The 42056-nt window shown below is 45.1% G+C and carries 38 protein-coding genes; 28 read left to right on the top strand and 10 right to left on the bottom strand.

The genetic code is table 11. The annotated features are described in order from the left end of the window. The 5 genes from A3IE_RS0117225 to A3IE_RS0117205 form a co-directional block, all read right to left on the bottom strand. Window positions 1-203, bottom strand: a 203-nt coding sequence (locus tag A3IE_RS0117225) for an IS1/IS1595 family N-terminal zinc-binding domain-containing protein (RefSeq protein ID WP_020396875.1), incomplete at its 3' end; no start/stop codon positions are given. A 70-nt stretch (window positions 204-273) separates the two neighbouring features. Next, window positions 274-591, bottom strand: a complete 318-nt coding sequence (locus A3IE_RS21165; RefSeq protein WP_020396874.1) for a VOC family protein — start codon at window positions 589-591, stop codon at window positions 274-276. A 9-nt stretch (window positions 592-600) separates the two neighbouring features. Next, entirely contained in the window at window positions 601-1149 is a 549-nt protein-coding gene (locus tag A3IE_RS0117215; RefSeq protein ID WP_020396873.1) for a protein N-terminal glutamine amidohydrolase, read from the bottom strand. Window positions 1150-1196: 47 nt separating this feature from the next. Continuing rightward, window positions 1197-1787 carry an HAD family hydrolase gene (locus tag A3IE_RS0117210; protein WP_020396872.1) on the bottom strand — a complete coding sequence of 197 codons (591 nt, stop codon included), beginning with the start codon at window positions 1785-1787 and terminating at the stop codon, window positions 1197-1199. Window positions 1788-1868: 81 nt separating this feature from the next. Then, entirely contained in the window at window positions 1869-2555 is a 687-nt protein-coding gene (locus tag A3IE_RS0117205; protein WP_020396871.1) for a TetR/AcrR family transcriptional regulator, read from the bottom strand. A gap of 199 nt (window positions 2556-2754) precedes the next feature. Between A3IE_RS0117205 and A3IE_RS0117200 the strand changes: the two genes are divergently transcribed. The 8 genes from A3IE_RS0117200 to A3IE_RS0117165 all read left to right on the top strand — a co-directional run bounded on the left by A3IE_RS0117200 (window position 2755) and on the right by A3IE_RS0117165 (window position 10837). Next, window positions 2755-3648 (top strand): shikimate dehydrogenase, encoded by an 894-nt coding sequence (locus A3IE_RS0117200; RefSeq protein ID WP_020396870.1) that lies wholly within the window; start codon window positions 2755-2757, stop codon window positions 3646-3648. 23 nt (window positions 3649-3671) lie between these two features. Next, window positions 3672-4181 (top strand): TRAP transporter small permease, encoded by a 510-nt coding sequence (locus tag A3IE_RS21160; RefSeq protein ID WP_033407449.1) that lies wholly within the window; start codon window positions 3672-3674, stop codon window positions 4179-4181. A gap of 3 nt (window positions 4182-4184) precedes the next feature. After that, window positions 4185-5477 carry a TRAP transporter large permease subunit gene (locus A3IE_RS0117190; RefSeq protein WP_020396868.1) on the top strand — a complete coding sequence of 431 codons (1293 nt, stop codon included), beginning with the start codon at window positions 4185-4187 and terminating at the stop codon, window positions 5475-5477. Window positions 5478-5542: 65 nt separating this feature from the next. After that, a complete protein-coding gene (locus A3IE_RS0117185) occupies window positions 5543-6544 on the top strand; it encodes a TRAP transporter substrate-binding protein (RefSeq protein ID WP_020396867.1) in 1002 nt (333 codons plus the stop codon). Window positions 6545-6605: 61 nt separating this feature from the next. Next, the gene (gene aroQ / locus A3IE_RS0117180; protein WP_020396866.1) at window positions 6606-7061 is read left to right on the top strand and encodes a type II 3-dehydroquinate dehydratase; all 456 of its coding nucleotides are present in this window, start codon (window positions 6606-6608) and stop codon (window positions 7059-7061) included. A gap of 78 nt (window positions 7062-7139) precedes the next feature. After that, window positions 7140-8999 carry a bifunctional sugar phosphate isomerase/epimerase/4-hydroxyphenylpyruvate dioxygenase family protein gene (locus tag A3IE_RS0117175; protein WP_020396865.1) on the top strand — a complete coding sequence of 620 codons (1860 nt, stop codon included), beginning with the start codon at window positions 7140-7142 and terminating at the stop codon, window positions 8997-8999. Next, entirely contained in the window at window positions 8992-9939 is a 948-nt protein-coding gene (locus A3IE_RS0117170) for an AEC family transporter (protein WP_020396864.1), read from the top strand. Before A3IE_RS0117175 ends, A3IE_RS0117170 begins: the two co-directional genes overlap by 8 nt. A gap of 1 nt (window position 9940) precedes the next feature. Continuing rightward, window positions 9941-10837 carry a helix-turn-helix domain-containing protein gene (locus tag A3IE_RS0117165; RefSeq protein WP_020396863.1) on the top strand — a complete coding sequence of 299 codons (897 nt, stop codon included), beginning with the start codon at window positions 9941-9943 and terminating at the stop codon, window positions 10835-10837. A 31-nt stretch (window positions 10838-10868) separates the two neighbouring features. Here A3IE_RS0117165 and A3IE_RS0117160 read toward each other — a convergent pair whose 3' ends face one another. Then, window positions 10869-12635: an SLC13 family permease gene (locus A3IE_RS0117160; RefSeq protein WP_020396862.1), complete on the bottom strand. Its 1767-nt coding sequence runs from the start codon at window positions 12633-12635 to the stop codon at window positions 10869-10871. A 136-nt stretch (window positions 12636-12771) separates the two neighbouring features. Then, a complete protein-coding gene (gene rlmC, locus A3IE_RS0117155; RefSeq protein WP_026155007.1) occupies window positions 12772-13920 on the bottom strand; it encodes a 23S rRNA (uracil(747)-C(5))-methyltransferase RlmC in 1149 nt (382 codons plus the stop codon). Between the two features lie 283 nt (window positions 13921-14203). Between rlmC and A3IE_RS0117150 the strand changes: the two genes are divergently transcribed. From A3IE_RS0117150 to sppA, 5 genes are all read left to right on the top strand, one after another. Then, window positions 14204-16987, top strand: coding sequence for a type I restriction endonuclease subunit R (locus tag A3IE_RS0117150; RefSeq protein ID WP_020396860.1), 2784 nt, complete (start codon window positions 14204-14206; stop codon window positions 16985-16987). After that, on the top strand, window positions 16987-18489 hold the full coding sequence (locus A3IE_RS21155) for a restriction endonuclease subunit S (RefSeq protein WP_020396859.1): 1503 nt from the start codon (window positions 16987-16989) through the stop codon (window positions 18487-18489). Before A3IE_RS0117150 ends, A3IE_RS21155 begins: the two co-directional genes overlap by 1 nt. Before the next feature lie 7 nt (window positions 18490-18496). Beyond that, window positions 18497-19054: a hypothetical protein gene (locus tag A3IE_RS21150; RefSeq protein WP_020396858.1), complete on the top strand. Its 558-nt coding sequence runs from the start codon at window positions 18497-18499 to the stop codon at window positions 19052-19054. Between the two features lie 172 nt (window positions 19055-19226). Continuing rightward, window positions 19227-20750 (top strand): class I SAM-dependent DNA methyltransferase, encoded by a 1524-nt coding sequence (locus A3IE_RS0117135; RefSeq protein ID WP_020396857.1) that lies wholly within the window; start codon window positions 19227-19229, stop codon window positions 20748-20750. A gap of 97 nt (window positions 20751-20847) precedes the next feature. Next, complete coding sequence (sppA, locus tag A3IE_RS0117130; RefSeq protein WP_020396856.1) at window positions 20848-22731, top strand: signal peptide peptidase SppA; 1884 nt, start codon at window positions 20848-20850, stop codon at window positions 22729-22731. 62 nt (window positions 22732-22793) lie between these two features. On the opposite strand, the gene leuA is transcribed toward sppA, so the two are convergent. Next, on the bottom strand, window positions 22794-24488 hold the full coding sequence (gene leuA / locus A3IE_RS0117125) for a 2-isopropylmalate synthase (RefSeq protein WP_020396855.1): 1695 nt from the start codon (window positions 24486-24488) through the stop codon (window positions 22794-22796). Window positions 24489-24645: 157 nt separating this feature from the next. Between leuA and A3IE_RS0117120 the strand changes: the two genes are divergently transcribed. The 7 genes from A3IE_RS0117120 (at window position 24646) to hutC (ending at window position 31897) form a co-directional block, all read left to right on the top strand. After that, window positions 24646-25110, top strand: a complete 465-nt coding sequence (locus tag A3IE_RS0117120; protein WP_020396854.1) for an Lrp/AsnC family transcriptional regulator — start codon at window positions 24646-24648, stop codon at window positions 25108-25110. A gap of 68 nt (window positions 25111-25178) precedes the next feature. Then, window positions 25179-25646, top strand: a complete 468-nt coding sequence (locus A3IE_RS0117115) for an OsmC family protein (protein ID WP_020396853.1) — start codon at window positions 25179-25181, stop codon at window positions 25644-25646. A gap of 108 nt (window positions 25647-25754) precedes the next feature. Beyond that, window positions 25755-26993: an imidazolonepropionase gene (hutI, locus tag A3IE_RS0117110; protein WP_020396852.1), complete on the top strand. Its 1239-nt coding sequence runs from the start codon at window positions 25755-25757 to the stop codon at window positions 26991-26993. Beyond that, window positions 26986-27942, top strand: coding sequence for a formimidoylglutamase (gene hutG / locus A3IE_RS0117105; protein ID WP_020396851.1), 957 nt, complete (start codon window positions 26986-26988; stop codon window positions 27940-27942). The genes hutI and hutG overlap by 8 nt, the downstream gene beginning before the upstream one ends. Beyond that, window positions 27935-29605 (top strand): urocanate hydratase, encoded by a 1671-nt coding sequence (gene hutU, locus A3IE_RS0117100; protein WP_020396850.1) that lies wholly within the window; start codon window positions 27935-27937, stop codon window positions 29603-29605. The genes hutG and hutU overlap by 8 nt, the downstream gene beginning before the upstream one ends. Before the next feature lies 1 nt (window position 29606). Further along, window positions 29607-31139, top strand: a complete 1533-nt coding sequence (gene hutH / locus A3IE_RS0117095; protein ID WP_020396849.1) for a histidine ammonia-lyase — start codon at window positions 29607-29609, stop codon at window positions 31137-31139. A 47-nt stretch (window positions 31140-31186) separates the two neighbouring features. Further along, a complete protein-coding gene (gene hutC / locus A3IE_RS0117090) occupies window positions 31187-31897 on the top strand; it encodes a histidine utilization transcriptional repressor HutC (RefSeq protein WP_020396848.1) in 711 nt (236 codons plus the stop codon). Here the strand turns inward: hutC and A3IE_RS0117085 are convergent. Together A3IE_RS0117085 and A3IE_RS0117080 are read right to left on the bottom strand one after the other, a co-directional pair. Then, the gene (locus A3IE_RS0117085) at window positions 31894-32769 is read right to left on the bottom strand and encodes a DMT family transporter (RefSeq protein ID WP_020396847.1); all 876 of its coding nucleotides are present in this window, start codon (window positions 32767-32769) and stop codon (window positions 31894-31896) included. The two genes, hutC and A3IE_RS0117085, sit on opposite strands and share 4 nt — an antisense overlap. Before the next feature lie 83 nt (window positions 32770-32852). Then, window positions 32853-33278 (bottom strand): VOC family protein, encoded by a 426-nt coding sequence (locus tag A3IE_RS0117080; protein ID WP_020396846.1) that lies wholly within the window; start codon window positions 33276-33278, stop codon window positions 32853-32855. Window positions 33279-33478: 200 nt separating this feature from the next. Between A3IE_RS0117080 and iolG the strand changes: the two genes are divergently transcribed. From iolG to A3IE_RS23095, 8 genes are all read left to right on the top strand, one after another. Beyond that, window positions 33479-34471, top strand: a complete 993-nt coding sequence (iolG, locus tag A3IE_RS0117075; protein WP_020396845.1) for an inositol 2-dehydrogenase — start codon at window positions 33479-33481, stop codon at window positions 34469-34471. An 11-nt stretch (window positions 34472-34482) separates the two neighbouring features. Then, a complete protein-coding gene (gene iolB, locus A3IE_RS0117070; protein WP_020396844.1) occupies window positions 34483-35280 on the top strand; it encodes a 5-deoxy-glucuronate isomerase in 798 nt (265 codons plus the stop codon). Next, window positions 35277-37226: a bifunctional 5-dehydro-2-deoxygluconokinase/5-dehydro-2-deoxyphosphogluconate aldolase gene (locus A3IE_RS0117065; RefSeq protein WP_020396843.1), complete on the top strand. Its 1950-nt coding sequence runs from the start codon at window positions 35277-35279 to the stop codon at window positions 37224-37226. The genes iolB and A3IE_RS0117065 overlap by 4 nt, the downstream gene beginning before the upstream one ends. Then, window positions 37223-39082, top strand: a complete 1860-nt coding sequence (gene iolD / locus A3IE_RS0117060) for a 3D-(3,5/4)-trihydroxycyclohexane-1,2-dione acylhydrolase (decyclizing) (protein ID WP_020396842.1) — start codon at window positions 37223-37225, stop codon at window positions 39080-39082. The genes A3IE_RS0117065 and iolD overlap by 4 nt, the downstream gene beginning before the upstream one ends. Window positions 39083-39229: 147 nt before the next feature. Then, window positions 39230-40129 (top strand): myo-inosose-2 dehydratase, encoded by a 900-nt coding sequence (gene iolE, locus A3IE_RS0117055; RefSeq protein WP_020396841.1) that lies wholly within the window; start codon window positions 39230-39232, stop codon window positions 40127-40129. A gap of 55 nt (window positions 40130-40184) precedes the next feature. Next, window positions 40185-40502, top strand: coding sequence for a hypothetical protein (locus tag A3IE_RS0117050; RefSeq protein ID WP_157832897.1), 318 nt, complete (start codon window positions 40185-40187; stop codon window positions 40500-40502). 268 nt (window positions 40503-40770) lie between these two features. Further along, a complete protein-coding gene (locus tag A3IE_RS0117045) occupies window positions 40771-41370 on the top strand; it encodes a HEAT repeat domain-containing protein (RefSeq protein WP_020396839.1) in 600 nt (199 codons plus the stop codon). Window positions 41371-41825: 455 nt separating this feature from the next. Next, a partial coding sequence (locus A3IE_RS23095; RefSeq protein WP_033407447.1) for a hypothetical protein occupies window positions 41826-42056 on the top strand: 231 nt, incomplete at its 3' end.

The raw sequence follows: 42056 nt of genomic DNA, 5'->3' as shown, positions 1-42056 counted from the left end.
GTATCTCTAACCCCTGAACCATTGATCGCCATCTCAACAATTTTTTCGGGAATACCGTCGCGGTTGCCCACATTATGATAGTAAAGTTGAAAACTACGTTGGCAATCACGGCAGCGGTAACGCGGTTCACCACTACGCGCATAGCCGTGTTTGTAAATCGATGCACTTTGACAGTAGCGGCAGTCGACTGGTACGGTGGCCATACACACCTCTTCCTCAGATCAAATGCCTTTAACGATAAAGCTCCATCAAAGCGTTTTCAACTCCCTTAAATCACGACCGAAAAGGTATAGAGCGTTGATTATGGGCTTGCGGGCGAAAGCAAACACCAAAAGGTGAAATGCTCTGATCGTGTTGACTTAAACGTTCAAATAAATGTGTGGGTTTAACTAATTCACTTTGTGCTTCTTCCGCATTTGTTAGATACAGTAACTCAATAAACGCATTGTGAAAGAAAAAACGGCGATTGGCTGTGCCTTGGCCTTGATGCTGATTCGGTGTGCCTTCTGTTAAGCCGAAGTTGGTTAAAAGTTCAGCTTCAGGGGCATTGGCTGTGACCGCTATAAAGATATGATCAAGCTCTAAATTCATGATGGACAGTTAAGCATGGTTATAGGTTTTTAATAATGCAGTGGCATTCAGTACTTTTCCATAACCTTGATCCAACATCGTTGTAAGTTGATTCAAATTGCTTTCGCTTTCACTAATTACTGGCCAAGGTGGAGGTGGCGCTAACCAACCTTTTTTCGTTTTCATATGCCTACGATCTGATTTTAAATCGCGTGCATAATCTTTTGCTTTAATGACACGAAATAATGGCACATATTCAGGATATAAGAGTTCTTCCGCTAAAAAAGACTGTTCAAAATAACGCTCAAGTGGTGTGCAAAAAGGTAAAGTGGTATCAAAATCAAGGATGTAAGCTTGATGGCTCGCGTGCCACAGTAATACAACGTGATAATCCCACAACAAAGGCTCGTCTGGCGCATTAGCTTCGCGCTGGCAAAGAATAGGGAAACATTCAGCTTCGGTAGCCGCTATCACCAGCACATCACTATGAATCAAGTCGGGTTGCTGACAAAGCCACCAGATATTTTCTTCACAATAACGTGGGTGGTAAGCATAATTTTCGCGTTGGGGTAGGGTCATCAGTGAGTAGTCGTTAGATAATTTAAGCCACTTAGTTACGCACTAAGTTATTGGAGTAATTCACTCAAGGTGTGCACCCAAACATCAGCGTCAGCGCGATAAGCAAATTCGCCGCTTGGATCGACGTAAAGTGTGGTGGTTTGTGCGGCTCGTCCAGCGTGTAAATCATAGTGAAAATCACCAACCATCACAGCCTGCTCTTGAGTACCTTGCCAGCGTTTAAGTAGGAGATAAATACCTTCTGGATTGGGTTTTGGCGCCGCATCATCACGACTAATAATATGTTCTAGGGGGAAAAACGGCGCTAAGCCAGCCGCTTGCAAGGTAACTTGTGTATTCGCTGCACTATTGCGCGTTAAAATACCAAATGTTTTGCCTTGCACGTTTAAATACTTCAGTAATTCGATAGCCCCCTGTGCTGGCTCAGATTGTTTCGCAATCGCGAACTCCATCTCATGTAGACGTGCCCGAAAGGGAGCCGCTTGTTCAGGGGACATCGCGGCTAAACTTTCTAAGATGGTTTGATTTGGGTCTAAGCCTAACTCAGTGCGCATGGCTGGGAAATCATGTTTGGCGACGGTCAACGTGCCATCCATATCAAAAATCCAATAGCGCTTGGCTAATAACGGGTGGGGCATATGTTCTCTCAAGGCTGCATTAAAAGCCCACAGCCTACTACACTGCGTTCAGAATGCAAAAAGTGCGCGTTTTGCTTTTAGCTAGTTGCCGAGTTGTTGAATCAATTCCGGCTTCAATACAAAGCGTAACACCATGTCCACCACCTGTTGTTTTAGCGTGTTTTGCCCTGTTTTAGTAAACAGACTTTTGCCAAAGCTTATGGAGAAGGTCGTTTGGTTTGAAACATTGAAAAAACTCAAGGCGCTGATATGCCAGTGTAATGCCAAGGCTGTAATGCCGTCGCGAAATAACTGTTGTTCCAAACCGCGTTTATAAATCCGTTCTAAGCGCTCAATGACCGGTTGGTTCAGTGATTTGATCAGTGCAGCATGTTTGAGGTATTCGCCATGGTGAATATTCTCAATCATGACTAAGCGGATGAAATCGGGATTGCGCCGATGATGGTCAAAGGTAAATTCTACCAAGTTTCTTAAGGCAGCTACTGGCTCTACATGCTCTAAATCGAGTTTGTGTTCACCTTCCCGTACTTCACGATAAGCCTCAATCAAAACCTGCTGATACAAACCATCTTTATCGCCAAAATAGTAATAAATCATACGTTTAGACGTTTTGGTTTTGGCAGCGATCTCGTTGACGCGTGCACCAGATAAACCATTGAGTGCAAATTCGGCCGTGGCAACCTTAATAATATCCATGCGCACAGCTTCGGGGTTTTGTTTCCAACCAGCTTTGGGTTCGAGTAATGGATCATCATCGGCAGTGGACATGAGAAATTCCTTTTGCATTAGCGCGTATTCGAGCCATGTTGTAACCACTTCACCGGCGAAACGCAAGCTACAGCAGTGAGCCTAGCGGCAATATATAAAATTTAAAAAAATTAAATTAACTATTTGGTACAAAATGTCTTGATAAAATGAACCACTTGGTACAAAGTATAGTGAGTATCAAATATCGAGGAGGAGAGTTGTGCCACAGCTCCATAACACACCCCCTATTAAGCCGATTCAGCAGCGTCGTAAGGTGCTTGCAGGTCTTATTGGGCAAGGTATTCAAGGCTCACGTACTCCCGCCATGCACCAAGCCGAAGGCGAGCGTCTAGGCTTACATTATCTCTACCAGTTGCTGGATACGGATCAAATGGGGCCGAACAGGCCGAGCCTCGAACAGTTATTGGCGGCTACCCAATATTGTGGTTTTGCCGGCTTGAATATTACGTTTCCCTATAAACAGCAAATCATTCCTTTTTTAGATGAGTTGAGTGATACGGCTAAAGCCGTGGGAGCGGTGAATACCGTCGTGTTTAAAGACGGTAAACGTATTGGGCACAATACGGATTTATCCGGCTTCGCGTTAAGTTTTCAAGAGGAAATGGGTGCGACCAAACGCGATCATGTACTGCTAATTGGTGCAGGTGGGGCAGGTCTTGCGGTAGCACATGCACTACTGCAATCGGGCGTGACTAAGCTATTTATTACCGATGTTAGTGCTAAACGTGCTCACGACTTAGCGCAAAGCCTCAGTACACAATACGATGCGGAGCGAGTTGTCACTACAGTAATTAGTGCTGATTTAATGCCGCACATTGATGGCATTGTAAATGCCACACCGGTTGGTATGTCGAAACTTCCCGGAACGCCTTTTCCTTTAGAGCTGCTCGAAGCACGCTTATGGGTGGTCGATATTATTTATTTCCCACTGGAAACTGAATTACTCAAAGCAGCACGTTTAAAAGCTTGTCGTGTTGCTTCAGGTGCTGGAATGGCGGTGTTTCAAGCGGTTGCGGCATTTGAACTGATTACAGGATTAAAGCCTGATGCTGAGGCTTTGCGATCCACCTTCAATAGTTTGATAGCGAGTTAGGCTTTTCGTGTAAGGAGGAGTGCATGAAGCGAATAATGGATGGGTACTGCCGAGTGCTTTCTGCACTCATGGTAGTACTGCTTACTTTTATGGTGGTGTTAGTGTTTGGCAATGTACTACTGCGTTATGGATTTAACTCGGGCATTGCTTTTTCTGAAGAAGTGTCACGTTGGTTATTTGTATGGTTGACGTTTATGGGGGCGGTAGTTGCCCTGCACGACCGTAGTCATATGACTTTAGGGGAGGTGGTGTCTACTTTACCGCCTAAAGCGCAACGTCTATGCCATTTATTAGCCCTCGTCTTGATGCTGTGGGTGACTTATCTCATTTTCAGCGGCAGTTGGTCACAAACCCTAATCAATCTTAGCAATGCTGCGCCAGTCACTGGTTGGTCTCAGGCTTGGTTTTATGGGGTGGGAGTATTTTTTGCCTTGTCTAGTGGGCTGATCTTGCTGATAGATTTTTGGGAATCTGTACGCAACTTCAATCAGCCGCTGGTTACTGTAGGCACGCACACAGTAGGCAAGGAGTAACGCATGACGATTGTCATTTTTATTGCCGTGCTACTCGCCGCCATGATGCTAGGTATTCCTATTGCCTATTCCTTATTGTTATCCGGTGTAGCCTTAATGGCATATCTGGATATGTTTGATGCACAAATTCTGGCGCAGAACCTGATTGAAGGGGCAAATAGCTTCCCCTTGTTAGCCGTACCATTTTTTATGCTGGCAGGCGAGATTATGAATGTGGGCGGCTTGTCCAAGCGCATTGTCAATCTAGCCTTATCTTTATTAGGTCATGTGCGGGGCGGCTTGGGCTATGTGGCCATTCTAGCCGCTTGCTTAATGGCGGCATTATCCGGCTCAGCTGTAGCCGATACCGCTGCATTGGGCGCTTTATTACTCCCGATGATGGTAGCAGCCGGACACGATAAAGCGACTGCGGGTGGCTTGATTGCTTCGGCGGGTATTATTGCGCCCATTATTCCGCCCTCCATTGCCTTTGTTGTGTTTGGTGTAGCCACCGATGTATCGATTGGCAAGCTCTTTATGGCAGGTATCTTTCCAGGGCTTTTCATGGGTTTAGCGATTGCAGGAACATGGTATTTAGTCGTGAGGCAAGAAGCAAAGCAGCAAACTGATCGCCCGCTGCCTCAAAAATCTAGCAGTGCAGAACGCCTAAAGGCTTTAAAAGAGTCGACTTGGGCTTTGTTTTTACCCGTGATTGTTTTAGTCGGTTTAAAACTGGGTATTTTTACCCCAACTGAAGCTGCGGTTGTTGCGGCTGTCTATGCCTTGTTTGTATCGATGGTGATCTACCGCGAAATGACATGGCACCAACTCTATGAGGTATTTGTCAACTCAGCCAAAACCACCGCAACTGTCATGTTCTTAGTCGCTGCTGCGATGGTGTCCGCTTATTTGATCACCATCGCTGATGTGCCGGGACAGGTGGTAGAGCTATTAGGGCCTTTAATGAATAGCCCCACGCTCTTATTACTAGCCATTATATTGATCTGCATTTTAGTGGGCACGGCGATGGATTTAACCCCGACTATTTTGATTCTTGCGCCAGTCTTGGTACCGGTCGTGAAGCAAGCGGGGATTGATCCGGTCTATTTCGGTGTACTGTTCGTAATGAATGGCGTCATTGGTTTGATTACACCCCCAGTGGGTACTGTTCTGAATGTCATGGCAGGGGTTGGGGGTATGAGTGTGGGAGCAGTATCAAAAGGGGTTATTCCTTTCATGATCGCTCAATTTCTCGTGTTATTCCTTTTAGTTTTATTCCCAAGCTTGGTTACTGTGCCGCTGTCTTGGTTTTATTGAGTGATTAGGCTGTGTGTTAAGTTCCCCGCGTTTGAAGTAAGTAGTCTATTTTTTGGAGGATGGAGATGAAACGTTTACTGGTCAAAGGTTTGGTCGCATTAGTCGCTACGGCAAGTATGAGTATGGCTTTTGCGGCGGATAAAGAGTTGAAGTTGGCCCTACAAAATCCTAAAGGTCATCCCTTAGAAATGGGAGCAACCAAATTTGCTGAGTTAGTGGATAGCAAAACCAAAGGTGCTTTGAAGGTTAAGGTGTTTGCGGGAGGTGCGTTAGGGGGTGATGCTCAAAATGTCTCTGCACTACAGGGTGGCACGTTGGATATGGTGGTATTGAACTCTGGCATCTTAGCTTCTCAAGTGAAGGAATTTGCGGTGTATGACTTTCCTTTCATGTTCAATAATGCTGAAGAAGCGGATAAGGTAGTAGACGGCGAATTTGGTAAAGCATTACATGCAAAATTAGAAGAGAAGGGCATTGTCGGTTTGGCCTATTGGGAATTAGGTTTCCGCGATATGACCAATAGTAAACATCCGATTACGAAAGTTGGTGATATTAAAGGCTTAAAACTGCGGGTTATTCCGAATGCCATCAATGTGGATTGGGTCACTGCTTTGGGGGCAAATCCAACACCTATGCCCTTCCCAGAAGTGTATGCTGCCTTAGAACAAAAGGCGATTGATGGTCAAGAAAATCCAGTGACGGTTATTGCTGCGAACAAGTTTTATGAAGTGCAAAAGCACTTAGCGCTCACCCATCATCAATACAATCCTCAATCAGTAATCGTCAGTAAAAAAACATGGGATGGTTTAACTCCTGAACTACAAACAGCGTTACGTGAGGCTGCCACGGAGGCTGCTGCGTATGAGCGTGGGATTGCACGGGAGAAATCAACGGCAGCCTTGGATGAATTAAAAAAATCGGGTATGGAAATTACCGAATTACCGGCGGAAGAGCTGGCCAAAATGCGCGAAATCCTAAAACCCGTGATCGCCAAACATGCTGAGTTGGTTGGCAAAGAGACTGTTGATAAATTAAGTAGTGAATTAGACGCTTTACGCAAGAAATAGAGCGTTTCTTGACCTCAAGCTTCATAATGCTGGGGTCATTTTCACTTTTAAGGAGCTCAGCATGAAAACGATTCTGGTCTTAAATGGCCCTAACCTGAATCTTCTTGGCCAACGTGAACCCGCGCAATATGGTTCGACTACTTTGCAAGATGTGGAGGCCATGTGCGTAGAAGCGGGTAAGCGTTTGGGGGTTGCAGTTAAGTGCCTGCAATCGAATCATGAAGGTGTACTGATTGATGCGATTCATGAGGCTGGGCGCGGGGTAAAAGCGGGATCTGTGCTGGGGGTGGTGATGAATCCGGGGGCTTATACTCATACTTCGATTGCCTTGTTTGATGCGATTAAAGGTGCTGAAGTTCCCTTGATTGAGATTCACATTTCCAATGTTCACGCACGTGAGTCATTCCGCCATCATTCTTATATTTCTGCGGCGGCGGCTGGTATTGTGGTCGGCTTTGGGGTCGACGGATATGTACTAGCTATCGAAGGTTTAGTACGCAAATTTCATAAGTCATAGCCGTAACTGTTACTAGGGTTAGCGCTGGCTAGCCCTAATGACCGGCTGTGTGATAGCACTTATTATTAGGTTAACATTATGCGTTATTCCATAGCCACTGTGTGTCTGTCAGGGACATTGCGTCAGAAAATTGAGGCTATTGCCAAAGCAGGGTTTCAGGGTATTGAGATTTTCGAAAATGATTTGATCACCTGTGATGCTTCAATCAACGATATTCGTTTGATGATTCAAGACCATGGCTTGGAAATAGTGACCTATCAACCCTTTCGTGATTTTGAAGGCTTGCCTGAGCCTCATCGTAGCAAGGCGTTTGAGCGAGCTGAGCGCAAGTTCGATTTGATGGAGCAACTCGGCACCGACCTATTAATGGTGTGTAGTAGTGTGCACCCTCACGCTTTGGGGGGAATTCAGCGTGCTGCTGATGATTTTCATGCTTTAGGTGAGCGTGCCAAAGCACATCATATGCGTGTGGCGTTCGAAGCGCTCGCGTGGGGACGTTTTGTCTATGATTACCGCGATTCATGGGAGATTGTGCGTCGCGCTAATCATGAAGCGGTGGGTTTATGCCTTGATACTTTTCACATTTTTTCGCGTGGTGTCGATTTACAAGCGATTTTAAATATTCCGGGTGATAAGATTTTTCTGGTGCAAGTCGCCGATGCGCCGCGTTTGTCGATGGATCATTTATCGTGGAGTCGGCATTACCGCTGCTTTCCGGGGCAAGGTGAATTACCACTGGATCAGTTTATGAATAATCTACACGCAACCGGCTATAACGGGGCATTGTCACTAGAGATTTTTAATGATCAATTCCGTTCCGGTTCACCGGAAAATACCGCGCGTGATGGTTATCGTTCTTTGGTGTATGTGAATCGCGCTTCGGAATCTATTACACAGCAACAAGGTGCATTATTGCCGAGCATTAAACCGCCCACTGAAATCCAATTTATCGAGTTTGCCGTTAATGCAAGCGAAAAACAGGAACTCACGCACTTATTAGCTCAGCTAGGGTTTAGCCATGCTGCTACCCATCGCAAGAAAGCGGTAGAGGTGTGGCGGCAGGGCGCGATTAATATGGTTATGAACCTTGAGCCGGAGAGCTTCGCACAGCGCTATCATGATCGGCATGGGGTATCAGTATGTGCCTTTGGTTTGAGTTGCTCGAATGTGTCTGCCTTAGCGCAACGTGCCAAACAACTCGGGTATAAACTGTCTTATGGCAATCCGCACACGGATACCCATGGTATTCCAGCAGTAGAAGGTTCCATTGGTAGTTATTTATATTTAGTCGATGACAGCATTCAGCCCAATCATTGGGAGCGTGAATTTATTGCACAATACCACGAGCCACACGCCTTTTTACAAGCGATAGATCATGTGGCATTGAGCATGAGTTATGAAGAGATGCTGCACTCCAGCTTATTGTATCGCTCGCTTTTTGGCATGACACCCACACCTAGTGTCAGTGTCTCTGATCCGGGGGGATTGGTAAAAAGCCAAGTCATGCAAACGCCGGATAAAGCGGTGGCTTTCACCTTAAACAGCTCACAAGCGGCTCAAACGGTATCGAATTATATTGCGAGTCGTTATGCGGGCGGGGGCGTAAATCATATTGCACTACGTACCACGGATATTTTTGCAGTTGCGAAACGTTTAGAAAGTCTCCATTGTGCAAGTATGGAGGTAACCGCAAACTATTATGATGATCTCGCTGCACGCTTTCAGTTATCCGAAGCATTACTAGCGCAGTTGCAGCACTTTCACATTTTGTATGATGAGGACGAGCAGGGAGTATTTTTTCAATTGTTTACCAAACTATTTGCAGGGCGTTTCTGTTTTGAAATCGTCCAGCGTAATGGCTACCAAGGTTTTGGTACACCGAATGCGCAAATGCGGGTCACGATGCAAGCCAAAGAATTGGCGAGTTTAAATGCTTAATATCTTACTGACTATTTCGCCGATCTTTATTCTCATAGGACTTGGTTATTTCGCATTTAAGCGCGGATTGATTAAAGCAGAGGCCATGCCAAGCTTAGGGCATATTGTTTTATACTTTGCCATTCCAGCGCTGCTGATCAGTGGATTAAGTAAAATTCATATTAGCGAAATTGTCGAACCGTATTTCTTGCTAGCCTATGGTCTAGGTTCACTATTAAATCTTTTAGTAGCGATTCTGATAAGCTTTAAACTTAAAAGGAATTCGCTCACCCAAAGTGCGATTCAAAGTATGGGGATGTCCATCCCGAATAGTATGTTTGTCGGTTTTCCCGTGCTGTCCTTAAGTTTAGGTCTCCCTGAGGTCGCATCTTTAAGTCTAATGATGGCAGTCTTAGTAGAAAACATTCTAATTTTACCGCTTATATTAATATTGTTGGAGTATAGTGCAGGGTCTAAAGGTGGTTCAGTCAATATTATACGTGCTGTTGCGCTGAGAATTATTAAAAATCCCCTGATTATCTCAATTGCGATTGGAGCAACGATCTCCTTGTTGGGAATAGCGTTACCTAAGCCTATTAATCAAAGCTTAGACTTATTAAGTAAAATTTCGGCAGGTCTAGCTTTATTATTTATTGGCGCCGCGTTAGCTAATATAAAGCCCCAAACGCAAAAGTCTTGGAGTGATATTTCGCTAGTAATAATCGGGAAATTAATGTTACATCCTGCATTAGTAGCGTTATGCGTACTTTTTCTACCAAATTTTAATCCAAACTTCCAACAAGCGGTGATTATTATAGCAGCATCACCGATGATGAGTATTTACCCGATTGTGGGTGAGCGCTATGGGTTTCGAGATTTTTGTGCAAGTACGTTATTTATAACTACACTATTGTCGTTTTTAAGCTTAACGGTGGTACTAAGCTTATTACGAGGATTATAAGATGCACGATGTTCCTCATTATTTTTTATACGGTAAAACGACCCCGGATACAACACCGGATTATCTAGCGCTCACCGTATTACAGGAGTCTTTGCCGAAGCATAATTGGGAAATTCATCCACATCGCCATGATCAATTACATCAATTATTAATCCTCGAAGAAGGCAGTGTATTAACGCAAATTCGTGATCGCCACCACGAGGAGCAGGCGGGGTGTATTTTATCGATTCCTGCACGTGAGGTGCATGGCTTTAACCATCAGCCGTCTGTCAAAGGTTATTTATTTACTATTACAGAAGCTTTTTTGAAAGGTTTATTTGCTGAATCAGAACGGCAAGTATTTCCCTTCTTATTAACAGAGCCACTGATATTAGAACCTACAGACACAAGCGATTATCAAGCCATACGGTATGCCGTTGCACAACTGGTACACGAGTATCAACAACCCCGTATGGGTCAATCGGTTATGATTGGCACGTATTTAAAGCTAATTTTTATTTTGTTAGGGCGTTTAGCGAAGCCCTTGATCGCTCCAGCACTGGCTACTGATAAAAACTACGATAGCAAGGTGACTAGCTATGAACGTTTTTTAGCTTTGTTAGAGCAACATTATATTAAGCATTGGAGTGTGGGCCAATATGCTAGTTTGTTAGGTTTAACGGAAAATCGCTTGAATCGTTTATGCCAGCGCTATACGGGGCAAAATGCCTTGCAGATTGTACATGGACTCTTAATTACGGAGGCCAAGCGTAAATTAATTTACACCGGCCTTTCTATTTCAGAAGTAGCCTATGATTTAGGTTTTAAAGACCCCGCGTATTTTTCAAGGTTCTTCACCAAACAATGTGGCGAAGCCCCTGGAGCCTTTAAGAAACGCTTGAATGTACAAAGTAGTTAGCTCGCGTAATTTTTATAAAAGAATAGTTTTGTTAAAATGACCAAATCAATAAAATAACAGGAATGGTGACACATCCTGCTAAAATATTCATGGGGATGCCGACTTTAAAATAATCGCTTGCACGATAACCACCTGGGCCATAGACCATTAAATTAGTTTGATAACCAATTGGGGTAGCAAAACAAGCCGAGGCTGCAAACATAACGGCTATAGCAAAGGGCATAATACTGACCCCTAATTGCTGCGAAACTGAAAGGGCTATAGGAAAAATTAAGGCGGCAGCGGCATTATTGGTAATTATCTCAGTAAATAAGGCTGTTAAGGCATAGACGACAATTAATGCCATCACGGGTGTCATTTTTCCACCAAACATTAAGGTTTCGGCGATATAATTTGCAGCACCTGTTTTAGTTAAAGCCTCGCCTAAGGCAAATGAAGCACCTATTACAGTTAAGACAGTATAATCGACCGAGCGTCGCGCTAAGCCAGCATTCATACAGCGTGTTAATAACATGAGCGCTGCGGCAAGCCAAGCTGCTTGTAAAATAGGAATAATTTCAAAAGCACTTAAGAGTACCATCGCGCCAAGAATAACTAAGGCTCGACTGCTCTTATTGAAATCGGGTGGACTAGAGTCTTCTAAGGCGGATACTAATAAAAAGTCTTTACGAAAACGGTATTGCTTAACAAATTCCTTACCCGCCTCCATGAGTAAAGTATCGCCTACTTGCAAATGTGCATTTAAACCTTTATCGGGCAAATTCCCACTGCTGCCACGCGATACGGATAAAACTACTGCTTGATAAGTCCCTAAAAAATCACATTCTTGTAGCGTCATCCCTAAAAAAGGAAATTCAGGGCCAATAACCGCTTCTACCACGCGCCGCTGGAAATGCACAATACCTAATTTATGGATATCCTCATTCGCGGGTTTTAAACCTTGAATAGCACGTAATTCTTGAGCACAGCGCGGTGAGCCAATGAAAGCCAGACGATCACCGGTTTGAAGTATAAAATCACCTTTCGGACTTTGAATAATTTCTGAACCACGCTCGACTTCTGCTAAATACCCATACCCTAAATTAGCCAAGCCTGCACTGGCTAGGCTTTGGCCATTCAGTATTCCATTATCCACGAGCATTTCTACATGGTATTCACGGACTTTATCGAGATCTTCTGTGACCCCTTGGCCTGAGGGCAATAAGCGGCTGCCAATTAAAATCAGATAAGCGCCACAAACGCTTAATAATGCAATACCCACTACTGTAATATCAAAGACCCCTAAACCCGAGTGACCTGATTTTTGTAATAAACCATCGACGACTAAATTAGTGCTGGTGCCAATCAGTGTGCAAGTTCCCCCTAAAATTGCGGCATAGCTGAGTAATAATAATAATTTTGAAGGCGATATCTTAAGACGAACGCACCATTCTTGAATGGCAGGCATTAACATGGCAACGACAGTGGTATTATTTAAGAAAGCACTTAAGGCGGCGGCGGGAATAAACATGCGTAATTGTGCGCCGCGCACACTGCTAGGCTGTCCGAGTAATTTACGGGTAATACATTGAATAGCACCCGTCTCGCGTAAACCAGCAGCAACGACATATAAGGCCGCAATTGTCATTAAGCCAGTATTAGCAAAACCCTCAAACGCCTCATTAGGTGTTAAGACACCGCTGACTAATAAAATAATCAAGGCAGACATCAAAATCATATCGGGTGCAAAACTAGAGAGAGCCAACAAAGCCAAAACGCTAATTACTAATATGACTGACAGAATAGCTTCCCAACCCATACGCATTCCTTTGATCCATGAGATCACTGTGCACGAAATTGCTCGCAGTATGATCAAGGCATAGAAAGCACTAAAAATGATATTAAGTGATATCTTTATTCTTTTTCGTGATAATTTCTCTGGGGAAGCACGCTTGCTAGGGAGTTTTGGCGAGTAAGCACAAGGTCTCGAAATGTCCCGTATGTGCAAACATATCAAAGAGTTGCACTCGCTCAAGCCTATAGCCGGTTAGCTGCCGTAAATCCTGCGCTAGCGTCACGGCATTACAACTGGAGTACAGAATGGACTTGGGTTGCAAGGTATTTAAGTAGTGACACAGTTCTTTCCCAATGCCACGCCGTGGAGGATTTACAATCACCACCTCTGGTTTACACGCCGCATCGGGCTGACACTGATTAAAGTCTAAGGTTTGAAAATGAACTTGTTTCAAGCCCATGACTGCCGCTGAATCGCGTGCGCAAGCAATCGCTTCAGGTTCAATTTCAATGCCGATGAGTTGTGTTTCGGTGTTGGCACAATGCAAACCAAACCCGCCTACACCACAAAATAAATCTGCAATGATTTGAGGCTGCAGTGTTTGTATCCACTCACGGGCGGTTTGATAAAGTTGGGCGGCAACATTGGGATTCGTTTGGAAGAAACTTTTAGGGCGAATATATAAAGGCACATGATTAAACTGTTCGGGTAATCGCTTTGCTTCAGTTAAGAATATTTCTTGTTCGCCCTCTAAAATCGCCATGTGTATTGCCTGAATATTGACAGAGATCACTGTAATATTAGGAAAGTCGGTAAGTAATAAAGGTAAATTCGCTTGAATACGTGGAATGGCTTGTTCACTGCGCAAGACAAAACGTAGTAAGTATTGATCATGGGCTAGGCTATGCGTGAGTAATATATATTTTAATTCACCTTTTTGTTTATCAAGGCGATAAGGCGGCAAGCCCGCTTGTTGAATCCAGCGCTCTAAACGCTGTAATAGGGCTTGCATGGCCGGTGGATATAAAGGGCAGTCGTTTAAACTTTGTGGCGTTCCATCAGGACTTAAGATGCCGAGAATGGGTTGATGTGCTGCACCTAATACAACCATTTTAGCTTTATTACGAAAGCTGCGTATGTTGCTGGGGACAGGGTCGTGCCAGTTTTCAATGGTAAAGTCACGTAATAACTCTTTGAGTGTCGCTTGTTTGTCGGCTAGTTGTTGCTCATAGGACTTTGCAATCCAAGTGCAGGACAAACAGCGCTGAGCCTGAAAATGAGGGCAGTTAAGGGTGTGAGGGCTAGGCATGGTTAGGGTTGGGCTTGATAATCTAAGCTGTAAAGCATTGCACAAAACGGGATAGTTTAACCATAGAAACAATAAAAATAAATTAAAACCCATTATTAGCGAAAAATAATTGGCTTGTGCATAATGCAGGCGAGATTTGTTTACTCGATCTGAATAGTTATTATCATGGATTTAATCAAGTGGGATTGATAATGATTTTATAGCGCTCAGGTAAGCATGTCGTAAAATAAAAAACTGTGTCATAGTCTATTGAATTATTCATTAAGCCACTAAGGCGTTGTTTATGTCATCGAATCAAACCCCAGAACAACACGCACGTGATCATATTGATGCCATGCTTATTGCAGCGGGTTGGTTAGTGCAAACCCAAAAGCAGCTTAATTTGCATGCAGGTGTGGGCATTGCCGTGACGGAGGTACAAACTGATGCAGGGATCGCCGATTATGTACTGTTTGTGAAAGGCAAAGCCGTAGGGATTATTGAGGCGAAGCGTGAGGAAGAAGGGCAACGTTTAACCCAAGTCGAAGAGCAAAGTGCTAGTTATGCGGTGAGTCGCATTAAGCATTTAAAACATCGGCCTTTGCCGTTTGTGTATGAAAGCACGGGGATTTTAACTCGTTTTACTGATTACCGTGACCCTAAGCCGCGCTCCCGCCCTGTATTTCATTTTCATCGCCCTGAAACCTTAGCCGAATGGTTGGGGCAAGCCAGTACCTTACGCAGACGTTTACAGCAGATACCTGCTTTAAGTCCTGAAGCGTTACGTCCCGCGCAGATTCGTGCGATTGAAAACTTAGAACAATCGTTTAAGGACAATCGTCCGCGTGCCTTGATTCAGATGGCAACGGGGGCGGGTAAGACCTTTACGGCTTGCACCTTTGTGTATCGCTTATTGCGTTATGCCGATGCCAAACGTATTTTATTTTTAGTGGATACCAAAAACTTAGGCGAACAGGCAGAACAAGAGTTTTTGAAGTTTCAACCTAATGATGACAATCGCAAATTTACCGAGCTTTATAATGTGCAACGTTTGCGCTCTAGTTATATTGCCTCCGATAGTCAGGTGTGTATTTCCACCATTCAACGTCTCTACTCCATTCTCAAGGGTGAGGACTTAGACGAAGCCTTAGAACAAGATAATCCCAATGAAACCTCTAGTTCATGGCAAAAACAAGCGCCTTTGCCATTGGAGTACACCCCGAAAAATCCGATTGAACAGTTTGATTTCATTATTATTGATGAGTGTCATCGTTCGATTTATAACCTGTGGCGGCAGGTGCTGGAATACTACGATGCGTTTTTAATTGGTTTAACCGCCACCCCTGACCAACGCACCTTTGGCTTTTTTAATCAGAATGTGGTGAGTGAATACACCTTTGAAGAGTCGGTGGCGGATGGAGTGAATGTACCTTATGACGTGTTTTTGATTGAAACCGACATTACCCAACAAGGCGCACAACTCAAAGCCAATCAATTGATTGAAAAGCGTGAAAAATTATCGCGTAAAAAACGTTGGGAACATCTGGACGATGAGTTGAATTACAAGCCCTCGGCTTTGGATAAAGAGGTGGTCAATCCCAGTACCATTCGTGCCATTGTGCAAACGGTGAAACGTAGCTTACCGCAGATTTTCCCTGATCGCTTTAATGACAAGGGTGAGTTTGAAGTGCCGAAAACGCTGATCTTTGCCAAAACTGATAGTCATGCCAATGACATTATTGAAATGGTGCGCGAGGAGTTTGCTGAGGGGAATGATTTTTGTAAAAAGATCACTTATCAGGCGGAGGAAGACCCAAAATCTGTCTTGAATCGCTTTCGTAATTCGTGGAATCCGCGTATTGCGGTGACGGTGGATATGATTGCCACGGGGACGGATGTAAAGCCTTTGGAAGTGTTGCTATTTATGCGCGATGTGAAAAGTAGTAACTACTTTGAGCAAATGAAGGGGCGCGGTACACGTTCGATTAGCTTTGATGATTTACAAAAGGTCAGCCAAACTGCCAAACATACTAAAACTCATTTTGTGATTATGGATGCGGTGGGGGCGACCAAATCACGCAAAACCGATTCGCGCCCCTTAGAACGCAAACCCACTACGCCCTTAAAAGACTTATTAAGCGCCGTGGCGTTTGGCAATGCCGAGGAAGATTTATTAACCACTTTAGCCAATCGTTTGATTCGTTTAAATCGGCAATTGCAAGCGGAGGAGCAGGCGCAGGTAGTGGCATTGAGTCAGGGGCAAAGCTTGACGCAAATGATTAAGCAGCTCTTGAATGCCTATGACCCTGATGCGCAGGAGGCACGTACACACGCATTATTAGCGCAAGACTCGACCTTGAGCCAGTTACAAGCCGAAGTACTGGCGCAAGAGGCATTGGCTCAAGAGGCGGTGCAAGCGTTTAATGCGGCATTGAATGGCTTTTTGGTGCGAGTGCAACAGGTTCACGAACAGGTGATGGATACGGTGAATCAGGACAAGGTGATTTTTTCGGATTGGGATAAGACCAAGACGGATAATGCGCAACAAGTGGTACAGTCGTTTGCGGCGTTTTTGTTGGCACATTGCGATGAAATTACCGCCTTGCAGATTTTTTATAATCAACCGTATCGGCGGCGTGAAGTGACCTTTGCCATGGTGAAGGAGTTGTTGGCGCTGTTGAAGCGCGATAAGCCTTTGTTGTCGCCGCATTATGTGTGGGAGGCGTATGCGCAATTGGATGCGGTGCAGGTGGCAAAGCCTGAGCAGGAGTTGGTGGCTTTGGTGTCGTTGTTGCGACGCGTGACGGGTTTGGATGCGGTGTTGACGCCGTTTGCCGAGCAGGTGAATCGGAATTTCCAACGTTGGATTTTGCAGCAGAATGCGGGGCGGCATAATAAGTTTAGTGTGGAGCAGGTGGAGTGGTTGCGTATGTTGCGGGATCATGTGGCAAGTAGTTTTCATGTGGAGGTGGGTGACCTAGACTACACGCCCTTTGATGGTTTGGGGGGACGCGGCAAGATGTGGCAGTTGTTTGGTGAGGAGATGGTGGCGGTGTTGGATGAATTAAATGAGGTATTGGTGGCTTGATGCTTTCTATTAAAATTGGCGAATTTGCAGAAGTAAAGGGTGGGAAACGCTTACCTAAATCTCATAACTACTCAGAATTGAAGACCCAGTATCCTTATTTGCGTGTTACTGATTTTTTTAACTACTCTATTAATCAGGATGATTTACGTTATTTAAATCCAGAAACTCAAAAGGTTATTAAAAATTATACGATTTCTAAAGGTGATGTCTATATTTCTATTGCTGGAACTATTGGTCGAGTTGGATGGATTCCTGATATTTTAGATGGTGCAAATTTAACTGAAAATGCTGCTAAAATTACTAAAATAAGGGGTTTTGATAAAAAATATTTAGCCTACTATTTATCATGTGCTAAAGCTCAAAAAGAGATTTCATCTAATACAAAGGCGACATCCCAACCAAAACTTGCTTTGTATAGAATAGAAGATTTATCTATTCCTCTGACTTCACTTCCCGAACAACGCGCCATTGTTGCCAAAATCGAGCAATTATTTAGTGATTTAGATAATGGCATTGCTAATTTAAAAGCTGCGCAAGCTAAATTGGATATTTATCGTCAAGCAGTGTTGAAGCAGGCGTTTGAAGGGGAGTTGACGCGGGAGTGGCGGGAGAAGCAGACGGATTTGCCGAGTGGTGAGAATACTATTCAATTAGCATTAGAAGAACGTAATAAATATTATGAAAGAATGCTTTCTTTCTGGAAGAGTGCAAAAGATAGTAGTAGTCCAGTCAAAAAACCATCTAAGCCAAAATATTATGAGGCTATTTCAAGTCTTGAAAAAGAATTGTACTCTAGTTTGTTGCCAGATAGTTGGAGTTGGACGCGCTGGGGAAATATCACTTATAAAATAGGTGATATAGATCATAAAATGCCAAAAGATGCGGAGGTTGGATATCCTTATTTATCTACTGGTAATCTAAAAAAAGATGGGACTATTGATTTTGATAATGCAAAGATAATATCAAGAGAGGATTTTAAAGTACTATCCGCTAAAATAAAGCCTGAGAAAAATGATATTATATTTCCGCGTTATGGCACAATAGGAAGAAACTTTCTAATTGATTTTGATAGAGAGTTTTTGGTTTCCTATGCGTGTGCAATAATTAAAAATATTCCTAGTGTTATAGTACCAAAGTATATTTATTACTACTCGCTTTCCCCTTTTACTAAAAAGGAAATTGAGCGTTATGTGGTAGAAACAACTCAAGCCAATATTGGAATAGCATCCATCGAAAACTTTCTAATTCCAATCTGTTCCCTTGCAGAACAAACCCAAATCGTGCAAGAAATCGAAGCGCGTTTATCCGTTTGCGACAAACTCGCCGACACCATCCAAACCAGCCTCCAACAAGCCGAAGCCCTACGTCAAAGCATCCTCAAAAAAGCCTTTGAAGGACGCCTACTCAGCGAAACCGAACTCCAAGCCTGCAAAGCCGAGGCTGATTGGATGCCAGCGGAACAACTACTAGCCCAAATCAAAAGTACTATGGCTAAAGGATAGAATCATTATGGAAAGTAGTACTAACTTAGAATCAGCTAGAGCACAGAAAAAAACTACTTTATTTATCTCTGGCTCAAGACATATTCGCGCTCTCAATAGCGAGATCAAGTCACGTCTGCAAAATATTATAAATAAACAATTTGAAATTATAGTAGGCGACGCTTTTGGTGTAGATAAAGCCGTACAACAGTATTTAGCCGATATGAATTATCCAGCAGTAAGAATATTTTGTTCGGGTTCGGTCTGTCGTAATAATCTTGGTAATTGGACAATAGAATGGATTACCGTTGACCCTAGTTTAAAAGGTCGCGCTTTTTATACCGAAAAAGATAAAGCAATGGCAGCCCAAGCCGATTATGGTTTTGTCCTATGGGACGGCAAAAGTCAAGGCTCGCTCAATAATATTCATGAGTTAATTCGCCATAAGCGTAAAACGCTATTATGGTATGCCCCTGAGAAAAGATTTCTTACCATCACTGATTTAGACGATTTACAAATAGTCTTACCACAACCAGTGGCAGAAAATAACGATATGCTTTCAATCCAATCAGTACTAGCACTTTAAACTTAAGTAATGGAAATGATCAAAGCAAACCCCTCCTAACCTCCCCTTATCAAGGGAGGAATAAAGAAATTATACCTCGATAGCAAAACACCATGACCTGTCTTCACTCCCTCCCTTGATAAGGGGAGGGTTGGGGAGGGGTTTAACACCTGAATAACATGCGGATTGACCTATGAGTACCGACTCTAATCTTATTTCCAAAGTTTGGAACTTTGCCCATGTACTGCGCGATGATGGCGTAGGCTATGGCGACTACTTAGAACAAATCACCTATCTGCTATTTTTAAAAATGGCAGACGAAATGACCAAGCCACCTTATTTTAAAAAATTCACTCTACCCAGCATTAAACTCAAAGAGCATGAACCTGCTGAGCTGTGTAATTGGGAAAATCTCAGTAAAAAACGCGGTGCGGAATTAGAAGCCTTTTATACCCAATTACTGCGTGCCTTAGGCGCTGAAAAAGGCATACTCGGACAAATATTCACAAAATCGCAAAACAAAGTCCAAGATCCTGCCAAATTATTAAAAATCATCGATATGATTGGGCAAACCCAATGGATGATGGTGGCTGCTGATACTAAAGGCGATATTTATGAAGGTTTATTAGAGCGCAATGCCCAAGATACCAAAAGTGGTGCAGGGCAATATTTCACACCCCGCGCCTTAATCAAAGCGATGGTTGAATGTATTGATCCTAAACCTAATAAAACCATTCACGACCCCGCTTGTGGTACGGGTGGATTTTTCTTGGGGGCTTATGATTACATTACCGAAAACTATACCCTCGATAAGGAACAAAAGACCTTTCTTAAGAATAAAACCTTTTCAGGAAATGAAATTGTCGCCAGTACCCGCCGTTTATGCTTAATGAATATGTTTTTGCATAATATTGGCGAAATCGACGGAGATAGTTTTATTTCGCCCAATGATGCACTGATTGCCGATGAAGGGACGCGGGTGGATTATGTGCTCGCTAATCCACCCTTTGGTAAAAAAAGCAGTATGACTATTACCAATGAGGAAGGCGAACAGGAAAAACAGGATTTAAGTTATAACCGCCAAGACTTTTGGGCGACCACTTCGAATAAACAGCTTAACTTTTTGCAACACATTCGCACCCTATTAAAAGTGAATGGGCAAGCCGCCGTCGTACTACCTGATAATGTGTTATTTGAAGGCGGTGCGGGTGAAACGGTACGTAAAGAATTACTCAAAACCACTGATTTACATACTATTTTACGCTTGCCCACAGGCATTTTCTACGCACACGGCGTGAAAGCTAATGTGTTGTTTTTTGAAAATAAACCTGCGGCTCGTGAAGCATGGACGAAGGAAGTGTGGGTGTATGATTATCGGACTAATATCCATCATACTCTGAAGAAGAATCCCTTACGCTACGAAGACTTACAGCACTTTGTTGATTGCTATCACCCAGAGAACCGCCATGATCGGGTAGAAACATGGTCAGAAACAACGACCGATATGAGCAATCCCGAAGGGCGTTGGCGTAAGTTTACTTATGCAGATATTATCGCCCGCGACAAAACCAATTTAGACATTACATGGCTTAAAGATAAGAGCCTAGCCGACTTGGATAATCTGCCCGAACCTGATGAATTGGCGCAGGAGATTATTGAGAATATTGAGGCGGGATTAGAGAGTTTTAAAACGATTTTGAGTGTAGTAGCAGACTAGGCAGGCGTGTCATGCCTGCAATTGCTAGGCGTATTCGGCAGTGCAGCTTAGTCTAAGCTAGAATCTAAGCTTCTTTTACGATAAGGAACTTCTTTATATGCAAGTTCAGGCAGAGCAAGGTTCTGGGTGGATCAGTCGGTTTTTGGGTGGCTTAGGGCGTTGGTTAACGGCGATTCGGCGTTGGGCATTGAATCTGATTACCCTAGCCATTTTGATAGGCGTAGTACTGGCGTTGGTCAAGCTTTTTTCTGGCAGTGAAACCCAGACTCTCCAAGAGAAAACCGCATTAGTATTAAATCTACAAGGGCGTTTAGTGGAGGAAAAGAGCACCCCAGATTCCTCCTTATTATCGCTAGCCAGTGAAAGTGAATTAAGTTCAGAAATTCAACTGCGTGATTTATTGGCGGTTTTGCAAGCGGCTGAAAAGGATTCGAACATCACCCGTATTTTGCTGAAGCTAGATAGTTTTGAAGGAGGCGGGATTGCATCTTTGCGTGAAGCACGGGCCGCCTTAAAGCGCTTTCAAGCCTCCGGTAAGCCGGTCATTGCGTGGTCAAGCAATTATTCTCAAGCGCAATACTTCTTAGCATCACAAGCGGATGAGGTGTTATTAGACCCAGCAGGCGGCTTAATGTTAGATGGTTTAGGGGGCGATAATAGTTATTTTGCTGAAGCGCTCGACAAGTTAGGCATTAAAGTGCATGTGGTACGCACGGGGCCTTATAAAAATATGGCGGAGCAGTTCACCGATAAAGCGCCCTCTAGTGCAACGCTGGAAGCTTCTGCTTATTTACTAGACGATTTATGGGGGTTAATGACCCAAGAGATTGAGGAAGCACGTCATTTACCCAAGGGTAAGATCATGCAGCTCATTAATGCTTTGCCAGCACCTTTGGAGGCGGCAGGCGGTGATTTAGCGAAAATGGCCTTGGATCAGGGTTTAGTCACTGGTTTGAAGGAGATTCAGCAGCTTCGAAATGAGTTTATTGCGGCGGGTGCTGAGGATAAGGAAAACCACACGTTTCGCCAAATTGGTTTTGAGTCTTATCTGGCGAGTTTGGGCGCGGTGGATAGCTCAGGTGACGCAGTGGGCATTATTGTGGCAGAAGGCGAAATTATTGATGGTAAAGCACCCAGGCAAACTATTGGTGGTGAATCGACGGCTGCTTTAGTCCGCAAAGCACGTTTAGACAGCACCGTAAAAGCGATTGTTTTGCGCGTGAATTCGCCAGGCGGGGCGGTGTTCGGCTCGGAATTAATTCGTCGTGAATTAGCTGCTGCCCGTGAAGTCGGTAAGCCTGTCGTCGTGTCTATGGGCGACGTAGCGGCTTCAGGTGGCTATTGGATTTCGACCGCTTCCGATAAAATTTATGCGGATGCTGCGACTATTACTGGCTCGATTGGCGTGATTACTTTGTTTCCTTCCTTTGAAGGGTTAATGGAAAAACTGGGCGTTAATCAAGGCGGCTATGCAACGACATGGTTAAAGAAAGCGGGTGATCCCTTGCAAGCGCTGGATGCTCGATTTGAAAAATTGTTGGATACCAATATTCAATATACCTACCAGAATTTTCTTAGTCATGTCAGTAAAGCACGCAATATGCCCGTAGAAAAGGTGAATGAAGTAGCACAAGGTCGGGTGTGGACGGGGCAACAAGCCTTAGATCGCGGCTTAGTGGATAGTTTAGGTAATTTGCAAATGGCGGTCGCTGAGGCAAGGCAATTGGCTAAATTAGCGGAAACTACGCCCGTTCGTTATATAGAGTCGGAAGAGTCCCAATATAATTGGCTGCTGGAAAAGCTAATGGGGGCGCAGCTTAAATCAATCCTAGGGGCTTATGCACCCGAATGGTTAAAGCTCTCAGCCTTAGCGCCTGATGTAAAAGCGCTGGAGAAAGACGCGAGCCAGCTCCAAAGATTATTGAGCAAAGACAAACCTTTTAGCACCGTAGTGCATTGCTTCTGTAAGGAAATACCTTAGCTAGCAGCCCTAAGGGATGCTTAGCTAACTAAGCATCCTTTCGAGCCAGCATGATCCAATCTTTAAGCAGCCTGCCGGTAGTGGCTGACGACAGCATCCCCTAAGCGATTCAAACTGCTGATAATCGCTTTCAACGAGGCAGTAATAATATTCTCATCAATGCCCACGCCATAAGTGGTGGTGCTTTGTCCAGCATGGGCTAGCTCAACAAAGGCACAGGCTTTAGCATTGCCCGCGCTAGCGCTTGAACTCATCGAGCGCTCTTCATAGCTGTGTACTGTTACCTCAATGCCAATCTGCGCCAAAGCCTGTATGAACGCATCAATTGGGCCATTACCTTCACCCCTAAGCCACTGCGGCTGATCATGGATATTCACTAATACCCGAATGCCTTGCGCATTGCCATGTTCAAATAAATGGTGCTCTTGATAAGTAAACAGCGTTTGGCGGGCTAAGTAGTGTTGATTGAAGATATGCCATAAATCATCTGAACTCAGTTCTAGCCCAGACGCATCCATCTGCTGTTGAACCACGGCGGCAAATTCAATTTGTAAGCGGCGCGGCATGACGATGCCATGCGCATTTTCCATTAAATAGGCAATACCACCCTTACCCGATTGGCTATTGACCCGAATCACTGAATCATAGCTGCGTCCCACATCGGCAGGATCAAGCGGCAAATAAGGCACATTCCATAGCGCATCAGGTTTTTGGGCGGCAAAGCCTTTTTTAATCGCGTCTTGATGCGAGCCAGAGAAGGCCGTAAAGACCAAATCGCCCACATAAGGATGGCGCGGATGAATCGGCAATTGCGTGCATTCTTCCACCAAACGTGCCACCCGATTGATATTGGAAAAATCCAATTGCGGATCAATACCTTGGGTATAAAGATTCAAAGCCAAGGTAACTAAATCGACATTGCCAGTGCGTTCGCCATGTCCAAATAAACAACCTTCCACTCGATCAGCACCCGCCATTAAGGCTAATTCGGTGGCCGCAACCGCCGTGCCACGGTCATTATGGGGATGCACACTTAAGATAATACTGTCGCGCTTGGCTAAATGGCGATGCGTCCATTCAATTTGATCGGCATAAATATTCGCTGTGGCAGCCTCGACTGTGGCAGGCAAATTCAAAATAATTTTATGGTCTGGTGTGGCTTCCCACGCATCCGTCACTGCATTGCAAATTTCCAAAGCAAAATCTAATTCGGTCATGCTGAACGTTTCAGGACTATATTGCAACGTCCATTCTGTTTCAGGCTGTTGCGCGGTCAATGCCTTCACCAAACGCACGGCACTCACCGCCATCGCCAGCACTTCCGCTTTACTCATGTCAAACACAAGATTGCGGAATTGCGGACTAGTCGCGTTATAAACGTGCACAATCGCACGGCGTGCACCATGTAATGATTCAATCGTTTGGCGAATCAAATGCTCACGTGCTTGGGTTAATACTTCGATGCTGACATCGCTAGGAATATGGCCTTCGGTGATGAGTTGGCGCACAAAATTAAAATCAGTTTGGGAGGCCGAAGGAAAGCCGACTTCAATTTCCTTAAAGCCAATGCCGCACAACTCCTTGAACAATTTCAATTTCTGTACGCTATTCATCGGCTCAAACAAGGACTGATTGCCATCACGCAAATCAGTGCTCATCCAAAGGGGTGCTTGCGTGATGCTACGGCTTGGCCATTGACGATCTGGTAAATTCACCGGCTTAAAAGCTCGGTATTTGGTAGAGGGCTGCTTTAACACGATCGAATCCTAAATTTGCTATAAATGAATGTGAGCTAGTGTAAGCAAATGGGTCTAGCAGAGGATTGCGTTCTAAACTGTTAAATATTCATTTTTTGGCATAAAATAGCGTATAAAAAACAAAAATTAGCATTATCTTTTTATAAAGTGGTTATATATGGAATTAGATCGCTACGATTATCAGATTTTGAAATGCTTGCAGCAAGACGGACGCTTAAGTAATCAAGACTTGGCGGATCGGATTGGTTTATCACCTTCCCCTTGTTTAAGACGGGTACGTGCTTTAGAAGAGGCGGGGGTGATTACGGCTTATCATGCTTTGGTGGATGCAAAAAAGCTTGGTTATACGCTGATGGCTTTGGTACATATTGCGATGGATAAACACACCGATGAACGTTTCAAAACCTTTGAAGCTCAGATTCGGGAATTGCCAGAAGTGATTGAGTGTTTATTAATTACAGGCCAGAGTGCGGATTACCAACTCAAAGTGATCGTAAAAGATCTCGACGCCTATCAAGAGCTATTGCTCAAGCGTATCAATCATATTAGTGGTGTCACCAGCGTGCATACCAGTTTTGTGTTGCGGCGGGTGGTGGATAGTCGAGCCGTGCCGATTACTTGAAGCATCGTTGTCAATGTTGGCAGTGGAAAAGCCTCTATTGCTTTGCATTACCCAAAAAGGAGTTAGAAATGGCGATTTATACGGCTGAGGTGTTGTGGCAGCGTAATGAACAGAAATTTCTAGATAATCGTTATAGTAGGCGGCATGTCTTACGATTTGATGGTGGACTTGAACTAAGCGCCTCGTCCTCGCCGCATGTTGTGCCACTACCGTATTCGGATGCTCATGCAGTCGATCCTGAAGAGCTATTTGTTGCGGCTTTAGCCAATTGCCATATGCTGTGGTTTCTTTCTATCGCGTCTCAGCATAAGTTTGTCGTGGACACTTATCATGATCAAGCCGAAGGCGTGATGGCAAAAAATGAGCAGGGTCGCTTAGCCATGACCTTAGTCACCTTAAAGCCCAAGGTCGTTTTTTCAGGCGAGCACTTGCCCTCGCCTGAACAATTACTCCAACTGCACCATGAGGCTCATGAAGAATGTTTTATTGCCAATTCAGTCAAGACAGAACTGCGCTGTGAGCCTGTCGTAAATTAGGTTTAGCTAAAGATACATGGAAGCAATTTTGCATTGCTTTACTTGCGTTTTCTTTTATCATATTGTATATACATATCTATACAAAAGATGCGAGAGAGAGGAGGAGTGATGCTTAAAGACTGCGATGCACTGTGGATCAATGCCAACTTAGCGACTTGTGACCTAAATCACACTCAAGCTTATGGTTTATTACCTCATCAAGTACTCGGTGTGAAGCAAGATAAGATTGCCTGCATTGCCCCTATGCCAGTGTTTGAACAACAGCACTCTGAACTAACAAATCTACCAATCCACGACGCACAAAATGCACTCATTACCCCCAGTTTCATCGATAGTCATACTCACCTAATCCATGCAGGTAACCGCGCCCAAGAATTCGAGCAACGTTTACTAGGCGCAAGTTATGAACAAATTGCACAACAAGGAGGCGGCATTCTCTCCACTGTTTACGCCACACGCCAAGCCAGTGTTGAGCAATTAGTTGAACTAGCGATTCCGCGTTTAAAAGCCTTAATGGCAGAAGGTGTCACCACTATCGAAATCAAATCAGGTTACGGTTTAGATTTACACAGTGAACTGAATATGCTGCGTGCTGCACGCGAGTTAACCAAGCGTTTTCCCGTGCGCGTATCGACTACTCTACTGGGCGCACATGCTTTACCACCAGAATATAAAAACCGTGCGGATGCCTATATTGATTGGGTGTGCCAAGAGCTGATTCCTGCGGCGGTGGCAGAAAATCTGGCGGATGCGGTCGATGTGTTTTGTGAACACATAGCCTTTAACCCTGCACAAACCGAAAAAGTATTACAAACCGCACAAACACATGGTTTAGGGATTCATATCCATGCAGAACAGCTTAGTAATCAACATGCTAGCGCCTTAGCCGCCCGTTATCAGGCATGGTCAGCCGATCATTTAGAGTGGCTTGATGAGGAAGGTGTGCAAGCAATGGCTGAGTCAGGTACGGTTGCAACTCTACTACCTGCTGCATTCTATTTCCTACGCGAAACTCAAGTACCTCCGATTGAATTATTGCGTCGTTATCACGTACCAATGGCAGTGGCTACTGATTTTAATCCAGGTACTGCACCCCTTGCCTCGTTGCGTTTGGCGATGAATATGGCGTGTACTTTATTCCGTTTAACACCTGAAGAAGCATTGCTGGGTGTTACACGTCATGCAGCGAAAGCATTAGGTTTGCAAGATCAGATTGGACAATTACGGGAAGGTTTTGCGGCGGATTTTATCGTTTGGAACATTCAACATCCTGCCGAACTTGCGTATCAAGTTGGTATTAATCCGATTAAACAGCGCGTGTTTGCAGGAAAGCTTAGCCATGTCTGAGTTTGATTTTAAGAGCCTTTGGACAGGGCGCGTTGATCAAGGCGAAATCCCTGAATTATCAAAGCGTTTGCATCAAGTAATTAAGCCTTTTTCTGAAAATCTACCCACAGGTTTAGCGCTTGTAGGCTTTTGTTCTGATGAAGGCGTACGCCGCAATCAAGGGCGTGTGGGTGCAGCACAAGCACCGAATCAGATTCGTAAAATACTCGCCAGCGTTCCGTGGAATCCACAAAAAGTGGTTTATGACGCGGGTAATGTCCATTGCATCGAGGGCGATTTAGAAAGCGCACACACCTATTTAGCTAAGCAAATCAACCAATTACTCGACCAAAACCACTTCCCTATCATACTAGGGGGCGGACATGAAGTGGCTTATGGCTCTTGGTTGGGTTTAGCCAATCATTTAGCTAGTACTACTACTAACCCCAAAATTGGCATTATTAATTTTGATGCGCATTTTGATCTTCGCACTGATGTGAATGGTTGCAATTCGGGCACGCCGTTTTATCAAATCGCGCAAAGTTGCAAAGAGCGTAGTTGGTCATTTCAGTACTGCTGTTTAGGCGCGAGTGAAATGGCAAATACGCAAGCTCTATTTCAACGTGCTAAGGAGTGGCAAGTGTCTTATCGCTTAGATAAGCACATGACTTTACTTGATTTAGCCGACACCTTAGCGCAAGTCAAAACCTTTATTGAAAGTTGCGAACACCTCTATCTAACCATTGATTTGGATGTACTACCCGCCAGCGTTGCCTCCGGTGTCAGTGCGCCCGCACCGCGTGGGGTACATTTAGAAGTACTCGAACCCATTATTGATTTAATTCGCGCAAGCCAGAAATTGCGCCTTGCCGATATTGCCGAATATAACCCTAACTACGATCAAGATTTGCAAACAGCACGTGTGGCTGCACGCTTGTTTTATAGCATCACAGGAGCACAGTATGAATAATCGTCATGACGCGAGCCGTCGCATTATTGCCCCAACAGGTACTGAGTTAAGCTGCAAATCGTGGCTCACCGAAGCACCGATGCGCATGTTAATGAATAACTTACATCCTGATGTAGCCGAGCGCCCTGAAGACTTAGTGGTGTATGGTGGCATTGGACGCGCCGCACGTGATTGGGCTTGTTACGACAAGATTATTGAAGTACTCAAACGCTTGGAAGCTGATCAAACCTTATTGATTCAATCCGGCAAGCCTGTCGGCGTGTTCCAAACTCATGCAGATGCGCCACGCGTATTAATTGCTAATTCCAATCTAGTTCCGCATTGGGCGAATTGGGAGCACTTTAATCAGTTAGATCAACAAGGGCTGATGATGTATGGGCAAATGACCGCAGGCTCATGGATTTATATTGGCTCACAAGGCATTGTGCAGGGTACTTATGAAACCTTTGTGGCAATGGCAAAGCAACACTATAACGGTAATGCTAAAGGACGTTGGATTCTGACAGGTGGTTTAGGTGGCATGGGTGGTGCACAACCACTAGCGGCAACGATGGCAGGTTTTTCTTGTATTGCGGTGGAATGTGATGAAACCCGCATTGATTTCCGTTTACGCACTCGCTACGTGGATAAGAAGGCGTATAACCTTGATCAAGCGCTCGATATGATTGCCAGCGCAAAAGCCGAAGGCAAAGCAATTTCAGTAGGTCTATTAGGCAATTGCGCCGACATTTATCCTGAAATTGTTGCACGTAATATTTTGCCCGATGTAGTCACTGATCAAACCAGTGCGCATGACCCTTTGAATGGTTATTTACCTAAAGGTTGGACGTTAGAACAAGCCAAGCAAATGCGTGAAACTGACCCGAAAGCAGTAGTCGATGCGGCGAAAGAATCCATGGCCATTCAAGTGCGTGCCATGCTGACTCTACAAGAACGGGGCGCTCCGACTACTGATTACGGCAATAATATTCGCCAAATGGCGTTGGAAAAAGGTGTAGAAAACGCCTTTAACTTCCCCGGCTTTGTACCTGCTTATATTCGACCGCTGTTCTGTCAAGGGATTGGTCCATTCCGTTGGGCTGCGTTGTCGGGCGACCCTGAGGACATTTATAAAACCGATCAGAAAGTAAAAGAGCTACTGCCAGATGATGCGCATTTGCATAATTGGTTAGATATGGCACGTGAGCGGATTGCATTTCAGGGCTTACCTGCACGGATTTGCTGGGTGGGTCTAAAAGATCGCGCACGCTTGGGGTTAGCCTTCAATGAAATGGTCAAATCAGGTGAATTAAAAGCGCCAATTGTGATTGGGCGTGATCATTTGGATTCAGGCTCAGTAGCCAGTCCAAACCGTGAAACCGAAAGTATGTTGGATGGCTCAGATGCCGTATCCGATTGGCCCCTATTGAATGCACTACTCAATACCGCAGGCGGAGCAACATGGGTTTCGATTCATCACGGCGGGGGTGTGGGAATGGGCTTTAGTCAACACGCGGGTGTGGTGATTGTTGCCGATGGTACGGATGCAGCGGCTAAACGTTTAGCGCGAGTATTACGCAATGACCCCGCTACAGGGGTAATGCGTCATGCTGATGCAGGTTATGAGATTGCGCAAACCTGTGCGCATGAGAATGGCTTAGATTTACCAATGCTGGGGGCGTGATATGTTTGAACTGATCATCAAACCAGGGCAATTAACCCTCGCCGAATTGCGCCAAGTCGCGTTGCAACCTGTACGCGTAAGCCTCGATCCAGCCTGTCGCGCAGCGATTGATGCGAGTGCCACTGCCGTTGCCAAAGTGATTACCGAAAATCGCGTGGTGTACGGCATTAACACAGGCTTCGGATTGCTGGCGAATACACGTATTGAACCCAAAGATTTAGAGCTATTACAACGCAGTATTGTACTTTCTCACGCGGCAGGTACGGGGGCTTTAATGGAAGAAGCTACGGTTCGCCTGATGATGGTGTTGAAAATTAACTCGCTAGCACGCGGATTTTCCGGCATTCGCTATGAAGTGATTGAACGCTTAATACAGTTGCTCAATCAACAAATTTACCCCTGCGTGCCGCAAAAAGGCTCAGTCGGTGCATCAGGTGATTTAGCTCCACTCGCACATATGAGTACAGTACTTTTAGGTGAAGGTGAAGTACTGATTGAGGGTAAACGTTTACCTGCATCCGAAGGTTTAAAACACGCGGGCTTAACCCCGATAACGCTCGCGCCCAAAGAAGGTTTAGCCCTACTCAATGGCACGCAAGCCTCCACCGCTTTTGCTTTACAAGGCTTATTTGCAGCGGAAGATTTATTTGCGGCTGCGACAGTTGCTGGAGCATTTTCAGTGGAAGCTGCTTTAGGCAGTCGCAAACCGTTTGATGGGCGAGTCCATGCGGTACGCGGACATCAAACCCAAATCGATGCTGCCGCAGCATATCGACATTTACTGGGTACTGGCTCAGAGCTGGGCAGTTCGCATCAAAACTGTGGCAAGGTACAAGACCCTTACTCGCTACGTTGCCAGCCGCAAGTGATGGGTGCGTGTTTGCAACAAATTCGCCAAGCTGCCGATGTCATTCTCACCGAAGCCAATGCCGTCTCCGATAATCCTCTGGTGTTTGCCGAGGAAGATGAGTTTATTTCAGGAGGTAATTTCCACGCCGAACCTGTCGCAATGGCGGCGGATAATTTAGCCCTAGCCATTGCCGAAATAGGCGCATTATCCGAACGACGCATGGCGTTATTAATTGATTCCAATTTGAGTAAATTGCCACCCTTTTTAGTCAATAATGGGGGTGTGAATTCCGGTTTTATGATTGCGCAAGTGACCGCCGCAGCCCTTGCCTCTGAGAATAAAACCTATGCTCATCCTGCTTCTGTAGATAGTATGCCGACCTCTGCCAATCAAGAGGATCATGTATCCATGGCAACCTTTGCGGCACGACGTTTATTGGAAATGGCGGATAATACCTGTGGCATTGTAGCGATTGAATTGCTGTCAGCCGCGCAAGGTTTAGATTTTCGTGCGCCACTGAAAACGACGGAGCTATTAGAAAAGGCTAAAGCCGAATTGCGCGAGCGTGTGCCATTTTATGATAAAGATCGCTACTTTGCCCCTGATATTGAACAGGCTAAACAATGGTTGAGTAGTGGGGCGTTAAAGCGTTATATGCCGTCAGACTTACTGACCAGTGTATGAGTAAAACTGTTACTATAACCACCCGAATTTATCCTTAGGAGTTTTGGGTGGATCCTCGACCCCGTTACCAACAAATTAAGCAATTCATTAGCGATGCGATTCGCAACCAAAGCTATGCTGCAGGCGATAAAATCCCGACCGAGGCTGAATTAGTCGAACAATTCAGCGTGAGCCGCATGACCGTAAATAAGGCATTGCGTGATCTGGTACAAGAAGGTTTGTTGGTACGTTATCCAGGCTTAGGGACGTTTGTCGCTACTCCCAAAGCCGAGTCACCCTTAGCGGCTGTGCGCAATATTGCCGAAGAAGTGCGGGCGCGTGGCCATCAATATACGAGCCAAGTACTTGCTTTAAACGAGCAAGCTGCATCCGAATTAGTAGCGACACAATTAGGTATTCCCCTACACAGCTGCGTGTTTCATTCGCTGATTGTGCATTTAGAAAATCAGCTACCGATTCAACTCGAAGAACGTTATGTAGCAACTAGTGTTTTACCCCATTACTTACAACAAGACTTCACTCAAAAAACACCTAATCAATATCTGTCTGAACAATATACGCTGACTTCAATGGAACACATTGTCGAAGCGATTTTACCCAATAAACAGGCTCAACATTATTTGAAACTAGATGCCCATTTGCCTTGTTTGCAGGTCAGTCGACGTACTTGGTCAGGGGAGCGTTTGATTAGTTTTGCTATACTTACGCATCCAGGGGATCGGTATAAGTTGAGGTCGGTGATGAACTTGCCTGCTTAACGGATTGCGGGTTTTCGTGCTTTTAACATCATCATGAGCCCAGATAGAATCACCAAGCCCATGCCTAGTAAACTCCACACGCTTGGTAGATCGCCAAACACTAACCAGCCGAATAAACCTGCCCAGAGTAATTGGATATAAGTAATCGGTGCGATTACGGTAGCGGGCGCATAGCGATAGGCAGCGGTAAAAAGGTAATGGCCTATGCCCCCCGTAATGCCAGTGCTGATAAATAAGAGAATTTGTAGGGTGGTGGGTTTGATACCATACCAAGCCCAAGGTAGGGTTAAACCAAACACGACAGTCCCCATGAGTGTGGTATAAAACAGTAGCGCGACCGTGGTTTCGGTAGGTGCTAATAAGCGTGATAAGAGTTGATAGAAGGTGTTTACAATAACTGCCAACAACATCAATACGACACCGCTTGGGTCTAGGCCATTGCTCGGTTGGGCAATAAACATCACACCCATAAAACCTGTTAAGGTGGCAAGCCAGCCCAGAAAACCAATCGTTTCTCCCAATAAAGGCCGTGCTAATAAGGCTACCAGTAGCGGACTGAGGAAGCTAATCGCAATCATTTCTGCTACGGGCATGACTTTGAGTGCTAAACCGACTAAGAGTGACATGCTTGTTAAGCAGGCTGCTCGCACCAGTACTAAGCCTGTGCGTTGAGTCTTGAGCATGGTCTTAGCTTGATGTGGCGCAAAGACGGCGATAATGAATAAGGTATTGACGATGTAACGGATTGCCACAATCAAGGGAATATTATAAGACTCGGCCAAGTATTTGACCGTAGTATCCATGCTGGCAAAGCAAAGGAGCGCAGCAAGCGTCAGAAAAATTCCGCGCAGGGTTTGATTGGTGGTGTTCAAGATGGCGGTTCTATAGGATTAAAGCGCTGATGCTAAACAGTCACTGCATTTTTGTACAATCCCTTACTACTTGCAAGCCGATTTTAGCTTGCGAATAACTGGTTTATATCTTTAAAAGCTTTAAATTCCAAAGCATTACCGCAGGGATCCAGCAGAAACATCGTGGCTTGCTCACCCACTTGTCCTTTAAAACGAATATAGGGCTCAATCACAAAGCTAGTGTTAAAAGCGCGCAGGCGTTCGGCTAGAGCTTCCCATTGCTCCCAGTTTAAGACAATTCCAAAATGAGGCACAGGAACCTCGTGACCGTCCACAGCATTTGTGTGTGCATGTTCTTGTGATGCTGTTTTGGGATGCTCGTGAATGACTAATTGATGCCCATAAAAATTAAAATCGACCCAATGTTCAGCACTGCGACCTTCCGCTAAACCAAATACCTTCCCATAAAAAGCACGTGCTGCGGGTAGATCATAGACAGGGATAGCTAAGTGAAAGGGTTGAAGGCTCATACTGTGGCTCCAAAAATTGTTAAAGAGAATAATTCTTTGACTCAAAATTATAACCTTTTTTTAGTGCTTAACGCATAGCTAGGCAGGTATTTGGGAAAAAAATGGAAAATTTATTTCTTATTTTAAGAATATTGGAATGATTATTTCATTTGTGCTTATACTTATTCCCATGACTACCCGACAGATCTGGAGGAGGAATTATGACAGAGTTTCGTTTTGGCCTGATTGGAGCGGGTCGTATTGGGCAAGTGCACGCGCTAGCGGTGCAAGCGGTGCCAAGGGCGCGTATCACTGAAGTAGTGGATGTGTTTCCAGAAGCTGCCCAGAACGTTGCGGATAAATTCGGCGCCAAGGTAGTGAGTTTGGATGAAATATTTAAGAGTCCCAATGTCGATGCTTTCATTATTGCCAGTTCCACTGATACCCATGCACCCCTATTAGAGCGCTGCGCAGCGGTGGGCAAACCGGTGTTCTGCGAAAAACCGATTGATTTAAGCTATGAGCGTGCTGAGGCGTGCAGCCGTGCAGTCAAAGCGTCTGGCATTACCTGTATGCTCGGTTTTAATCGGCGTTTTGACCCTCAATTTGCGTATTTAAAAGAGCAAATGGAGGCAGGTGTAATCGGCAAACTCGAAACCTTGATTATTACCAGCCGTGATCCGGCTCCTCCGCCAGCCGAATATATTAAAGTCTCGGGTGGCTTATTCCGCGATATGATGATTCATGACTTTGACATGGCACGCTGGCTACTGGGTGAGGAGCCGACGCGGATTTATGCGACGGGTAGCGTATTAGTCGATCCTGCCATTGGCGAAGCAGGGGATGTGGATACCGCGAGTGTCACGCTGAATACCAAGAGTGGCGCGATTGCGATTATTACTAACAGTCGCCGCGCTACTTATGGCTATGACCAACGCATTGAAGCCTTTGGCGACAAAGGCATATTGCAAGCGGGTAATCAACTCGAAAACACCGTCAAATTCGCAGGGGCGGATGGGGTGACCGGTGCTAAGCCGCAATTTTTCTTCTTACAACGTTATGCCAATGCGTATCGCATTGAGTTAACGCACTTTGTTGAATCTTTGCAAAACGGCTCTAAACCCGCTACCAGTGAACAAGACGGTTTAGCTGCCTTACGTTTAGCGGATGCTGCGGTGGAGTCCTTGAAAACGGGTCAAGCAGTTGATTTATAAGGAGTGGAATAATGAGCCTACTACGCCGCCCCGAGCCGAATGCCGAGGGGCATTATCAGCATATTAGCCCTGAAAACGCGCACTGGCGTTATGTAGGTTTTGATGCCTATGACCTGAAAGCGGGGCAAAGCGTGGCGTTGCCTGCCTCGGATGATGAGTTATGTCTGGTCTTATTGGCCGGATTAGCAGATATTCAAGCGGGTCAACAGCAATTCAAAGCGGTAGGCGAGCGTATGCAGGTGTTTGAGGATAAAGCTCCCCATGCGATTTATGTGAAGAATGGTGAAGCGGTACAGGTCAACGCGAATACGGATTTGGAATTAGCAGTGTGCCGTGCACCAGGTTATGGGAATCATGAAACCCGCTGGATTAAACCTGAGCACATGAGCCGCGAACAACGTGGTCAAGGCACGAATACCCGTTATGTATGCAATATCCTGCCGCAAGACGAGCCAGCCGATAGCTTATTGGTGGTAGAGGTCAAAACTCCTGCAGGGCACTGGTCAAGCTATCCGCCCCATAAGCACGATGCCGATAACCTTCCGCACGAATCGTATCTGGAAGAAACCTATTATCACCGTCTTAATCCAAGTCAAGGTTTCTGTTTCCAGCGTGTCTTTACTGACAACCTAGAGCTTGACGAAACTATGGCGGTGGAAGATCGCTGTGTGGTGCTAGTACCACGTGGTTATCATCCAGTTGCGGCGGCACATGGCTATGATTCCTATTATTTGAATGTGATGGCTGGGCCGACACGGCGCTGGATTTTTAAAAATCATCCGGCTCATGAATGGATGCTGCGCTCATGAATAAGAAAATACGCGATCTTGTCTGCTTAGGCCGTGCGGCAGTCGATTTATATGGTCATCAAATTGGTAGCCGCTTGGAAGATATGGGAAGTTTTGCTAAATATGTGGGAGGGTCTTCAGCGAATATTGCTTATGGTTGCGCCCGCTTAGGCTTACGTTCTGCGATGCTGACTCACGTAGGCGATGAGCATATGGGACGGTTTGTGCGTGAGGAATTAGCGCGTGCAGGCGTCGATGTCTCACAAGTCAAAACTGATAAAGAACGCCTGACGGGTTTGGTGATTTTAGGCATTAAAGACAAGGAAACGTTTCCTTTAATTTTTTATCGCCGTGATTGTGCCGATATGGCAATTAGTGTAGAGGATATTAATCCTGAATTTATTGCACAAAGCCAAGCGCTACTCATTACCGGCACGCATTTTTCAACCGAGTCCACCTATCGCGCTAGTAAGGCTGCGATGGAATACGCCAAAGCCGCAGGCACTAAAATTATTGTGGATATCGATTATCGCCCCGTGCTTTGGGGCTTGACGAGTCTGGGGGATGGAGAGACACGCTTTATCTCCTCCTCGGGCGTGACTGAACACCTCCAGACCATTCTTCCTGATTGTGATTTGCTGGTCGGCACTGAAGAAGAGATTCATATCACCGGCGGTAGCACCGACACCCTTAGCGCCTTAAACCAGATTCGCCGCTTAACGAAGGCCACGATTGTCTTAAAACTTGGCCCTTTAGGTTGCACCGTATTAGATAGTGCTATCCCGAATAGCATGGATGAGTTGATTATTCACCAAGGCGTGCGTGTTGAAGTGCTGAATGTGTTAGGCGCAGGTGATGCGTTTATGGCGGGATTTTTGCGGGGTTGGCTGCGGGATGAAACCCCTGAAACCTGTACTGCTTACGCGAATGCTTGTGGCGCCTTAGTCGTCTCGCGTCATGGCTGTGCGCCTGCAATTCCAAGCGAAGCAGAACTGTTTTATTACTTGAAAAATGCCGCTTCTATTCCACGCCCTGACCAAGATAAAAAACTTAATCACTTACATCGTGTCACTATCCGTCAGCCAGCCTCTCGCCCTGATGTATGTGTTTTGGCCTTTGATCATCGCAAGCAACTTTATGAGGCAGCGGTGAGTGTTGGCGCTGACCCTGTACGTATTAAAACCTTGAAGCGTTTATTAGTAAAATCTGTCGAATATGGTATGCAGAAAACACAGCTAGCGGCGAATGCTGGAGGCGTGTTGATTGATGATACTTATGGGCAAGATGCGTTAAATGATGTTACAGGGCGCAATTGGTGGATTGGTCGGCCGGTGGAATTGCCTGCTTCGCGTCCGCTGGAGTTGGAGGGAGGGCGCTCGATTGGTTCACGCTTATTGAGTTGGCCATTAGAGCATATTGTGAAGTGTTTGGTGTTTTATCACACCGATGATGCCATCGACTTACGCTTACAACAAGAACAGCAAATTCAAGAGCTGTTTGCTGCTTGCCAAACCAGTGGCCATGAGTTGCTATTAGAGCTGATTCCGCCAGCGAACACTCGCGAGCCTGATGAGGCTACGTTCTTAGCGATTCAGCGTTTATATAACCTTGAGATTTTTCCAGATTGGTGGAAATTGCCACCGCCTTCGGCGCAGAGTTGGGACAAACTGACACGCTTAATTCACGCCCGTGACCCCTATTGCCAAGGTGTTGTGCTATTAGGTTTGGGTGCCAGTGTAGAAAGCCTAAAAAATTCGTTCAAAGTCGCCGCACCATATCCGCTATGCAAAGGTTTTACCGTGGGGCGTAGTCTCTTTGCCGAAGCGAGTCAGGCGTGGTTGGCGAATACGATTACCGACCAACAATTAATCCAAATCGTGGGCGATAATTACGTGCAATTGATTCGAGCCTGGCAACAAAGCCGTGCTGCGATAGCGCACCCAGCAACACAGGAGTTAGCGGCATGACTACGCTTCGTTTAACCATGGCGCAGGCTTTGGTACGTTCTTTAACGGCGCAATACATCGACGTTAATGGGCACCTACAGCCATTATTTGCGGGCGTGTTTGCTATTTTTGGTCATGGTAATGTGGCAGGTATGGGCGAGGCTTTGTACCAGTACCGTGACACCTTACCAACCTTGCGTGCACATAATGAGCAAGGTATGGCACATGCTGCGATTGCCTACGCCAAAGCACATAATCGTCAACGCATGATGGCCTGTACTACCTCGATCGGCCCTGGTGCAACAAATATGGTGACTGCAGCGGCGTTGGCGCATGTCAATCGCTTACCGGTTCTGTTATTACCCGGGGATATTTTTGCTAATCGTACACCTGATCCGGTATTACAGCAGGTGGAGTGTTTTAGCGATCCCACCATTAGTGCCAATGACTGCTTCCGCCCCGTGAGTCGCTACTTTGACCGCATCTCACGCCCTGAACAGTTGATTACCAGTTTACCAGTCGCGATTCAGACTTTAACCGATCCCGAAAATTGTGGGCCTGTCACGTTAGCCTTGCCGCAAGATGTGCAAGCCGAAGCCTACGATTATCCTGAAAGTTTTTTTGCCAAGCGCGTGCATTATCTACGTCGACCACCTGCGGATGCGCGTGAATTAGTCCAAGTAATGACGACGATTAAATCTGCGAAAAAGCCATTGATTATAGCAGGTGGCGGAGTGCTGTATTCGCAAGCCACGCAAGAATTAAAAGACTTTGCTGAGTCTTTCAATTTTCCGGTGGCGGAAACCCAAGCGGGTAAGGGTGCTCTAGCATGGAATCATCCGAATTACGTCGGCTCGATTGGCGTGACTGGTAGCAGTGCAGCGAATAAATTAGCACAAGAAGCGGATGTCGTTGTGGCAATGGGTACACGCTTACAAGACTTCACCACGGCATCGCGCACGCTATTTGGCAATCCCGACGTAAAGTTAATTCAACTCAATGTGGCAAAATTCGATGCGATTAAACATAACGCGCAAAGCCTAATTGCTGATGTGAAAACGGGTTTGCAGCAGTTACAGCACGGCCTTGTAGCTTGGCAAGCACCACACGCTTGGTTAGAGCAAGGACAGCGTGCGGTTGCCGAGTGGAATGCTTATTACGACTCAGCGACAGCACGCAGTTTAAGTACACCGACGCGTACCGGTTTGCCTTCGGATGCTCAAGTCTTGGGTGCAGTGAAACGCACAGGGCAAGCGTCGGATATTATTGTCTGTGCAGCAGGCGGCCTGCCGGGCGAGCTGCATAAACTCTGGCGCACAGAGCAGCCAAATGCTTATCACCTCGAATATGGTTTTTCCTGCATGGGCTATGAAATCGCAGGTGGTTTGGGGGTGAAGATGGCGCAACCGCAGCGCGAGGTGATTGTGGTCGTGGGTGATGGTTCCTACTTAATGCTCAATTCAGAGTTAGCCACCAGTGTCATGCTCGGCTACAAGATTATCGTGGTGGTGCTGGATAATCGTGGCTATGGCTGTATTAACCGCCTGCAACAAGCCACGGGTAATGCGCCTTTCAATAATCTCTTGGAAAACTGTGTCGCGGTAGCAGAAGGTGCGCCAAAAATCGATTTTGCAGGACATGCCCGAGCCTTGGGTGCTCTAGCTGAGTCGGTGTCCGGTATTCAGGAGCTAGAAGCCGCTTTAATGCGGGCGCGCGCTGCAAGCAAATCCTATGTAATTGCCTTAGATACTGATCCATTTATGACTTCAGCGGGTGGCTACTGGTGGGATGTCGCTGTACCAGAAGTCTCGCCGCGTGAACCAGTACAAATAGCCCATGAAAAGTATGTGACAGCTAAGCAAAAGCAAACTTATTAAACTTATTTAGGCCGCAAGTGGCAAGTGTTCGCTCAGAGACGCTGGAAATACGTGCTTATAAGCTTCGAGGTCGCAGCCCTGCGACTTAGACTCTTCCGCAAACACTTACTACTTGCTTCATGACAATTATCGCTAGGACATCAAGAAATGAGTGTAAGAATCGGTATTAATCCCATCACTTGGACGAATGATGATCTGCCTGAATTGGGCGCGGAGACTCCTTTGGAAGTCTGTCTGACTGAAGGTAAAGAAGCAGGTTACGCCGGTTTTGAGTTGGGCAATAAATTTCCCCGCGACCCTAAAGTCTTGGGGCCGGTTTTAGACAGTCACGGTTTGAAATTAGTCTCTGGCTGGTTCAGCGGCAAGCTGTTAGAGCGCAGCGTTGAAGCAGAAATCGAGGCGATTCAAGGGCATTTGAACTTGCTGAAAAGTTTAGGTGCAACTGCGATGGTTTACTGCGAAGTGACCGGCTGTGTGCATAGTGAGCGCGAAACGCCAGTGTCTAAGCGTCCAGTATTAGCCGCTCATCAGTGGGCTGAGTTCGGCAAAAAGCTAAATCAAGTTGCTGACTATACGCAGTCGCAAGGGGTAAAAATCGCCTATCACCATCATATGGGCACAGTGGTTCAAACCGAAGCGGATATTGATAAGCTGATGGCAAACACTAGCGATGCGGTTGGTTTATTACTGGATACCGGCCATTTAACTTATGCAGGTGGTGATCCGGTAGCAGTGCAAAAACGCCATGCCAAGCGCATTAATCATGTGCATTGCAAGGACATTCGTCGCAGTGTGTTAGATGATGTTTTGAATCGAGATACTAGCTTCTTGAATGCTGTGCTAGCGGGTGTGTTTACCGTGCCGGGGGATGGTTGTGTGGATTATCCAACGATTTGCAAAGGCTTGAAAGCAGCAAATTATTCTGGCTGGCTAGTGGTGGAGGCTGAGCAAGATCCAGCGGTGGCACATCCTTTGACTTATGCAAGATTAGGTTATGACCATTTGCGTAAATTCTGTGCTGATTCAGGGTTGGAGGTTGATGTGTAAAACCGAGTATAAATGCGTCCGATCACTGAAAAACTTGGGAAAGCGTATTAAGGCGATGTCAGAAGCAACAGCTATATTTTTAAATCAGGAAGCTTCGCTTGAGAAATTAGTAGAGGCTATTGCCCGTTTTTTAGGCATTGTTTTTGAAAAGTTTGATTTAGAATTCGGGGTTTTATATAGATCATATCTAGCGGATCCTTCGACGGGTGCACATATTTACATAGATGTTTTTAGCGACCATGGTCTAGAAGACGATAGCGATATTAATTTTACTGAATATAAATATGAAATACGCTTAGCATCTTATAGCGTAAGGCTGAGTGAATTTGAATTAGTCACCATGAGGCATGACCTGATTTGGCGCATCATTTGAGGCAATGGTAGTAGAGAACTTGGGCATACGTGTTGAGCGGAACAGGAGCTGTAGGGATTAAATTCAGTGGGTTTTTTAGTTTAAGCTACATAAGCTGGCCTAGTCTTGAAAATATTAAATGCTAATGATTTCATTATTTCAAAGTACAGTCTAGCCTCTCGAAAATGGTTTGCGCAAACTAAAAACGGTGATTCCTAGAGGATAATATAATTTTAGACAAATAGTAAATGTAAAGAGCGAAGTATTAGGGGAGTGCAGTGCGCCTACTATGATTGATAATTATGATCCATCTAATGATACATTAAACTTGTTGGTTTGGCAGGCATTGAAGCAATGGGATACAGAAGTATTATTTACTCTATTAAAAGAAAAAAACGCTCTTATTAGAACAGCTGCAGCTAGGGAGTTGCAGATTCGAGGCGGTGAGAGTGTTTTTAAAGAGACTATCAATTTGATTTCCTCTAATTCAGAAGTATTAAGAGAGATGGCTGCTTTTATTTTAGGTCAATTAGGAACACCACTTTACCCTTATAAGTACGAGTCTCTACCTATTTTGCTTTCATTAGTGACAGATAGCAATGCAGATGTCAGAGCAGCGACTGCAGCTGCTCTTGGTCATTTAGGCTATGAAACTCTCTTAGACGATGTGGAAAGTGCTTTAATGACACTGTGTTCAGATGAGAGTAGTGATGTTAGGGCTTGTGCTGCTTTTGCTTTGGGTAAATCATCAGGGCGTCAAGAAATTAAGGATTTATTGACAGCTATGTTAAGCCAAGAAAGTGTGGGTGATTATGCAGATTTAGGCTTAGAGTTGTTGGAGGATAAAGAAAAAATTCGAGAGGAAGGAGAAATACTAGTTCAAATTTAATCTAAAAAGTATTAGAATGGATTTTTGGTGAAATTAAAAAATTGAGTAATTACATTTTGCTGCTAAAAATTGCTTGTATCGTATTTCGGTCTAGATGTGGTTAAAACTTGGGCTGTGAGACTTCTTAACAAATAACCATCATAGAGGCTCTATTATATTAACTGCCATTGAGTAATATTGGAGAGTAAAATGAGACGGTCATTGCCTATTTTTGTTTTCATGGGTGTTGTTTTTGCTTTATTAGAATCTGTTATGATGTCTATCATATGGCAAGGCGTTCCATTCGGCTCTATTCAAAATATAGTATGGACGCTCATATCCACAACAATATTCTTGTTACTCATGTTTGTTTTTTTGCCGCCAAAAAAGACTTGATGGTGGAAATCTGATCACAGCGTATCCAGTTCCATGATGAAAAAAAACATATAGCCTTATGGATAGATTTTCGTGAGGCATTGGCAAAGTCTATTCATAATGGTTCCACTAAAGCTGAACTATTCAAGGTGTTAGTTCAGTGGCTTAGTAGCCATAAGCAAGCTTTTCAAAAAAGACTATGGGCTATCTATCAGTTGGATACGTATGTTGATTATGATCCTTTCTTATACCCTTTGGATTTATCAGAGGAAACAGTTAAGCAAATAGTAGATAGAGCCTATAGATTTGAGCCGCTTTCCTCTGAAGGAATA

The sequence above is a fragment of the Thiolinea disciformis DSM 14473 genome, from assembly GCF_000371925.1.
Taxonomy (GTDB): Bacteria; Pseudomonadota; Gammaproteobacteria; order Thiotrichales; family Thiotrichaceae; genus Thiolinea; species Thiolinea disciformis.
Note: the sequence above shows the minus strand (reverse complement) of the source record. Positions and strands in the feature narration are given on the sequence as shown.

Coding starts and splice junctions, on each gene's coding strand:
- hutH (WP_020396849.1), top strand. CDS start 29,607: ATGTTTGAACTGATCATCAAACCAGGGCAATTAACCCTCGCCGAATTG.
- A3IE_RS0117175 (WP_020396865.1), top strand. CDS start 7,140: ATGCGTTATTCCATAGCCACTGTGTGTCTGTCAGGGACATTGCGTCAG.
- A3IE_RS0117045 (WP_020396839.1), top strand. CDS start 40,771: ATGATTGATAATTATGATCCATCTAATGATACATTAAACTTGTTGGTT.
- A3IE_RS0117050 (WP_157832897.1), top strand. CDS start 40,185: ATGTCAGAAGCAACAGCTATATTTTTAAATCAGGAAGCTTCGCTTGAG.
- A3IE_RS0117115 (WP_020396853.1), top strand. CDS start 25,179: ATGGCGATTTATACGGCTGAGGTGTTGTGGCAGCGTAATGAACAGAAA.
- hutI (WP_020396852.1), top strand. CDS start 25,755: ATGCTTAAAGACTGCGATGCACTGTGGATCAATGCCAACTTAGCGACT.
- sppA (WP_020396856.1), top strand. CDS start 20,848: ATGCAAGTTCAGGCAGAGCAAGGTTCTGGGTGGATCAGTCGGTTTTTG.
- iolD (WP_020396842.1), top strand. CDS start 37,223: ATGACTACGCTTCGTTTAACCATGGCGCAGGCTTTGGTACGTTCTTTA.
- A3IE_RS0117080 (WP_020396846.1), bottom strand. CDS start 33,278: ATGAGCCTTCAACCCTTTCACTTAGCTATCCCTGTCTATGATCTACCC.
- A3IE_RS0117165 (WP_020396863.1), top strand. CDS start 9,941: ATGCACGATGTTCCTCATTATTTTTTATACGGTAAAACGACCCCGGAT.
- A3IE_RS0117150 (WP_020396860.1), top strand. CDS start 14,204: ATGTCATCGAATCAAACCCCAGAACAACACGCACGTGATCATATTGAT.
- iolG (WP_020396845.1), top strand. CDS start 33,479: ATGACAGAGTTTCGTTTTGGCCTGATTGGAGCGGGTCGTATTGGGCAA.
- iolB (WP_020396844.1), top strand. CDS start 34,483: ATGAGCCTACTACGCCGCCCCGAGCCGAATGCCGAGGGGCATTATCAG.
- aroQ (WP_020396866.1), top strand. CDS start 6,606: ATGAAAACGATTCTGGTCTTAAATGGCCCTAACCTGAATCTTCTTGGC.
- A3IE_RS0117065 (WP_020396843.1), top strand. CDS start 35,277: ATGAATAAGAAAATACGCGATCTTGTCTGCTTAGGCCGTGCGGCAGTC.
- A3IE_RS0117135 (WP_020396857.1), top strand. CDS start 19,227: ATGAGTACCGACTCTAATCTTATTTCCAAAGTTTGGAACTTTGCCCAT.
- A3IE_RS0117205 (WP_020396871.1), bottom strand. CDS start 2,555: ATGTCCACTGCCGATGATGATCCATTACTCGAACCCAAAGCTGGTTGG.
- A3IE_RS21150 (WP_020396858.1), top strand. CDS start 18,497: ATGGAAAGTAGTACTAACTTAGAATCAGCTAGAGCACAGAAAAAAACT.
- hutU (WP_020396850.1), top strand. CDS start 27,935: ATGAATAATCGTCATGACGCGAGCCGTCGCATTATTGCCCCAACAGGT.
- A3IE_RS0117160 (WP_020396862.1), bottom strand. CDS start 12,635: ATGGGTTGGGAAGCTATTCTGTCAGTCATATTAGTAATTAGCGTTTTG.
- A3IE_RS0117185 (WP_020396867.1), top strand. CDS start 5,543: ATGAAACGTTTACTGGTCAAAGGTTTGGTCGCATTAGTCGCTACGGCA.
- hutG (WP_020396851.1), top strand. CDS start 26,986: ATGTCTGAGTTTGATTTTAAGAGCCTTTGGACAGGGCGCGTTGATCAA.
- A3IE_RS21160 (WP_033407449.1), top strand. CDS start 3,672: ATGAAGCGAATAATGGATGGGTACTGCCGAGTGCTTTCTGCACTCATG.
- A3IE_RS0117170 (WP_020396864.1), top strand. CDS start 8,992: ATGCTTAATATCTTACTGACTATTTCGCCGATCTTTATTCTCATAGGA.
- rlmC (WP_026155007.1), bottom strand. CDS start 13,920: ATGCCTAGCCCTCACACCCTTAACTGCCCTCATTTTCAGGCTCAGCGC.
- A3IE_RS0117120 (WP_020396854.1), top strand. CDS start 24,646: ATGGAATTAGATCGCTACGATTATCAGATTTTGAAATGCTTGCAGCAA.
- A3IE_RS0117210 (WP_020396872.1), bottom strand. CDS start 1,787: ATGCCCCACCCGTTATTAGCCAAGCGCTATTGGATTTTTGATATGGAT.
- iolE (WP_020396841.1), top strand. CDS start 39,230: ATGAGTGTAAGAATCGGTATTAATCCCATCACTTGGACGAATGATGAT.
- A3IE_RS21155 (WP_020396859.1), top strand. CDS start 16,987: ATGCTTTCTATTAAAATTGGCGAATTTGCAGAAGTAAAGGGTGGGAAA.
- A3IE_RS0117215 (WP_020396873.1), bottom strand. CDS start 1,149: ATGACCCTACCCCAACGCGAAAATTATGCTTACCACCCACGTTATTGT.
- A3IE_RS0117190 (WP_020396868.1), top strand. CDS start 4,185: ATGACGATTGTCATTTTTATTGCCGTGCTACTCGCCGCCATGATGCTA.
- A3IE_RS21165 (WP_020396874.1), bottom strand. CDS start 591: ATGAATTTAGAGCTTGATCATATCTTTATAGCGGTCACAGCCAATGCC.